This is a genomic window from Paenibacillus sp. J22P90 (assembly GCF_059692195.1).
Map to the genome: position 1 here is coordinate 1 of NZ_JCAUAY010000011.1, position 57,671 is coordinate 57,671.

The window sequence follows — 57,671 nt, forward strand, 5'->3', positions numbered from 1 at the left end:
TAAACCCGCTCGACTTGCATGTATTAGGCACGCCGCCAGCGTTCGTCCTGAGCCAGGATCAAACTCTCCATAATAGAAAGATGACTTGCTCATTTTGATGCTAGCGAGATTTTGCAATCTCAATTGTAGTCACTCGCGTGACTTATTTGCTGATATGCTTCATTCATTTGTTCAGTTTTCAAAGAGCTTTATTGCGTTACCGTTTAAAGCGTTAATGCATCGCTCTTGCGGTGACAAGAACATATATTATCAGGTTTCAAAACGAAATGCAAGCACCTTTTTAAAAATAATATCTTACCGCTTGAAAAACCCTATTGGCACAGCATTTCGGCGCCAAATATCCTGCATACCTACCAAGTGAACGCCACCGATCCATTCATCGATCCCATTCAGACAGATTTGATCTTGTTCACAGGCAAGAATAAGTTTACCCATTTCTGTTAACTTTACTCTGAATTTTTCAAATTGCTGCGGCCATGCTTCACCGTACCTCGGGAGGTTATATCCACCAAGCACTTGGATTAAAGGATTGTTGCAATGCCACAGGCCATCTAGGATGCCCCAGAACTGCAAATCACCTAAGCCATAGTGGCTGGCTTGCTCGGAAACCTTTTGAAATAAGGACAGGATAGAAACTTCATCGTCCACTAACAGCTCAAGTGTCACCTGCTGAATGGCGGACAAGCCATTTTGCATAGAAGGAAAACGAGCTGTATGGGCCGCTAAGGCCTTTTTAAGAAAGGGGAGAGCCGAAAGGTCTTCTTCTAATAAAGCAGCCATAGACAAAGGCTCAGAAGCCGCATAGGCCGTCCATACTTTACTGCCAAGGCGCAACTGACCTTCAGTAACAGGCAACCAAGTACCATGCAGTTGAAGGATTTGTTCCACGGTTAACTGCCCTAGACCATAGAATGGGTCAATGCCAGGGAAGCGATCGATACATATCAACGATAGTTGGAAGGAACGATGAGGTAATTCAGCTATTCTTGAAAGCAAATAAGACAGCATCAATTGATCATATAAATCATGCTCGAACCACAGGACAACCTCGCCTACGTCGTTCGAAAGGGTATTGAGCGTCGTTTCCTGCGCCAACGTTTGGCGCTTGAAGGTATCCACGGGAATGCCGTACCGATGATTCATATAGGAAGCTCGCATAGATAAAAGGTCGCTATCCGACATTTGCATGCCGATAGGTCCTTCATAGAGCGACTCACGCCACACCAAAATCTCACCATCGATACCAGAGGTACGAAGCTTATCTCCGAAAACATCTCCGTTGACAATATGTAGGATTTCCGGCATGGCGGCTGTCACCTCACTTCATATAAGTTTAATCTTCACCTAGCAACTGCAATAGCTCTTGTTCGTCATCAATAATGCGGATGCCCAAATCCTGCGCCTTGGTCAGCTTACTGCCTGCACTTTCGCCGGCGATGACGATGTCGGTTTTTTTGGAGACGCTGCCGGTAATCTTAGCTCCACGGGCTTCGAGCTTTTTGGCGCATTCATCCCGCCCCATGGAGGAAAGTGTTCCTGTAAGGACGATCGTTTTGCCAAAGAACGGGTTATCTTCACTCGCAACGATCACTGGTGCTTCTTCTGCTACGGGATTCACGCCTGCTGCAAGCATCCGCTCAATGCTGGACACCATCACGGGGTCGCGGAAGAACGAATGAATGCTCTCCGCTACGATGCCGCCCACGTCTGGAAGCGTAATGAGCTCCTCCGTGGTTGCTTCCATAATGCGCGAAAGGCTGCGATAGTGATCGGCCAGCACTTTCGTTGTGGTTTTGCCCGAGTTCGGGATACCAAGTGCATACAGGAAAGACGCCAGATCGCGGGACTTGCTCTTATCGAGGGCGCCGAGGAGATTGCGCGCCTTTTTCTCGCCGAAGCGATCGAGCTTGACGAGATCGTCGAATTGCAAGGTGTACAGATCCGCAGGATCGCGGACATCCAGCTCTTGATGTAGCTGTGAAGCGGTCATCTCGCTGAAAAATTCAATGTCCATCGCATCGCGCGAAGCAAAATGCGCCATCCGTCCGACGAGCTGCGGACTGCAGCCGAGACGGTTGAGACAGAAAAGATGCGCGCCACGCATCTCCAGCTCACTGCCACATGACGGGCAATGCGTCGGTGCCACGATTTCCTCGCCGTCATTCTCCTCGGTTACCTTACCGAGAATCTCTGGAATGACGTCATTCGAACGGCGGATATAGACGAGGCTGCCGAGGGCGTGTTTGAGGTTTTTGCGCTCAATGTCACCGACGTTGTTGAGCGTGCAGTTCTGCACCGTCACGCCTGCGAGATCAACGGCTTCTACGCGGGCTAAAGGTGTGATTTTACCCGTGCGGCCGACTTCCCAAGAAACACTTTGCAGCGTTGTCGTCGCTTCTTCGGCTTCGAACTTGTAGGCAATCGCCCAACGCGGGAATTTCTCCGTATAGCCGAATACTTCCCTCGTGCGCATATCCGTCAGCTTCACGACGCTTCCATCAATGAGGAAGTCGAAGCTGGAGCGCTCTTCTGCGATGCGTTCCAATTCACCACTCACTTCTTCGATCGTGGAGAAGTACCGTGTGCGGTTGCTCACTTTGAACAGATTGTCGCGCAGAAACTGAACCATATCGGCATGATTTTCAAATTGGAGGTCACTGCTGTAGCCCACATTATAGAAGAAAGCGTTCAGCTTACGCTCTGCGGTTAGTTTAGGATTCTGATTGCGCAGGGCACCTGCTGCGGCATTTCGCGCGTTTTTGAGCGGCTCTGCGGCCGTCTGATTGTAGGCTTCAAGGACAGACAGGAACATGACGCCTTCGCCTTGCACTTCAATCGTGCCTTGATCGTATGGAATTTCCAGCGGGATCGATTTAATCGTTTTGACTTGAGCTAAAATGCCCTCGCCAACTGTCCCGTTTCCACGGGTGGAGGCTTGTACGAGCTGACCTTGCTCATATGTAAGGTTTAGGGTAAGCCCATCAAACTTAAGTTCTACCACATATGTAGGGTCTGGCAGAGGTGTTTCAGGGTTCTTGCTGTTGTAATCAGTGATTAGCTTGAGTACACGCGTGTGCCAGGCTGCCAAATCATCCGCGTTTTGAGCCTTATCCAAGCTCCAAAGACGTGCTAAATGACGGTGCGGTTCAAAACCTTTGAGGATGTCCCCGCCGACCCGATGGGTAGGGGAAGCAGGCAGGGTAACCCCTGTCTCCTCCTCCAGCTTAGACAATTTATCATAAAGTGCATCCCACTCTGCGTCCGAAATCGTGGGTTGATCCAACGTATAGTAATTGTGGTTATGCTTGTTAATTTCTTGGATGAGGGTTTTCATTACCGCGAGTTTGTCGGTCATGGCGGACTCTTCCTCTCTCAATGGGAATAGGTGCAAACAGGGCAAGGGTGAAAAAGACAGAGCGCTCCTACACTTTCGTGATTGGAGCGAACTTCGCGAGCAGGCGCTTCAAGCCAACAGGCGCCGGGAAAGCAATTTGCAGCTCGGTGTCATCACCCGAGCCCTTCACGGACACGACGGTGCCGACGCCCCACTTGCCATGCGACACGCGGTCGCTGGCTTTGTAGTCCGTCGTGCCGCCTGCGGCAGGCTGCGGAGCCCGGAACGCAGCCGGTCTCGGCGCGGCCGCAGGGTTTGGCGCAGCCGCGCCGGCGTTAGCGCCAGTGGCAGGGCCAGTGCTAGGCCGTCCCCCGAAGGAGGACGGTGTGCCCCAGGCAGACGAGCCGGTGGACGTACCACCGCGGCTCGATGCAGCGGCGCTGCCGCTGCCCCACGAGGAGCCTCCGACGGAACGGCCGCCTCGGGAGAACCCGCCGCTTGCGCCGCCAGCGGAGACGGTTTCCAGGAGTTCCTTCGGAATCTCCTGCAGGAATCGCGACGGCGCGTTCGCGGCGGAACGGCCGAAGAGCGTGCGCATGCGGGCGCACGTGAGGAACAGCTCTTGCTCAGCGCGCGTGATGCCGACATAGGCTAAACGGCGCTCCTCTTCAAGCTCTTCGTTGTCGGCGAACGCACGGCTGTGCGGGAAGACGCCTTCTTCCATCCCGATGATGAAGACAACCGGGAACTCAAGTCCTTTGGCACTGTGCATCGTCATGAGGACGACAGCGTCCTGTTCTTCTTCGGGCTTGTCTTTATCCAACGTGTCGATATCCGCGATCAACGCAAGATCTGTCAGGAAGGAAATGAGGGATTTATCCTCATTGCGCTTCTCGAAGTCCATGGTTACGGACAAGAACTCTTCAATATTTTCGAGACGAGCCTTGGACTCAATCGTGTTCTCACGCTGCATCTCTACGCGGTACTGGGACATTTCTAGGATTTTCTCAGTCAGCTCGGTTACGGACAAGTAGTCCACCATGCGATTCAGGTTATCCACCATTTCGCGGAAATCTGCGAGGGCATGCTTTGCCTTCGTGTTGATCTCGAGGGAATCGACTTCCTCCAACATCGCAAAAAGCGAAAGCCCTCTGCGAGCTGCCATATCCGCTACTTTGTCCATCGTGGTATCCCCAATGCCCCGCTTCGGCACGTTCACAATCCGATTCAAGGAGATATCATCATTCGGGTTAGAGATCAGACGGAGGTAGCCCAAAATATCTTTAATCTCTTTACGATCATAGAACTTGACCCCGCCGACGATGGTGTAGGCAATATCAGATTTAATGAGAATTTCCTCGATAACCCGTGACTGGGCATTCGTACGGTAGAGGATAGCGTGATCGCCGAATCTTTTACCATTGGACTTATTCTTATTGATTTCATTCGTAACGAAGTAGCCCTCATCATACTCGGAATCAGCTTGGTACAGCTTAATAGGGAAGCCGCCCTCTTTATCCGTCCACAAATTCTTCGGTTTACGGCCTGTATTGTTGGCAATGACCTTATTGGCTGCCTGCAAAATATTCGAGGTCGAGCGATAGTTCTGCTCCAAGAGAATCGCCGTTGCATCCGGGTAATCCTGTTCGAAATTGAGGATATTGCTAATATCCGCTCCACGCCAACGGTAGATGGACTGGTCGCTATCCCCGACAACACAAATGCGTTTATGTTTGGACGCGATCATCTGACACAGCATATACTGCGCTCTGTTCGTATCTTGATACTCATCGACATGAATATATTGAAATTTGTTTTGATAAAACTCCAGAACCTCTGGCACTTCTTTAAATAACTGAATCGTCGCCATAATCAAATCATCGAAATCGAGAGAGTTATTAGCTCTTAGCTTCTTTTGATACAGGGTATAAATTTTCGAGGTCAAACCATCAAAGTAGTCACCGATTTTGTCTTCAAATTGTTTAGGAGAGATAAGTTCGTTTTTCGCTGTGGAGATGGCTGCTTGGAATGTTTTCGGCTCATATTTCTTCGTATCAATGTTAAGCTCTTTGCAGCAGGATTTAATAACCGACAGTTGATCTCCTGAATCCAGAATCGTAAAGTTCGAGGAAAAGCCAATCCGGTCGATGTCTTTGCGCAGCATGCGCACACACATGGAGTGAAACGTGGATACCCAAATGTCGCTTCCACTGCCACCCACCAGCTTACCCACACGATCTTGCATTTCACGGGCTGCTTTGTTCGTAAAAGTAAGGGCTAAAATGTTCCACGGCGCCGCTTTACGCGTACCAATGAGGTAAGCAATCCGATGCGTGAGCACACGCGTCTTGCCGCTTCCCGCTCCAGCCATAATTAATAGAGGGCCATCCACGGCTTCTACAGCTTTGCGCTGCTGGGGGTTCAACTTTTTGACTGCTTCTAAAATATTGACAGTTTCATTCACGTTAGGGTTACCTTCCATTTCTATCAAAGTTCACATTCACGGTCTGAAGCGCCTGCTCCAAGTCACTATATATAATGTTGCCGACCACAATGGTGTCTGCTGCTTCTGCTGCTTGTTGGGCTTTCTCTAGCGAATCGATCCCGCCGCCATAGATTAAACGTGCATTCTCGAGCACCTGCCGCGTCCGACGGACGAGCTCCATGTCGCCAAAGGTGCCGCTGTATTCCAGATACACAATCGACATGTGAAAAAGCTTGTCCGCCATACGCGCATAAGCTGCTACGTCCCTGGCATCCAAGTAAGTTCGCGCTGAGGTCAGCTGAGCTGCCGTCGCATCTTTATTCAATATAATGTAGCCTTCAGCTACGATCTCATCCCAATTCAGCAAAGCGCCGTATTCCTTAAGCGCCTCGTGATGCTGTCCCACGATCCATTTCGGATCATCGGCATTCAGCACAACAGGGATTAAAAAGAGGTCAAACCCCGGCACGATCGCTTCCTGATTGGAAATCTCCAACGCACAGGGAACCTCGTATTGACGAATTCGTGATAATAGATCCACGGTGTTATCGAATGTGACCCCTGAAGAGCCTCCTACGAGAATCGCATCTGTGCCAGATAAACAGAGCCGATCCAGCGCCTCATCTGAGATGTCCCGGTCTGGGTCTAGCTTAAATACATGCTTCCACTTACGTATATCGACGATCAATTGTTTCCCTCCGATTAGGCGGCAGTTCTGCCATACTAACAACAGTCTATGCTACGCATAGGGGTGTGTCAAATGACAAAAGACGGGCTAATCGCCCGTCTTTTAGAGGAATATGCACTTGTCGTTGCCTGATCTTCTTGGATGCTTGATTTGCGCTATAATACGCACAAATGTTCGTTATTTCACGACGATATTGAGAATTTTCTCAACGTTGATTTCTTTGTGGTCATTTTGCTGAAGCTCAAGCTTAATTTCATGGGCGCCTGTTGTTAAATTCGTGAGCGTTAATGGGCCTGTCTTGCCGATCATCGCTTTCTGCTTACCGTCTACATACAGGTGGAGATGCCCTTCTCCCTGTACATTGGCTTTATTCATAGCTTCTTCTGATAATTTGAAATTGGACGTTTGGTACGTGATCGTGACGTTCTTCCCATCAACCTTGTAGCTGGCATCAATCGCAGGCTTGGCAGTCGTCGCTGTCGTTTTTGTGCCCGTTCCTGTTTCTGTCTTCACTTGAGTCGTTGTCACAGTGCCTGCATCCTTCGCCCCTGTAGCCACGGACGGGATAATTTCATCTTTGGAACCGCATGCTGTTGTTAATGCTCCCAATACCACTAGCGTAGCCGCACCGTATACCCATGTTTTTTTCATCAGCGTAAGCTCCCTCTTCCCTAAGTTTGGACATCCTATGTTCCTTATATATGTGTGCCAAGCCGTACTCATTCCTGAATTACAAAAATAGTGGGACAAATTAGAGGGAAACGTAAAAAGACACCCTGCCTCATGAAGATCAGGATGTCTCTGAACGATTTAAAATGGGGTTACATTTGTTTAGAAGTTATACTTATTACCTTCTTGCGATCTATTCGTATAGGAGTTGCCTTCGGAATTCGCAGATTGCATGCCAGGCTGTGTTCGCGAAACAATGCGTGCTTGCGAAGATCTACCAGCCCCCGTCATCCCTGTGTGCTCATTTGTATGGTTGGAAGAAGCCGCATACCCTTGAGGCCCACGTCCATAGCTAGCCTGCTCATGGCTTTGGTCTTGGTAGCCCCGTGTTTGGGTCTGATGATAGGAGGATTGCTGTTGTGTCTGACTTGGTGTATATCCTTGGCCCCGGCCTTGTTGATTGTTGTATACAGCATTCGGATATTGACTGGCATAATTAACAGGCTGGAATGCCGGTGTTGGCGCTTGGTGCTGGGCCGCAACTTGATTCTGCTGCCCACTTTGTTGCGCCTGTTGCTGACTGTACGGCTGCCTTTGCTGGTACTGGGACTGCTGATCTTGTTGCGACTGCAACTGCGGCTGTGTCGCGTTCACAGAGCTACGATCTTCCTGCGTGAAGCTTGCCGAAGCGGATCTGCTTATATACTGTTGGACGATGGATTGTACCTGAATCGCCGTCTGACTCTGCTTCTGCAGTTCTTGCCCAATCATCTGCTGCTCAGCCTGTTGAATGGGATATCCGCCTAGCTTCTGGATTTCTTGAAAAACAAGCGCTTGATCATCCAACGTTTTTTGCAATAAGGTTTCGAAGGTTTGTCGAATGCCAGGGTTTGCAGCTTCCAAAGCTGCTGTTGTATATTCACGCGCACTGCGCTTCAATTCAGACAAGACGAAATTGGCAAAATCCAAATCTTCTAAATCCACTTGCTGCTGTTGTTGCGTATTTTGCTGATACATATGTCTTGCACCTCCTTGTTGGTTCGAATTAGTGGGTCATGCCAGATTGCTGCTGCAGGGTATTGATCAGGATACTCATATTTTGCAAGCGTTCCTGAGATAGGTGAGACAACGTTTGCTTCAAGGACTGACTTTGGCTGTTCACCGCGCCTTGTACACAAAGCTTCGCTAACAATTCTTCATTCTTGAACGTATCGGACAGATACGAAAGCTCTTTACCTGAAATAACTTGGTTATCTTGTGTGCTGTACATGTGCATGTGACCTCCTTTCCTCTCTTTTATTTTTCCCAAAAAATGCCGTTTTATGTCGTTTTAACAAAAAAACTGCTTCACCACAGGAGAATCCCTGTAGGAAGCAGTTTCTACTTACGAAGCAGGCTGAGCGGGTTTACCCGCATAAGCATCTGCTAATTGCTGAATATCTTCGGCTGCCAGCGCGTAGGCCCACTGCCCACCCTGCTTAGCCAGCCAAACTTGTTCTCCGCTCAATTTACCTTCATAGACATCGGTAACATCTTTACCATCAACCGTTAATACAATCTCCAATTTAAGCTCTCCGCCTGTTGTCGGCGTCCCAGCTGCCGCTTGCGGGAGTTCGCTAGCATGCAAGAAGATCAGCTGATCCAGCAGCGGACTTGCATCCGCGCCCCTCAACTCTTTGTCCCCCAGCTTCCAGTTCGCGTCCGCAGCAACTTTATCTTTATCTGTTTTGGAAAGTGTCCATGACTGGCCCTTCCATGTCAACTTGACACTTTGTACCTTGTCGTTCTCGAGTTGAATCGGGCTTGTATCCGCGAAGTCAACCGGCGCTTTGTTCAGTGAGGTCAAGGACTGATCGCTGACTTGATACACAGCCGGAGAACCTGCTACCTGTACGTAGGAGAAGCCTTCGATCGGCAGCGCTGTCCCGACGAGCAAGCCTTTCTTCGAACCGTCCTTCAGTGTAACTTCATAGGTGCCAACTGGCTTATCCAAGCCGTATTCGACTAGATTGGAGGCTTGCTCCTCCACCAGCTTAGTCGACGTCACCAGACCTAAAGCATCGAGCCAAGCGTCGACTTGGTTCGCATTCGTTGGCGCCGCTTGCGGCTTTTGCATATCCCAGCCATTGGCCGTGCGGTTAAGTGCTGTCAAACCGCCCTCTGAGGCTAGCGAGATGGACTGCACCTCTTCTTGCTTCAGGACTAGAAGCGACTTCGGTTCATCTTTCTTCTCTTGGAAGAAGTCCTTGCTCGACGCGTACCAGAAACCACCGATGCAAATGACGACTAACAGAATCGTGGGAATAAACCGTTTCATCCTCTTCTCCTCCTCCACCAAATCAAGCCGCCAATGACGAGGAACAAGAGCGGTAAGAACACAATCGTAATGAGGAAAATGGTATTCGCTTGGCTAGGTGTAATCATCGCCTGTTGGAACGCATCCCCTTGACGTGGGCGGATCGTAATTTGATCCTTCTGTTCTTGCAGCCAGCCTATACTGTTCAGCGCAAAGTCCTTATTCCCTTGATTTTGAATATCTTGGTCCAACACAAACGTAGAGCCGCCTAAAATAACAGCTTTCGGCTTGTTATCTTTGTCTGAGATGGCGTAACCCAAGTTAAGCGGTCCCTTGACATCGGTTGCGTCCTGCTTTGTTTTGGACTGCGCTAGTAGGTTAATGTCCGTTTCACCGTAAGCCTTATCCGTCGTAGTTAACAATAGGGATTTCGTGAAGTCCGGTGCACTTTCATCTGCATTCAAGCTAACGGCCAGAGAGAGCATGGTGATTAAATTATTACTGGACAATTTGTTCGTAATATCGTGTGTACCGTATTCCGGAATGATCGTTAAAGGGTCATACAAAGATGTCTGCTTCGCTTCAATCGCGATCGCATGTTGATCTTGAACGCCGTAGGTTTTCATGAGCGCATCGATGTTTTTCCATTTCGTCGCCATATCCTTGTTAAAGCCCAGCGCAATATAAATTTTTCCTTTGCCCTTCAAATAGGCCTGAATAAGCTCCGCTTCTTTATCGTTCAGGTCGTTTTGCGGCCCAAGCAGCATGAGCATTTGCGCATCATCCGGGATTTTGCCTTCCACGTAAAGATTCAGATCTTTCACGTCGTAGTTAGCAGCCGCTAGGCTGCTTTTGAAAATACTCATCGCAGATACTGGATACTCCTGATGACCAGAAAGCATGTAAACCGTATGCTTCTCTGTGGAGCTCAGGCTTTGAATGGCTTGGGTGAACTTCTCTTCACCTGAGAACGTGTACGAACCATCTTGTTGGCCCATGAACAATTCATAGAAATTGATGTTTTGCTTTTTGGAGCCCATTTCGAAAATAATCGTTCCGCCTTGGTCCACGCCATACTGCTTCGCCATGGAAGGCTGCTTCAGCATATCGTACTCGTCGTACGTAATTTTGCTGCTTTGCTTTTTATACTCAGCCACCATATCCGTCACTTGACGCGTTACAAAGTCATTACCATCCCCATTGTTCGTGAAGGCAATCACGTGAATATCTTGGTTAAGATTTTTCAGTGCAGCGGTTGTTTGCTCGGAGAGCGTGAAGTTTTTGTTTTTCGTCAAATCGACCTGGAAGCCTTTCAGCGAGTGAAGGAAGATTGTCAGAAGTATGAAAATGCCGATAACGGCGATTGATAGAACAGTCGCATTAGTTCCCCGTATCCACTTATTCATTCCGCTCACCTCCAACGCTTTCTTTCAAGGACTTGTATACAGAGAACCAGGAACACAGCTGTTAATGTGATGTAAAAGAGGATGTCGCCGCCATGGAGGACGCCTTTTTGCAGGTTGCCCAAGTGGCTGGTCAATGAAAATTGACCTACGTAGTCCTTCAATTTACCCGTCATAGAGCTGCTAACCCAATCAAGAAGCCACAACAACAGCAGAATGACGAAGCCGGTGATTCCCGCAACCATCTGGTTATTCGACAAGCTGGATGCGAACAATCCGATCGCCATCATCGCACAGCCCAGCAGGAACATGCTCAAGTACGACAACCATGTGACAGGCATATCCAATGTGCCGAAAGACGACATAATGAGCGGATATACCAAGCTGATCGCTACTAGACCAACTTGCACAATCAGTGCGGATAAATATTTACCTAGCACGATTTCGCTAATACCCGCAGGTGATGTCAGGAGCAGTTCATCTGTCCCTTGGCGGAACTCATCTGCTACCAGACGCATGGTTAATAGCGGAATAATAAACAGATAGATGAACGTGGTATTGCCCACAATGGAGCGCGCATCCACAATCGGCGGCTGCCCGGCCACAAAATTAATGTAAAAGAAGAAGCTCGACAACAGCACATAGAAGGCAAACGCCACATACGCAACTGGAGAAAAGAAATACATTTGCAGCTCTTTGGAGCAAATGGCCCAAATTCTACGCATCGGTATCACCCTCCTCCTCTTTGGATGTGTCGGCCGGCTCGTCCGTTGTCAGCTTGAGGAAAATATCCTCCAAGCTGAGGCTTTCCCGCTTCATCGCAAGAATCGGCAAGCTCGCGCTTGCGAGGTGGTAGAACAACGCTTCGCGGATGTCCTCTGTGCGATCTGCGGAGGTGACAATGAGCTTCACGGACCCGGCTGGTGCGGTTGGCGTGGATGCCGGTGCTTGAGCTTCGTCTGTGCCAGACTCCGCGGATTCAAGAGCAGGTATCCCTGCGCCCGCTTCCGGCGCGTCGACTTCCTTCACTTCGCCGACAGATGGCAGGCTGCGCAGTTCGGTCAGGATCCGCTCGCGAGGTCCCTTGACCTCGAGCGACACCTCGAACGTCTCGCCCATCGTGCGGCCGAGATGCTCTGGGCGCTCGTCGAGGACGACGCGGCCTTGGTTAATAATGAGAACGCGGTTACAAATCGCGTTAATTTCAGGCAGGATGTGCGTGCTCAGCAGCACGGTGTGGTTCTCGCCCAGTTCGTGGATGAGCTGGCGGATCTCGATGATCTGCTTGGGATCGAGGCCAGATGTGGGCTCGTCCAGAATTAGCAGATCCGGTTGGTGTAGAATCGCTTGCGCGAGTCCGAGGCGCTGCTTATATCCCTTGGAGAGGGAGCGAATGATTTGCTTCTCGCGACCTTGCAGCCCGAGCTTGTCGATGGCTTCGCCGACACGCAGTTTTTGTTCGCGCGCAGGCACATCGCGCAGGTTCGCGATGAAGCGCAGGTAGGACTGTACCGTCATCTCGGGGTACAGGGGCGGTGTTTCCGGCAAGTAGCCGATCTTGCGGCGAGCCTTTTTCGGATTGTCGGCCATGGAGTGACCATCCACCCAGATTTGACCATGCGTCGGATTCAGGTAACCTGTAATCATGCGCATCGTCGTTGTTTTGCCAGCACCATTCGGTCCTAAGAAGCCGACGATTTCACCGCGCTGCATCGAGAAGTCGATGTTATGCACGCCGCGATCATTTTCGTACAGCTTGCTGACTTGTTTGACCTCTAGCATCCAAGATCCCCCATTTCTATGCGTTCATATTATCCATCATCACTATACGTCTGGAACAATAAACCAACCTTAAGCAAATCTGAAAAATAGATTAAAATATTGTGTCTGAATTGTGAACGAAATGCTGTGCATGCAACCTTGCTGTACGACAAAAAAAACCGTCCCAATTTGGACGGTCATTACTAAACGCGACTCCCCCTTTTACTTAGGCAGCCAAACTTTAAAATTCCCGCTCAGCGCAAGCACGCTAAACGCATATAAGCAATTATCATAATACCGTCTAACACCTGTGCGAACGGGTGTCTGCCAAAATAAGTCCACACACGCTCGGGCATACGCACCGTCAGGCACGGCCAGCGAAGCCATTGCATTTGTAGCTATGATGCCAACAGGGTGCAGGGCTTTCTCCTCAAAAGGCGTGCCGTCGATTCTGTACCGACGATAGTCATCCGGTGTCTTATCCGCGAAAAAGTCCTGAATGCGATTGACCGTGTCGGCATGCCAATTGGAGCCGCCGCACCACGCCGCATCCAAGCCAATATTTGCAGCTACACGGTAGGAGTCGCTGAAGAAGTGGCCATAGCCACGATCGTCATTCGGCGTGCCGTCGTAATGCGCATACTCGGGCGCCAAGCCCGTCTCCGGATGGCAAGCGATCTGCAAATAGGCTCGGCTAGCCTCCGCAGCCTCTTGCCAAAACAGTCGATCCTCTTCATAGGCCCACTCGGCAAACAGCTCATAAAAATGCGGCAGATGATACGATGGGTCTGAGTATTCGCAGTTGGGAACAAACTTGATCAGCTTATTGTTCGGATTCCACATCGGCTGGCCGACGCCGTCTTCGCCTTTGTGAACACACGTCCGCAGCAAGTCTCTTGCCTGCTCACTGTAGTTATACGGCGCTGCACCATCGTCCCAGCGATGAGAAGCAAAGAAGAGGGACAAGGCGAAGTATTCTTCCCCATCTGGTGCTGGACCGTTCGAGCGCTTGGAGCCGTCGGTATTGCACGACCAAGCAAAATATCCCGCATTCTCACCCTCGGTCATCAGCATGTTCGTGTGCGTCCACTTCCATATGCGATCAAACACGTCCTTATGACCCAGCTGTACGGCTATCATCATCCCATAGGACATACCTTCTGTGCGGACATCTAGATTGCCTGTATCCAGTAAATAAGCCCCAGCTTCACCCGCTTCGTAATAGATTCTCGTATCTTCATCACCGTGGAACAATTGGTTCCACATGTCCTGCACTTTATGTTGAATATCAGACTCCGCATACCCGTACTCCGCAAATAGATTGCGGTAGCTGCCTGTAGCCGATGCGCCCGTCGCTTGCTTTTGCATATGAAATGCCTCCTCATAAACAAACCCCCAACACATCAGACATGCCGGGGGTTCGTCGCTATATCTACTAACCTTTTACTCCGCCAACGGTCATCCCTTTAACAAAGTACTTCTGCAAGAACGGATACACCATAATAATCGGGAGGCTGACCACAATCGTCATCGTGGAACGGATCGACGTTGGGGTGACCACAGTTGCCCCTGTGTTCGCACTGCTTGCGAAGACATCCGCCGCCGTTTGCGATGTTTGGGTGTTCGTATTTTGTAAGATTTTCATCAACTCAAACTGCAGTGTACTTAACTTTTCATGCGATGAGTTGTACAAGAAGACGTCGAACCAAGAATTCCATTGACCAACCGCGCTAAATAGCGCAACCGTCGCCAGTACGGGAACAACGAGCGGAAGTACAATTCGCATGAACATTGAGAAATCATTTGCGCCATCAATACGAGCCGCTTCCATAATCCCATCCGGAAGTCCTTCAATAAACGAACGGATGATAATTAAGTTAAATACCCCTATCATACCGGGAATGATATATACCCAGAAGCTTCCCAACATGCCAAGATCCCGAACGAGCAAGTATCCTGGAATTAATCCGCCGCTGAAATACATCGTGAAAATAAAAGCTACCGTAATGAACTTGCGAAGCACATATTCCTGGCGCGACATGGTGTAGGCTACCATTGCGGAGCAGAACACCGTAACGACCGTACCGATCACCGTACGCAACACGGAAATGAAGAAAGCATGCACAATGGCGGCTTCGCTAAACACATATTTAAAGTTATCCGTTGTCCACATTCTTGGAAGCAGGTAAATACCTCCACGCACAGCGTCATTCGCATCATTCAACGCGACGGCAAGCGTATTTACAAAGGGATACAGCGTAACAACAACGAGACCTAGCATAAACAGGATATTGCAAAAATCGAACAGACGATCACCTATGTGCGTATTCCGCCGACTCGAGCTTGTATGTTGCGCAGCTTCCATAGCTGATACCTCCTTGTAAAATGTGCTAGCTAGAACAATCTGGCTTCCCCGGCACGTTTGGCAATCTGATTCGCACTGATCAAGAAGATAAAGCTAACCACTGTCTTGAAAATGCCTGCTGCTGTTGCCAATGAGAAGTTACCCAAGTTAATGCCGTAATTGAGTACGAAAATATCAAGATTTTCAGCATAATTTATGTTCATCCCATTTTTGAGCAAATACTGCGGTTCAAAGCCAGACTCAAGAATGTGACCTAAATTCATGATTAGTAGGATGATAATAACTGGTTTAATACCAGGCAGCGTAATATGCACAATGCGTTGAAATCTATTAGCCCCGTCCATTTCTGCGGACTCATACAGCGCTGGATCTATTGTCGTCATTGCAGCTAAATAAATGATGGTATTCCAACCAACGTTCTTCCACACTTCAGAGGCACCAAGAATCCCCCAGAAATATTCTCCCTTACCTAGCCATAGAATCGGCTCGCTAATCAAATGTAATTTCAACAAAATTTCATTTACAATACCGCCGTCTGTCGACAAAGCACCGGAAACAATGCTTGCAGCCACAACCCATGAAATAAAGTGGGGCAAATAACTGATCGTCTGTACAAAACGTTTGAAAATAACTTTGCGCAGCTCATTGAGAAGAATCGCTAGCGTAACAGCTGTAACGAAGCCTAACACCAGATTGATCGTACTCATCGCCAGCGTATTGCGCATGACGCGAAGGAATCCTTCGTCTTGGAACAGGAATTTAAATTGGTCGAATCCGACCCAGGTTTGCTCGGAGAACTTTTTGGCAGGACGATACTTCTGGAATGCGATCGACCAGCCCCAAAGCGGCACGTATTTGAAAATGAACAACCAAATGAGAAAAGGCAGCGACATGGCCATCAATACTTTTTGTTTACTTAGCTTATGAAAAAATAAGGCCAGTCCCGTTGATTTCCCGGATAGCGTTTGTTTGCTCGTTACGGATTTTTTTGTAAGGCTCTCCATAGAAAATCACTCACTCCTCCAGTAATGCCTTTATAAAGATAGGACGCAAGGCAGCAACCACGTGGGCTCATGCCTTACGTCCCTTGTTACGTATTTACTTATTTAGCCCAGTTGCCTGCAACACGGTCTTTCACAACTTTCGTAATGAAAGCTTCATAGCCTTTGATATCCAGCTTGCTTGCTTGAGCTACATAGTCGCTCCAAGCTTTCTCGAACTTGTCCGATCCAGCCGCTAGAATCATTTCTGGATAAGCCTTCTTCTGAAGATCACCCATTTTTTGCTCGAAAATTTGTTCTGGTGTGCCTTGACCTTTGTTGATACTCCAAGCAGGGTACCAAGGACGATCGTCCGGCTTGCTAAACATATCTGTAAATACTTTCGCGTTGTACGCTTTCAGAAGAGCTTTATCGCCATCTGTGTAGTTCTTCTCTGCAACGGAAGGCTGTTTATTCGGATCAAACGCATTGTCACCTTTGATAACAGAGGAGTTCCCGTAACGAGGCCAGTTGTATGCGAATTGCTTCAAACCGAAATCTTCGTAGAACTTAGGATCTTTAATTTTGGCGATTTGCTCATCTGTACGGAAGAACTTGCCTTTGTCGTCCACTTCATATGTCTGACCTTTAAGACCCCATTGCATCATGACTTGGTTATCTTCCTTCAACATGTTGTCGAAGTATTGAATGATACGAACTGGGTCTTTTGCGCTCTTGGAGATAGAAATACCACGGTTGTTTACGAAAGAAGCCGGATCTAGATATTGATCTTTAATGCCTTTGTCAAACACGATCGGAAGCGCCACGTAACGCTTATCATCTACGCCAGCTTTAGCCAAGTTGTTACGAGCATCGCCCACTTGCCAGTCATATGCGAAGTAACCGAGCACGCGACCGGAAGTCAATTTCGCCAAGTATTGGTCTTTGTTCATTGTGAAAGATTCTTTATCGAATAGACCTGCTGCATTCACTTCATTGAGCTTCTTCACCCAACGCTTCGTTGTTGCTTCATCAATCGCATTGCTCTTCGCTTCGTGTGTCTTCAGGTCAATCAGAAGTCCACCGTCATTCGGGTAACCAGCTAGATGGAACGCAGGGTTCGTAATTGTAAAGAAGTTCGTGTCATATGTCATGACGGAGAACCCAATAGTGTCCTTGCCATCCACTTGCGGATGTTTATCTTTATAAGTTTTAATCGCGTTAAAATATTCATCAAGCGTCGTTAGCTTCGGATAGCCAAGCTCCTTCAATATGCCGCGTTGGATCCAGAATGCCCCTTGATCTACGTTCGGGTTCGCAACGAAGCCTTGATTCGCACTGAACGGCAGGTGATAAATCTTGCCATCCTTTTGCTTCATTTTGTCAAAATAAGGACCATACACACGTTTAATGTTCGGACCGTATTTCGTAATGAGATCATCGAGCGGAATGAATGCGCCTGCATCCATGAACTTATCAATTTCACCCTCAGGCTGGATTACATCCGGGAACTCATTGCCGGCAATCATAACTCCGGACTTCGTTTTGGATTCCCCGACAAGGTTTTCAACCTTGAAGTTAACCCCTGTTTGATTCTCTAGCTCTTTCCCGATTGGTGTTTCATTGGTGTTAATGTTTTTCCCAGCATTGAACAAGAAATAACTAAATGTGACTGGTTTCGTATTTGCTGCTGCGGCAGTGCCGCTAGGACTACTTGGTGTTTTGGAGGTAGCAGGATCAGCTGAGTTTGAGCTGCTGCAAGCGCTTAGCGAAAGCGCTAACAATGTACCCATCGTGACTAATTTCAACTTCTTCATTCTTGTGAAACTCCCCTCTCAACTCTTTCTTGTAAGCACTTTCATTATATAAAACCGTCCTCAGCTTGATTACCCAGTAAAGTTTAGTATCTTCTTAGTAAAGCATAGGTGGTCGATCGTTCCCGCTTGGTTGCACAGGCGTTGTGATCTTCACAATGGTCCCGGCGCCATCCTCACTGCTAATCTGTACATCAATGGCGTTGCCATAATACAATTTCAATCGCATAAAAGCATTCTTCATGCCGACGTGTCCACCTACATCTTCGCCGTTAGCCATATAAGCATTCAGTAGATCCACTTTCTCCTTTGGCATCCCGATGCCGGTATCAGCAATCGTAAAGTGGACCTGATCACCAATGCGAGTCGCTTTCAATTCGATCGTACCGTGGCCTTGCAAAGGCTCAATCCCATGAAGGCTGGCGTTCTCTATGAAAGGGAGCAACGTCATTTTAGGAATCTTACAGCTATAGACAGACTCATCCACCTCGAAACGGTAGCTCAGCTTATCGCCAAATCGATACTTTTGAATTTCCAGGAAACATAAAATCAGATCAAGCTCATCACGGAACGTGACCCATTCCCCGCCCCATTCCAGCGAACGGCGAAACATTTTGGCCATATTTTTTATAATTTTAGCCGTCTCGTTCTCTTGTTTGATCAGGCTGCGCATACGAATCGTTTCTAACGCATTAAACAAAAAATGAGGGTTAATCTGACTCTGCAAGGCATGGAGCTGCGATTGCCTTTGTTTCAGCTCCAGATCCTTCTTCTGAATATCTGCGATGTAGACATCATCGATTAAACTCTTGATTTGCACCGTCATTCGGTTGAATTCCCGTACCAGTTGGCCGATTTCATCCTTTGTTTCCGGCTCATCAATGAGATCGAAATGCTGATTTTTCACCTTTTTCATATGAACAAGAATGCGAACTAGACGTGTATGCAAGGAGGATGAGATCCATACAATGACAAGTGTCGGCAGTAGTAAGTTAAGTAAGGCCAAATAGACGACGAATTGCTTCGATTTGCGCACCGCATCCAGAACATGCCCATCAGAAACGAGCACGATACGCCAATTCTTCAAATAGTTGGTGCTATAATCGCGCTCCAATTGAATGGCATCCTTAGGGATCGCAACGCTGCGGAAATTGGTTTTACCCCGAATCCAGTCCAGCTTCGTGTCCGTCGTATACTGAATATCCCCTTCGGCGTTCAGCAAATACAGGTTTCCCTGCAGCGCTTGGTTGCTAAACATCACCTTAATCGCGTCCGGACTCATCTCAACTTTGAGTATTTTACTATAGGTGTTCGCATTTACGAAGTTGTTCATTTGACGGATGACGCTAAGTCCGCTGTACGAGCTCTCATCGTCATTGCTTCGCATAACGAGCGGATAGGGTTGTCCTCCCGCAAGCACCTTCTGCAGGCTCCGATACCATTCCGATTCCCGAATAATATCCGTCAGCGGGTGTAAGCCGCCAGAGTCGATAATCGTTGGATTATTGGTATACATCTGAATACCTTTAATTTCGCTATACACCAAATTGTACTTATTAATGTTGGTCGCCAGCTGCGAGTTATACATTTGTACATAATCGATGGTTTCTGCGTATGTTTGCTCCAGGGCATCATTCAAGAGACCATCCGTATAGAAAACAGATGAAATGCCGACCGCATTGTCGACCTTGGCACGAAACTCATCCTTCAATTTATCTAAATTAAGTGATATATCTTCTGTCTTTTGGCGTTGAACATTATGGGTCGTTACTTGATAGAAAATGACATTGGTCAATAAAATGGGAATAAACACGCTCAGAAAATAAAGGATCATCAGCTTGTGACGTAAACGTACATTATTTAGACTTAGCTGGAATCGTCGTTTTTTCATGGGGGTGGCCGCCTTGTTTGGTCAGTAGTTTTTTGCGATATTCGGAAGGAGGCATGTCCTCCATTTTCTCAAATTGCGCAACAAAATAGTCCGCGTTATTAAAGCCTACCTTTTCGGCAATTTCGTAAATCCGCAAGTCCGTTTGACGGAGCAGCTTCTTAGCCTCACCAATGCGGATCGATAGCAGAAATTCATTGAAATACTGGCCATATGTCTTCTTAAACAATTGCCCGACATACACCGGATTCATATAGAACTCAGCCGCAATGCTTTTAAGATTGATGTTCTCTTGATAATGATGCTCAATGTAGCTCTTAATCTTGTGGATGCTGCCCTTTGTTTGCTCACCGCGCAATTGCTCCATCATACGGGAGCTCTCGATCATGAACGAAACGAACAGGTGCTGAAGCTCACTAAAAGAAAGCGGTTGAGCATCCCAGTTTAGCATCGGCTTGAGATTAACTAGCAGATCAGTCGGTCCCTGCATCTGCTGCAAAGTTCCCACAATGCTGTGCACATAGCGATTAATAATGGTTCGAATCGCATCTTTAGCCAGTGATTTCTCTTCAATTTCAGCAAAAAGCGTCGCAATTGTCCTCTTAATCTTCTCGGTTTCTTGCTCACCGACCGCTTCCTGAATACGATGAAATAAGCTGACATCCGGTTCCGCATAGCTCAGCGCTGTCTTAGAAGCGGTTTCATAGAAGAGGACATCCTTCATCCCCTTCACATACTTATACTGCAGCAGCTCATTCGCCGTCTGAATAGACTCGCTGAGCGCTTTCATCTCTTTCACACTTGCGCCGAAATAGAGGGTCACGCCTGCCGTCAGTCTTTTCGCTAGCAGGGTTTGCAGCGCACTCCCAAATCGTTCATAGCTGCCACCATACAGCTTCAACGCATCAGAGCTAATAAGAAAAGCACACTGATGATTGCGCACCTGCACCACAAAATCGCTCGGTACGTCAACCAGCGTCTGCAAGGCATCAGCGACAACGCTGACATCATCCTTGATCAAGTGCTCCGTCGCGTCGCTCTCCTCGGATAGACCTCGGTTCATCTCAACAATGCCATATCGCAGTACAGTTCCTTTGGACAAGCGAACTCGTTCATCCAGCTCCATCACCGCTTTGGCCGCCAGCTCACCTCTACTTAATTGTTCGAACAAGCCCTTGAGGGTGAGTCGCCCGCTAATCGCTTTCTGCAATCGTTCTTGCTTAATTTGCACCGCCAACTGCCGTAATGTCTCTTCTAAATCCTCTTCTTCAATAGGCTTCAAAATATAATCACTCACGCCAAAGCGAATGGCCGATTGCGCATACGAAAAATCATTATATCCGCTTAAAATAATAAATTTACAAGCGCTAAGATTACGAAGCTTCACTTCTTCTATTAGTTTCAAGCCATCCATGACTGGCATTCTTATATCTGTGATCACAACATCAACTTCGGATGGCCTGGAGGTGATGATTCGCAGCGCATCTTTTCCATTATCCGCTTCGTGGCTGACGCAATATCCCAAGGACTCCCAGTCTATTAAGCCGAGCAAACCTTTTCTGACATATTGCTCATCATCGACTAACATCACTTGCAGCTTCATGACTTTCACTCCCTTGGCAACTAAAAATGGAAAAGCGAGTCCGGTATGAGCCGGACTCGCGGGGGATCTATACGAGCAATCTACAATTGTGTTTATTGTATCCCATTCTGTCATGTTCTGACAACTATGGGTCGTAAAGGTCATACAGTGCCTATTTCATCACCCGATGGAAAGCCCGCTTCGGTGCGTGATCCCGATCAAAGAGGAACGGCCAGTTCTTCCGGCCTTTCACAGGGAAATCATCGAGCCAAGTATAATCATCCGCAGCTCCCCAGAAGGTGACCGCCGTAATGCTGCTCTGGTACGCCCCAAATAGCTCAAAAATTTGCTCATAACGCTCTGCCTGCAGCTCCAGCATCTCTGAGGTTGGCTCCGTGAGATCCGTTCGTCTGTCTGTGAATTCGAACACCGACAGATCTAACTCTGTAATTTGAATCTGTACGCCGAGCGAAGCATAGAGCTCTATCGCCGCGCGGATCTCCTCGATGGAAGGACCGTGAATATTCCAATGTCCCTGCATGCCGATACCGTGAATCGGAACACCTTGATCTTTTAAAGAGGACACTAGCGCTGCAATCTTATCCCGCTTTACAGGGTTCGTTTCATTGTAATCATTATAGAACAATACCGCATTCGGATCGGCTTGATGCGCAAAATGAAAGGCTTTCGCGATATAGTCCTCACCTATGATGTCGAGCCACTTCGATTTTCGCAGATAAATATCCGTGGTGTCCTCAATGGCTTCATTGACAACATCCCATGCGTAAATTTGACCTCGGTAACGCTTCACTACAGTTTCAATATGCTGCTGCATCCGGATTAACAGCTGATCTCTCGTTGCCGGCAGCCCATTCGCTCCCTCGAACACCCAGTCCGATGTTTGGTTATGCCAAACTAACGTATGGCCTCGAACCTTTTTACCGTGACCTACGGCAAAATCGACGATCGCATCCGCCTTCCCAAACGTATAACGATCAGGATCAGGATGAATCTCGGCAAACTTCATATCATTCTCTGCGGTTACACTATTATAATGCCGTTTGATGAGCTCAGCCTGCGTTTCGATGGTTTTCGCATTCACAGCTGCACCTATATCGAAGTAACGCTCAAATCTCTGATATAACGACGCTATCACTTCTTCTCTATCTTTCGCCACGTGGTATGTCCTCCTCGATTGAATAGAACCTTAGCCCAACCTTTAGTAAAATACGTTAACCAACTCTTCTATTTCAATAAAATAAAGCGCTTCCAATAATTATATCGTCTGCTTCCTCTGTTTTACACCCTACGATATTTAGGTTTTACCCTACAGATTATAGGTTTTCAGGAAAGAAACGACAAAAAACCACCCCCGACATTCATCGTCGTGGGGCGGTTAAGCGCATTAATCGCATTAGGCGCGGCTAATTATTTCACCAAAGTACCTTTCGTTACACCCAGCTGGTTCGTCGCTTTCAGCGAACGCCATACCTGTGTGCCACTAATTTGGCCGTTGATTGCTTTGCGATACAAGTCAAGAATTTCCGTTACTTTCTCCGGGGTCTCTTCCAAGAACTCTACACGGAACGAGCGAATGCCTAGATCCATGAAGTGGTTCAAATACTCTGCACCGGACTGATCAATCGCGTTGTACACCGTATTTCGGCAACCTTCATCTACACGTACCGGATGGGACATGCCCACACGGTCTTGCAGAGACACACGTTGTTCTTCACATGGTCGACCACAGTTCGTGAAGTCAGTGCCTTCGCTCAGGAACGTACAGTACACGCAGTGTTCAGTGTGGAACATCGGCATATGCTGATGGATAACGACTTCGAGCTTGGACGTTTCCGCACGGCGAAGCAAATCGACCATCTGCTGAATGTTCAAGTCATAGGAAGGTGTAACCTTCGACAGTCCCGCATCCAAGAACAACGCAGCTGCCTTATGGTTGGCCACATTCAATGAGAAGTCACCGATAAGCTGCGGTTTGTGCCCATCCGGATTTTCAAGGCGATGCTTCAAGAAATAAAAGGCTGCACCCGTGTTCCGAATAAGAACGGCATCCGGCTTCAGCTTAAGGATATTGTTAAAGTAGCCTGTCTCCCCTGGCATATGAATCCGCGGTGTCACGAGCGCGATTTTACGCCCAGCGGCATGAACGGCTTCAACGGCCGCAGGGAACTGCTTAATAAATTCAAAATCAGCGTAAATCAAGCCAACGTCTGTCGTTGCCAGCACAGCCTTCACCTGATCAAGGTTACGGCATAGGGCAGTCAACTCGACCGCGTTACGATCCTCAAGCGATAATGCAGGTGCATTCACAGCGGTAACAGCCGCGTGATGCTCGGTCACAGAAGCAGGCACGTCGTCGTAAACGCCGACTTCGCGCTTGATGTACGCGCGCGGCTTCTGCCGCTCGTCTTCCATCAGCTCGACAGCCGCACGGCGCATGCTGTTCAGCTCACGCATCGGCACGATCAAAGCCCCTTCTAGCTGGACTTCCAACTCAGCAAGCTCATAAATCGTGCCGCCAAGGCGACCGAACTGCTCGGTGAAGAGCTGTTCGTCCATCGGTCTTTTCTCCGCGCGAACGAGCGGAAGTTCGGATTGTACGAAGACGGTGTGACCACCGCGAACATCCGTCCACCAGCTTTTCAGCGTCTCACCAAGGGCGCCGCTCACCTTCACGCTTACCGGGAATGTACGGTAAGGCTTATCGGTCTCAAACGTCTGGCGCAGACGTTTGTCCAACGCTGGATCGTTCGTCTTCCAAATGCGGTCGCCGACATGCAAACGACCAAGCTCTACATCGTTGCGGCCCATGACGATCTCGATCAATCCACCCTCGGCTTCGCCTTCGAGCTTCTCGCCTTTGCGGCGCAAATCGTAGATGCGCCCGCCCTCTTCCTTCTTCGTCGGATCCCCCGCGTCGAAGACCAAACCATCACCGCGCTTCAGCGGTGCTTCAAGCTCACAGATCACAGCATCGCGCAGAATCTGCTTGATGCGCCCCACAAACACGCCGCGGCTCTTCGGAAACGTGCCGTCGACCAACTGCTTGTTGTTGGTTCCTTGCAGGAACCCAACCGTAAATCCGCGTGAGAAGCTTTGCTGAAGCTCACGCACTTCTTCCCGCGACGGGCGAGCATCCTGCCCCTCGAAATAACGATCAATCGCTTTGCGATATTTGCTCACAACGTTAGCCACATATTCAGGGGTCTTCAGACGCCCTTCAATTTTAAAGGAACGAACGCCTGCTTCGATTAATTCCGGCACAATCTCAATCGCCGCCAAATCCTTCGGCGACAGCAAATACGTGACGTCACCCATCGGCTTTTGCACACCATCGACCATAAGATCATACGGCAAACGACAAGCTTGCGCGCACTCTCCACGGTTTGCGGAACGGCCCCCCCACATCTCGGAAGTTAAGCACTGTCCTGAGTAGGAAACGCAAAGGGCACCATGCACGAACACTTCCATCGGAAGCTTCGCTTGATCGCCGATTTGCTTAATTTGTTTCAAATTATTTTCACGGCCTAGCACGACGCGTTCGATATCGAACGGTTTTGTAAACTCAACAGCTTCTGGCGATGTAATCGTCATCTGCGTTGAACCGTGAATCGGGAAATCCGGGGAGATTTCACGAATCATTTTAACCAAGCCCAAATCCTGAACAATTACGGCGTCCACGCCCGCATCTACACACGCTTCAATTAACTGCTTCGCATCGTTCAGCTCTTCCTCGAACACGAGAATGTTAAACGTCAGAAAACCTTGAACACCATATAGATGAAGGAACGACATAATATCCGGCAGCTCGGCCATCGTAAAGTTATGCGCTCTCGCTCTCGCATTAAATTTTTCCACACCAAAAAATACGGCATCCGCCCCATTGGCAACAGCCGCTCGCAAACAATCCCAATCCCCCGCAGGGGCCAATAATTCTACATCTTCTCTGCGTATCGTACGCATGGCAGCAAATCCTTTCAATATCAATCCTCGGTAATCCTCAAACTCTTCTCTTTAGTGTAACAGAAACGATAGGTAGGAATCTAGGGCAGGGATATCTCCAGTAGAGCCAATATCCGACAAAACAGTCCGCTACCATGCCTTTAAAAGTTAACAAACGTATCTATGAATGCTATAATGGCAAGGATAGTGACCTTTATTGCAATGAGGGATTCCTTTGAATTTGTCGAAAAAGCGTGTACGCCAACTATTGATCGGGTTCAGCCTTGGCGTAGCATGCCTAGTGCTTACCCTTCTATTTTTACCAAAAGTAGAGGAAACTAAGCTTCTTTACGCAACAAGCGGGGACGCTTATGATACCGCAGCCTATAGTCATTTTCAACAAACCTTGCAAGCAGGCGTGCAAATTGATAGACATTCTTTACTCACGTATACTACCCGTCAGCTTCGTAGTTACGATGCCTTGTACTTGGATCCAGGACTTGCCCAAGATCCGGATTGGTCGAAGCACGCCGAGAAGCTTATGGCTTTCGTGAAGCAGGGCGGACATTTATTGTTGGAAAATGAGTTCGCGAACCGGTTTCCACTTGATTTTCTAGGTGCTGCCGGGCTTGTTGATTTAACAAAAGTGCCTTTGAGCAAATTTGGTTCACCTTTTTTGTCAGGAGATGCACTGGCGCTCAGCTACCCGCAGGTGCCTGTTAATCTGCAAGGGATTCAACATACGTTTCAATTATTTACAACGAGCTATCTTCAACATAACTCCATAAACGATCTGCCTGAATTTAACCTCGGATTCGGCTTCAGCCCATCCACAGGTCAAACGATTATCAACATGACGAGCCCTTCGGATCCGAAAATGTCCGTATCCCTCGCGATGCACAATCGCGTCGGCAAAGGCGCTGTCCTGATCAGCAGCAATTTCCTGCCGAATCGGTACTTCGCAACAGGCTATGACATGAAGAGCGGATCTGATCCGAAGTTAGGCTTTGCCCAGCTCGCGGCGAAATACCAAGCGGACAGCAAGCCAACACCAGGAACGACTTACTTTAATAAAAGAGCGCTGCCGATTGATCAGCCGTTTTTCAACTTCGCTTGGGCAGCAGCGAACATGCAGTACCGCAGTGAACTGCTTGCGTATGTATCGAAAGAAACACTCGGGTACAGCGTGAAGAAGAGCCTTGGCCCTTATGGACGGCCTGCGATGGCGTTTCAGAACCATTTTGAGGCAATGCCGGCGATCGAGCAAAAAGACGGCATCGCTTGGGCGGAGAAGCTGAAGGAGTACAACGAGGTTCCCTCGTTCACCCTCGTGCGCAGCGCCTTCTACTGGGGTCAATGGCGCGAGAGCGTGACGGTGCAGCTCAACACAGGAACGAACGCGAAGCCGTCGTTCGTCGGTGAGCTGCCCGGCTCGGGTTACGCGAGCGGACTGCACGTTATGTCGGCTGGCATTCCATTGCGCCAGGCGAAGTTCCCAGACTATCGCGACTTGCAGAGCGCGATTGAACTGCCGTACCGCGCGTACCCAGCCGCCGCGGATCTGAACGGCGACGGCCTCATGGACTTGCTGGCCGGCAGCTCAGATGGATTCGTGTACGTCTACACGAATCTAGGCAAGGACGACGCGGCTTACGTCAGCGAGCCGCCGCCGAAGGGCATGGCGCTGCCCGACACGTTCAGCGCGCCTTTGAAGCTGCTGCTGGAGAGCGGCGCGCCGCTCCAGCTCAGCCCTTACAGTGCCGTTCACGCCGCAGACGTAAACGGGGACGGCCGCACGGACCTCGTCGTCGCAGACGAGTCCGGCGCAGTAAAGCTATTGCCGCAGCTTGCTAGCGGCAGGTTCGGGCAGCCCGCGGCCGTGCTCGCGGGCGGAACCCCGCTGCAGCAGCCCGGAGGGCCTGCAGCGCCAGCCGTCGCCGACGTGAACGGCGACGGCAAGCTCGACCTCGTCCTAGGCGCAGCCGATGGACGAGTGTGGCTGTATCTGGGCCGCAGCGCAGCGGCCCTGGATCTTGAACCGAAAGGCAGCGCAATCATCACGCTGCCTAATAAGGCCACGCACGCCGCGCCAGCGGTGCGTGACCTAAACAGCGACGGCCGACCAGATCTCGTGGTCGGCAGCAGCGATGGGGACCTACAAGTGTTCACCCAAGAGCTCGGTGGTGCTTGGGCAGATGTAGGCCCCCTCGCAGGGACAACCTTGAACCAAGTCGGCAACCATGCGTTGGTTGCTGGGCATTATTCCGTTCCTTTATGGCTGGATCTCAATCACGATGGCAACGACGATCTCATTGTGGGCGGTATCGAATTCGGATCTCCCGTATCGATCGATGACCCTCACTTTCCTTATAAAGCGGAGTTAAACGAGTTCATTCAATATGCACAGAAGAACCATTTACAACTAAATCCGCATACATTTGTGCATAATTTTAAGAGTGCTGAAGACGAGAAAGCGGAGTTCAACCTGCATCAACGAGCTTTTGACAAGCTTGGCATTCCTTGGCTGCATCCGGGGACGAATCAGCATACTTGGCGCATTAATAACGAGGATCATGTTCAGACCTTTGCGACAGAGAAAGAGAAAAACATGTGGTACAACTTCGGATTCCTACCTTCCGAATCACCTGTTCTCGCTCGTCCAGAAGCCATCTGGTCGCTTCCCTTCCTTTTACAAGATGAGAAAGGAAAGACCGATGCGACGATGCTCATTCATGCACCAACACCAGTTTTGCGGCTTACGGGTGACAATGCCAATACAGACGTTTTCGAGTCGATGGTGAAGCTCGATATGCCGATTGATTATTTCGAGCATATTGAATACCATTTCCCTGATCCTGCGATGGTTGAAAGTCTCACGGAATTCGCTGATTACTTTGACAAGCTTCGTACGAAGCATGATTATAACTTTATGTCCGAAACCCAGATGGCCAAATCGTTTCTGACCGCCATGACAAGCAAGGTTCAGATCAGTCAGTCCTGGGGTTCCTACCTATGGGACAAACTGAAAGATCGTCTAGGCGGAGGCAGTCCGCATTTCCATGCTACTCTGACACCTGATTCATCGGGTGTTCCTAACTTGGCGGAAGAATATGCGCATACGTTAGGCGTCATTATCGAAAAAGGCGACAAACTCGCGCTCTACTCCCTGCAAAGCGAAACCGATACTTACACAACGATTGAGAACAAGTTTTATCTAGGATTAGCGAAGAAGGCTGAAATTCGCGTAGGCCCATCGACGCAACAGTTCCATGTTGTACGTTCGAATGTCCCTTTCACCCTAACAAGTGATGGAATCTTGCATCATTTGAAGTTGGAATCAGCAGGTATGCAGCAAGTGAAGATTTTCAGTCCGATCCCGCTCATTTTTGATACATCCATGGTCAAGGTTGACTATGATGCAGCAAACCAAACGTATACCTTAACGCGATTTGGCGATATTGTTACACTTACCATGACCGACTCCGTTGTACGCTCAAAGTAAGCGGCTTTCCGCTTAAATCATTTATACTTAACTTTTATTTGAATCAGGAGGCTTTCCCCATGTCTAATTTATTAGAAGAGCTAGAGCAGCATATTCGCGAGCGTTACGAAATTGCCGAGGATGATGACGATTTCGATGTGGATGTTCATTTGTTCGATTATGGGTTTATTGATTCCGTTGGGGCGACTGCACTCATCGCTCACATTGAGAAAACGTACAACCTGCAAGTAACGAACCAAGATTTGATGCTCTATCCGATGAACACGGTGAGTGAAATTGCCGAATTTATTTCCAAGAAGACAGCGAGGTAATCGACTCATGACGACAGTAAAAATTTCATTAGCCGGTCTGGCGGAAAGCCAGCACGGTCAAGTCAAATATGCCTCTGCTTTCGCGGATGAGCATATCGAAGAAATCCTTTTGATCGATGGGCACATCATCATTACCCACAACTCGCCAAACGGCGACAAGGGTATTACAGAGCGAGTTGAGCGCCTCATTGAGCGTTTCTCCCATGGCGATTTCGGTTTTAAAGAAAATATTTTGTTCGAAAATAAAGTAGACACGCCTTATGAAGGCGATATTATTGCTGAACTCGCTGAGCGTAAAGCGATTAAGGTGTTAGAGCCTGGCCTCTTCATCTTCCGAGAGCCTTTCTCCAGCTTGATGCGTTTCCTTGACTACTCCTTCGTTAGCAAAATTGCAAGACGCTTCGAAGGCGTGCAAGAGGAGCAATATCCTGCGGTCATCAATAGCCATACGTTGAACAAAACGAACCATTTCACTTCGTTCCCCGAGCACATTCATTTCGTGACGCATCTGCGTGAAGATCTTGATGTCATCGAGGCGTTCTCCCAAACGATCCGTGAAGCTGGCGGTTGGGACCAAGAGAGACCATTGGCGTTGGACAACAACATGGTCAAGCCTAACTTCATGATGAACCCTTCAACGTGCTACCACTGCTATGAAGGGCTTGAGAATGAAACGCTTGAAGGCGACGGCATTGTCGTTACGGCGATTGCGAAATGTCATCGTTTCGAATCGAAAAACCACTCCGACTTCGGTCGTCTGCTCGACTTCTCGATGCGTGAAATTATTTTCGTCGGCAAGCCTGATTTCGTCAAAGAAAATCGCTTGAAATCGATCGAGTATTTGAAAGAGTTGGCCGTTGAATGGCAAGTAGACAGCTTACTGGAGATCGCGAACGATCCGTTCTTCACGAACGATTTCCAAGTAAAAGCTTCCTTCCAACGCAATCAGGAGATGAAGTACGAGCTTCGCCTGAACATTCCGCATGTGAAGAAGTCAATTGCATGCTCCTCGGTCAATTTCCATAGCAACACGTTCGGGAATGCGTTTAATATTAAAATGGGCAAACGTAACGCCGTCACAGGCTGCGTAGGCTTCGGTATCGAGCGCTGGGCATTCGCGTTCTTGGCACAGTACGGCCTCGATGAGCAGCAATGGCCTGCTACGTTCCGTGAGCAATACCACGCTTGGCAAGAGAAGGCTTTGTAATTCAATTACCCCAGGGTGCTCGTGCTTTACGAACGAGTCCTTGGGTTTCATTTTAACTTTTAACTAATCCGAAGATAATGAGTGATCCTATTGAAAGCCACCGCTGCTTTTCTTAAAAAAAATAGCTTTGCACTCGGCCTATTGCTCGCCATCGTCGTCTCCGACCTGCTCATCTCTTGGTGGAACCCGATGGCGTCTTCGCGCCGTTTTTACAAAAACGACTTCACCAAAACGCTCTACCACCATAGCTGGTCCCATACGGGTCCGGTTTTCTTCGGTAATTCGGCCGTTACAGGTGCTTATATCGAAGAGAAGTCGGATAGCCATTTGGTGGAGATGGGGCTTTCTTATGGGAAGCTGACTGATCTGAAGGGGATCCTGAAGGACAACCTTTATCAGGTGAAAGACGAGCTTGTCATCGGGATCGATGTGCATACGATGCTCGACCCGCTTGAAACGGATCCCACCTATCAATGGTTCAAACCTTGGTACCAGCCTTACGTCTACACGTACCGCGATTATTTCAGGGATTCTGGTGTGGAGTTTGCTCGCAATTTAAGCAAAGGCAGTCTTGCCTACGAGCCTCGCTGGATCGATAAAGAATTGTATCCTGGTCGCAAGGACGATGCTTCGTTAAAGCTTAAGTGGGACGACTACGACAAACGATTCGGCGCGATGACCTTGAAAGATTTTCAAGACAATCTGGATGCTTTACAGTGGGTGATCCAGTATGCCGATGAGCATGAGCTCGCGCTGCGCGTCATTTGGATGCCGTGGAACAAAGGCTACGCAGATCCGCCTTATGTCGCTTCCCTGAAAGAAGCGGTCAACAGCCAGCTTAAGGCTGCGAACGTTCCTATGCTTGATTTGATGCATACGTTTGACCCGCGCTATTTTCATGACCTTGTTCACTTGAACCGGGAAGATGGCGCTCCGCTATTTACGAAGGAGGTTGACACGTGGTTAAATTCCTTAAAAAAACCGGCGAAATCCTCATCTACCTCGTGATGCTGTACTTAGTTTTCATTTATTTTACCGGCAAGGGATTGTTCATTTACGAAAAGTTCTAAGATCTTGATCCAGCAAGCGAGAAGAGGAGTTCTTTAGCTATGTTTTATATGCACATGAACGCGATGGTCGCCATGAGCGGCATGATTGCCGTTCTGATGCTCACCCGCAAGTGGGCGGATAATAAGCGCATTTTGATGATCATATTCAGCCTGTGCTTTCTGCTGCTGTTTAGTAAGAAGCTAGTCGTTTTCTATGCGGCGTTTACGGTTATTAATTATTTCGGGTTTGTGTACCTATGCCGGACGACGCTGTGGCGGAAAGCGACTTTTATTTTCGGGATCGCCGCCAATATCGTGGGTGTCTTTCTCGGTGTTCGTTTTTTCGTTATGGGTGTTTTCAGCTCTCCGTTGTTCGACGCCATCATCTATTTAGGACTTATTTACAACGTTCTTAAAGTCATTGATTCGTACTATTTCGCTTATTTCTTTGGAAAAGAAGGCGAAGTCCCGGCCATTGATTATGCCAATTATCTGTTGTTCATTCCGACCTTTACATCCGGACCGATTCTGAAATTCCGTGATTTCATGGCCGACAGCAAAAAGCCTTACACGGTGAATGCCGCGCTCTTTGAGGACAGTGTGAAGCGCATTATCCTCGGCTTGTTCAAAAAAATCGTGGTCGTCACGTGGATGACTGGGGTGTTCGATCACGTCTTGAAGCAGGAGCTTCACACTTGGGAATCGTTGTTCCTGTTAATCTGGTTCTATGCTCTCATCTACTTCGACTTCTCGGGCTATTCCGATATGGCGATTGGCTTCGGTCGATTGATGGGTTATACGATGCCTGAGAACTTCAAAAAGCCGCTCCTCTCGCCTTCTATGACGCAGTTTTGGCGGAACTGGCATGCGACGCTGGGGGATTTTTTCCGAGACCACATCTTCATGTTCTTCTCGCGTAAAACCCCTTCTGTCGGGGTAACGGCAAGCCTCTCCATCCTCATCATGGTGCTCATGGGCCTATGGCATGGCTTTACGTGGCTGTACTTCCTCTACGGGCTGTACCATGGCGTTATTATCGCGATTGAAAATATCTTCAAACTCACGACAGTGAATAAGAAAAAGGTAAGCAAAGCATACTTCTACTTCCGCTGCTTCGTAACGCAAACGCTGGTTACGTTCTCGGTCATTATTTACAGCTCTAATTACGATACCGTGCTGCGCATCTATAAAGGCTTGCTTCATTTTACTGGGTGATAGTGGTATAATTTGATCTGATTGTTTTACCAATTATGGAGGTGTAACCTAATGAAGTTAGGCGTGTTTATGGTTCTATTCGGCGGAAAACCTTTCGAGGAAGCGCTGGATTATATTGCAGCGAAAGGCTTGGACGCTGTTGAGATTGGTACGGGTGGATACCCAGGTACTGCGCATTGCAACCCAGCTGAATTGCTTGCTGATGCAGGGAAATTAAAAGCTTTTAAACAAGCGGTTGAGTCCCGCGGCTTGACGATTAGCGCACTTAGCGCACATGGTAACCCTCTGCACCCGCAAAAACACATCGCGAAAGAATTTCACGATGCTATTATACAAACGATTGAATTGGCTGAGCGCCTTGAAGTTCCTGTCGTTAACACGTTCTCAGGCTGCCCTGGTGACCACGAGGATGCGAAATATCCGAACTGGCCGGTAGCGCCTTGGCCGAACGATTTCCAAGAGATTTTGGACTGGCAGTGGACGAACAAAGTCATTCCTTACTGGAAAGAAACAGGTAAATTCGCAGCTGATCGCAATATCAAAATCGGACTTGAGCTGCACGGTGGTTTCTCCGTACATACGCCAGCTACGCTTCTTCGCCTTCGCGAAGCTGCAGGTGAAGTGATTGGTGCCAACCTCGATCCAAGTCACATGTGGTGGCAAGGGATTGACCCTGTTCAAGCGGTACAAATCCTTGGTCGCGCTAACGCGATTCACCATTTCCACGCGAAGGATACATCGCATGATTACAACAACACGAACCGTTTTGGTGTGACGGACATGCAGTCCTACACGAACATGCTGGATCGTTCATGGCAGTTCCGTTCCGTTGGTTTCGGTCACGACATGAAAGTATGGGCTGACATCATCAGCGCATTGCGTCTGGTTGGTTATGACTATGTCGTTAGTATCGAACACGAAGACGGCTTGATGTCCGTTGACGAAGGCTTCTCCAAAGCCGTTCAAAACCTGCAACAAGTACTCATCAAGGAACCTCTTGGTGAAATGTGGTGGGTGTAATCTAGAACAAAAAAAGCCCACAGGCAGCAGATCTTACGATCTAACGCCTGTGGGCTTTTCTTTGGTTGCTTGTATGTACTACCAACCTTTGATCATGATAACATCCATGAAAAGGAATACGAGTAGAGCAACGGTTCCAAAACCAAGTGCAAACAGATTTCTCTTAGGGCTGATCAATTGTCTAATAACTGCAATTGCAATAATGACTGTGAAGATCAACACATAGATATCAAAACTTGTATACGTGCTCGTTGATGCTTCAGCTGCTTCTGCGAATAACATGGTGAAACCTCCTTATAGTGCTCGGTGCAAGGCACACGTCCTGCTATTTTAATTCTATGTTAGCTCGATTGGACACGAGATGCAAGTCCTTGCATCGATGTGTAACAAGTTTGTCACCTTTTGTTTGGTTCGAGCTCAATTTAGGGCATAAGTAACCCTATTTCTTACATATCCCTCGTACGTATACAATGTCCATCTCAGCCATTATTTATAACTTTGCTCGTATAAAACGGCAAAGCCCGCACGGCGTGTACCGTAGCGGGCTTCAAGCAATCAAATCTTATGTCATTGGGTCTTACCCGGCTAATGCGTCTCGGTGATCTTCGTCCTCTGAAAAGTCGGACGTCTGGGCGTAGGCTAGTTCTTTTTCCTGCCATGCTAGAAAACGGAAAGGATCAATCCCTAAAGCAGATACAATTTCCTGAAGCTCTAACGTCGGTTTCATCACTACTAGCCTCCACAACATGAATAAATTAGAACTGCTATATCTCTCAATCATCATGTGATTAATTAGGTAGAGGGAGATGTTCACTGTTTCTTACTATTATTATAGGCTTACCTCCCCAAAAATGGATAGAGGGTTAAATTGTCGAAGCCTGTATCATTCAATTAAGTATTAGCAAAATCTTAAGCAATCTAGGTTGATACGCTCCGACGTTGATTCTGTCCACAACAAGTGGTAAGTCATATGTCTGTAAACTGCAACCAGCATTATCTCTATGTAATGAGAAATGCAAAAGTGCAACTTTTCTCTTTCACATCTACGATTTCAGCCTAAATTGATGCAAAAAGGCATCAATTTCTGTAATTCCAGCTCTGATTTGAGCTTTTCGGCCCGAAGAGCTGCCTTTTTGCATGTATTTCTAAAGTTGAAGTGATTTTCCCTGAAAAGGATGCTTTTTTGCATTTATACGATCTGTGACCCGAACGAACAATATGAGGTACGAGATAATCGTCACCTAAGGAAAAAGCTTGGAATGGGCTAAAAAACAGCCTCATTCCAAGCTTCATTGTTAGCTCACAGAGCCTTCTAAGACATCGAGACGCTTCGCATAGTCCTCAGAACGCACGCGATCCCGCTCGAGGATCGGCTTCAAATACTGGCCGGTATACGACCCGGCCACCTTCACAACATCCTCTGGTGTACCTGCCGCCACGATCAAGCCCCCGCGGCTACCGCCTTCGGGCCCTAGATCGATAAGGTGGTCCGCCGTCTTGATGACATCGAGGTTATGCTCGATGACCAGCACTGTTTCACCGCTCTCTACGAGGCGGTGGAGCACCTTCAGGAGACGATCGATATCATGGATGTGGAGCCCCGTCGTGGGCTCATCCAGAATATAGATCGTCTTGCCTGTACTGCGGCGGTACAGCTCCGCCGCGAGCTTCACACGCTGGGCTTCGCCGCCTGACAGCGTAGTCGCTGGCTGGCCGAGGGTCATGTAGCCCAGCCCTACATCTAGAAGTGTGGTGAGCTTACGATGAATCCGCGGCAAGTTCTTGAAGAACTCGCAACCATCCTCAATCGTCATCTCCAACACTTCCGAAATGCTCTTGCCTTTGTACTTCACTTCCATCGTCTCGCGGTTGTAACGTTTGCCTTTGCAGACTTCACAAGGCACGTACACGTCCGGGAGGAAGTGCATCTCGATCTTGATGATGCCATCCCCACGACAAGCCTCACAGCGGCCGCCCTTGACGTTAAAGCTGAAGCGGCCCTTCTTATAGCCCCGTACCTTCGCTTCGTTCGTATTGGCGTACACATCACGGATATCATCGAATACGCCGGTATATGTCGCAGGATTGGAACGTGGCGTACGACCGATTGGCGATTGATCAATGTCGATGACTTTATCGACATGTTCCAGTCCGATGATTTCTTTATGCTCGCCTGGGCGAACCTTCGCACCGTTCAGATCACGGGACAGCGTTTTGAACAAAATTTCATTGATCAAGGTACTTTTGCCTGAACCTGATACACCGGTCACACAAGTGAATACTCCTAATGGCACTTTGGCAGAAACATTGCGCAAGTTATTCTCTTTGGCGCCTTTCACTTCGATCCATTTGCCATTCGGCTTACGGCGAACAGCTGGAATCGGAATGAATCGCTTGCCACTCAAATACTGACCGGTTAAGGAATTATCATCCTTCATCAGTTCTGTTGGTGTACCTTGAGCAATAACCTGTCCACCGTGAATCCCAGCGCCAGGACCGATATCAATGATGTAATCGGCCGCCATCATCGTGTCTTCATCATGTTCAACAACGATGAGCGTGTTACCAAGATCACGCATATGCTCAAGCGTTTGAATTAAACGCGTGTTATCCCGTTGATGCAAGCCGATACTCGGCTCATCGAGGATATAGAGGACGCCCATGAGACTCGAGCCGATTTGTGTAGCCAATCGTATCCGCTGCGCCTCTCCGCCGGACAAGGTGCCTGCTGCGCGATGCATCGTCAAATAATCAAGCCCAACGTTCACAAGGAACCCTAGACGTGCTCTAATTTCTTTAAGAATCAAATTCGAAATCGTCAGCTCACGCTCGTTCAGTTCCAGTCCTTTGAACCATTCTTCCGCATCCCCAATAGAAAGGGAAGTGGCATAAGAGATGTTCTTACCGTTAATCGTTACGGCAAGTGTTTCAGGCTTCAAGCGGTGCCCTTTACACTTCGCGCAAGGCTTCGTGCTCATGTACGTCTGGATATGCTCGCGAATGCCCTCTGAGAACGTGTCCTTGAATCTGCGTTCCAAGTTACGAATGATCCCTTCGAAAGGAACTAAGGCTTCCTTAGAGGCGCCCATATCGTTCTCATAGCGGAAGCGAATTTTCTCCCCGCCTGTTCCATATAGGATCACTTTCATTTGATCGCTACTAATCTCGGATACCGGCACATTACGCGGAATCCCATAGTGCTCACAAACAGCAGCAAGAAACTGAGGATAATAGTTGGACGTACTTCCGGCCCAAGCTTCAAATGCGCCTTCTTCAATCGTCAGCTTCATATCAGGAACTAGAAGATCCGGGTCGACGATCATCTGACTGCCTAAACCATCACAATCCGGGCAAGCCCCAAATGGACTATTGAAGGAAAACATTCTCGGTGCAAGCTCTTCTACGCTGAATCCACATTCCGGACATGCGAGATTCTGACTGAACAGCAGCTCTTCTTTCTCCATAATATCCACGATGACACGGCCATTCGCTAATTTCAGCGCTGTTTCCAGGGAATCAGCCAGACGCGTCTGAACATCATCCTTGACCACGATACGGTCGACGACCACATCAATCGTGTGCTTCTTATTTTTGTCGAGCTCAATTTTCTCCGAAAGGTCCATGGTTTCCCCGTTAACACGCACCCGCACGAACCCTTGCTTCTGAACATCCACAAACAGCTTGCTATGCTCACCTTTGCGTCCTGAAACTAGCGGAGCTAGAATCTGAATCTTCGTACGCTCTGGATATTCCATAATCCGGTCTACCATTTGTTCCACGGTTTGCGCCGTGATCTCAATACCATGGGTAGGGCAGTGCGGCCGCCCGATACGTGCAAACAACAGCCTTAAATAATCGTAAATTTCCGTTACGGTTCCAACCGTGGAACGCGGGTTACGGCTTGTGGTTTTCTGGTCGATTGAAATGGCTGGTGATAAGCCTTCAATGGAATCGACATCCGGTTTATCCATATTCCCAAGAAATTGACGGGCATAGGCAGACAGCGACTCCACGTAGCGCCGCTGCCCTTCCGCATAAATCGTATCAAAGGCCAGTGATGATTTCCCCGATCCACTCAAGCCCGTAAGAACAACGAACTTATCACGCGGGATGGTGACATCAATATTTTTAAGATTGTGAGCTCTAGCTCCTTTAATAACGATCTGATCTCTAGACACAGATACCCTTCCTCTCCTATGTGAAGCTAACGACTCTTCTAGGCGTCGGCTTTCATTTCCATGATGGCGTCACGCAGTTGCGCTGCTCGTTCGAACTGCAGATTCTTCGCCGCTTCTTTCATCTCAACTTCTAAGCGCTCAATGAGGGATGCTCGATCTTTCTTGGACATCTTAGCACCCTTCACATCAGCAAGATAGTCAGACTTCTGTTCTGCAACCTTAGTTGCTTCAATCACATCGCGGATTTTCTTAGCAATCGTTTGCGGCGTGATCCCCAGTCTCTCATTGTTGGCTTCTTGCAGGGCTCTACGACGATTCGTCTCCGATATCGCTTTCTCCATCGAATCGGTGATCTTATCCCCGTACATGATGACGCGTCCATCGGAGTTCCGCGCTGCACGGCCGATCGTTTGAATCAACGAACGCTCGGAACGCAAGAAGCCTTCCTTATCCGCATCCAAGATAGCGACAAGTGAAACCTCTGGTAAATCGAGACCTTCTCTGAGCAAGTTGATCCCAATAAGCACATGAAAAGTGCCTAAACGTAAATCGCGCAAAATCTGCATCCGCTCAAAAGTTTTAATATCCGAGTGCAAATACCGCACCTTAATGCCAATTTCCTTGAAATAGTCGGTTAAATCCTCCGACATCTTCTTCGTCAACGTCGTCACAAGCACCCGCTCGTCTTTGCGAACACGGTCTTGAATTTCTGCAATCAGATCATCGATTTGACCTTTGGTTGGTCGAACTTCAATGATCGGATCCAACAGCCCTGTTGGCCGAATAATTTGTTGAATCATTCTCGGAGTATGCTCCAATTCATAGGGCCCTGGCGTTGCTGATATATATAAAATCTGACTGACCTTTTCCTCAAATTCCTCGAAACGCAACGGACGATTATCCAAAGCGGAAGGCAGCCTGAAGCCGTGTTCAACCAATACATCTTTCCGTGCTTTATCCCCGTTAAACATCGCGCGAATTTGCGGCAATGTCACGTGGGACTCATCCACCATAAACAACATGTCTTCTGGGAAATAGTCCAGCAGCGTATACGGAGTTGCTCCGCGCTCACGGAATGTCAGCGGCCCCGAGTAATTCTCGATCCCTGAGCAGAAGCCCATCTCTTCCATCATTTCCATGTCGTAGCGTGTACGCTGCTCCAAGCGCTGTGCTTCGAGAAGCTTACCTTGCGCCTTAAGCTCATCCAGCCGTTCTTCTAACTCCCGGCCAATGTTCACGAGCGCGCGTTTCATCGTCTCCTCGCCTGTCACGAAGTGAGACGCTGGGAAAATCGCGATATGATCACGCTGGCCAATAATTTCACCCGTTAAGACATTGATCTCTGTAATACGCTCAATTTCATCGCCAAATAATTCTACGCGCACCGCATGTTCACTGTGTGAGGCTGGAAAAATCTCTACAACATCCCCACGCACACGGAACGTACCACGAACAAAGTTAAGATCATTGCGCTGATATTGAATATCCACCAATCGATGCAAGATTTCAGTCCGCGACTTCTCCATGCCTACCCGTAACGATAACAGCAAGTTACCGTACTCCATTGGTGACCCCAAGCCGTAAATACACGACACACTGGCTACAACAATGACGTCACGGCGCTCAAATAAGGAGCTTGTCGCTGAGTGACGAAGCTTATCGATCTCTTCATTGATGCTGGAATCTTTCTCGATGTACGTGTCGGAGGAGGCAATGTAGGCTTCTGGCTGGTAGTAATCATAGTAACTAACGAAGTAGGATACCGCATTATGAGGAAAAAACTCTTTGAATTCACTGCACAGCTGTGCGGCCAAAGTTTTATTGTGGGCAATAATCAAGGTTGGTCTGTTAAGTTTCGCTATGACTTGCGCAGCAGTGAACGTTTTCCCTGTTCCCGTTGCACCGAGCAGCGTTTGATGTTTGTTGCCGGCTTGTATGCTCTGGACGATCTCCTCAATAGCTTGAGGCTGGTCCCCTTGCGGAAGAAAATCTGATACAAGCTCAAATTTCTTAGAGCTCATGACGAGTTCACTCATCCATTATCACCCTCATTGTCGAAATAAATCGAACTTTTATCCTATAAACTTTCCCATTCGACATTCCGATATAGAAGTCTATGGAACTTTGTCGTACATATATGAAGGATTGCAAAAACTATCCAACATAAGAATGTTTGTTCTCGTTTTTCCATTATACTATTTTTAAATCATGGATGCAAACAGCTTTATCTGTTGGAGCCTTACACAAGGCGGCTTTGACGTGTTTTGGACCCTATTCTTTTTATGCTAATTAGGAGTGGTACAGTCATGGATTTGACAACGGTATTAGGATTACTATTAGGTCTTGTAGGTTTAATTGGCGGGTATGTGTGGGATGGTGGTCATATCAACTCCTTGATCATCCCCAGCGCCATGCTCATCGTGTTCGGCGGAACCTTCGGTGCAGTCGCCATCAGCTTCCCTGGTTCTATTTTAGCCAAAATCCCCCAAGCACTCGGCATTGCCTTCAAGCAAGTCAAACGAGACCCTGCAGCAACGATTAACGAAATTGTTGATATGGCCTCTATCGCGCGCAGAGAAGGTGTACTTGCCCTAGAGCAACGAGCTCAGGAGCACGAGAACCCGTTCTTGAAAGACGGCTTGCTTATGGTGGTAGACGGAACCGATCCAGAGCTAACTAGACAAATTCTAGAACTCGAAATGGACGCCATCGAACATCAAGTTAACAATATGGCAAAAGTATTCGAAGCCGGAGGCGGATATGCGCCAACGATGGGAATTATCGGTACGGTAATGGGACTTATTCACGTTCTTGGGAACTTGGAAAACCCTTCCACTCTCGGTCCTGCGATTGCTGTTGCTTTCACAGCTACTCTCTATGGTGTTATGAGCGCCAACTTAGTTTATTTGCCAATCGCCAATAAAATCAAAGTCCGCGGAACCGAAATGGTTAGCGAAATGGAGTTAATGCTTGAGGGCATCCTTGCCCTGCAAGCTGGTGAGAACCCGCAGCTCATCAAGAAAAAACTGAATTCCTTCCTCCACGATAAATCAGTGAAAAAAGCTGTAGAGGAGGATGACATGAATGCCGAGGCGCGGTAAGAAGCACGAAGAACATGTTAATCATGAAAGATGGCTTATTACTTACGCTGACTTAATTACACTGTTGCTTGTATTTTTCATTATTATGTATGCGATGAGTAAAGTGGATGTTCAAAAGTATGCCGTTTTGGCGCAAGCCTTAAACCTCCAGTTCCAAAAAGCTGACTCCATCTTGGATAAAAACCATGGCATCAGCGGCTCAATGACCCCGAAACAAGGGGATGCGGACAGTAAGGACAAGGATTACACCCAGAAGAATCAAGACGAGCAGAAAGAAGAGCATGACAAGACAAAGCCTGAAGACAGTGAGAAAGAAAAGCGTGAGAAAGAACTTCAGGATCTTCTGAAGCAAGTACAAGCCTATATTAAGGATCAAAATTTAGAGGCGCTAGTATCCGCCAGCGATACGGAACGCGGAGTGGCGATCACGCTCAACGACTTATTCCTGTTCGATTTGGGAAAAGCCGATCTGAAGGCGCCATCCTTCCCGATTTTGCAAAAACTCGCTTCGCTCTTCCCTACCTTAAAGAGTAAGGTAAGTATTGAAGGGCATACCGATGATTTGCCGCTTGCACCAGGATCTCCATTTAAGGATAACTGGGGGCTCTCATTTGCCCGCTCCCTCTCCGTACTTCGCTATTTCAGCGACACGGCGAATCTGGACGATAACAAGTTCATTGCTACTGCCTATGCGGACACGATGCCCAAAGTGGCTAACTCCAGCGATGCCAATCGCAGTAAAAATCGCCGCGTTGAAATCATTGTGCTGCGCAACGATATTGCTCCGACAGCGCCGGCTCAATAAAAATAAAAGCCCTACTTCCACTGCACCAGTGGAGGTAGGGCTTTTTACTTTGATCTACATGGACTTCGTCGAATTATTAGGCAATAAGCCTGTCAATTTGCTTCGCATATAGTTGAATAGATGCATCGGACGCTGTTCTAAGAAGTACAGCACGTCTTGATCCGGCGCCAGAATAATGCCTAATTGATGATGGTCACCGGCAAAAATACCTCGCTTCAGGAAGCGCACTTCGCCTTGATCATTCAGAATCTCCAGACGACAGAAGGCGGAGTTGATCCCCATAGCCGCGTGCAAATCTGTCTTCGTCTTAATTTTGAACCCGTTGACCTTATGAATGATCTCCCCGATCCCAACGCCTAGCTCCTCAGCAGGACTATTTGGAACTACAGAGAGCACCATAAGTCCACGCTCCGAGTGGATGTAGAAAGGCGTCTGCTTGCCTTCTACCCATTGGTTATAGTACAGCAGCCCTTCATGCAAAAGAATGCTGAAAATCGCGCCTAGCAGCACTAGCGGCGTCCAGTAGTGTGCAGCAACTGCCGCACCTAGCAAGATAAGTCCGTACAGGTAAAGCAGCTTCGCGCTAGAACGAGCCTGTTTTTGCGGCAACTTGGAAATCGTCAACTCGGTGAACCCAATCATCGCAGGGAATGCGAGCATCGTCCAGCCAGCACTCAAGTTGGCATCAAACAACGTTAGCCATGGCAAGCCCAGTTCGCTCCCGCCAGCCATCGGCACTAAGAGAAACAATGGAACAGGCCAGAACCCTTGCAGTTGCTGCCCGCCAATCATTTGCCCACGCTTTCCTTCCAGGAACAGCGGAGTTGCCATTCGCGCACCTTGAAACCCGACAAGTACGCCCTCTAAGAGATGAAGCACGCCGACAATCACTAACAAAGATGGTATATCCGCACTCGCAATGGTCTCGAGCAGAGTATACGACTCGCGTAGACTCTCTGCATTAGGAAACCAAGAGAAGACCACCTGTGCAATTCCTAAAATCCCTACTGCATAAGCTAGGCACAAGAATCGGATCCGGAATATCATCAAAACAACTGTAATAATCCAAAGTACGAACACTACATTCAGCTCGATGTTTACCCCGACGAAAAGAAGCAGAATCGAAGCCCCCAGGCCGCCTATCAAGCCCCAGAGAACAACACGCCAAGTTTCGTTCAACAAGGAATGAAGTCGTGTGTGAAACAGCTTCCGCTCCAGTTGAATTTGCTTTCTATAATGTAAAACAATAAAGACAATACCTATATAGTAAAAAGGATTCATAAACAACTGCCCTACAGCCAGCAGCATTCTATCCGCGATTTGAAACCACACATCCATACGAATCTAGGCTCCTCGGTTAAAAGAAATAGGAAGGCCGCCTCAGCAACCTTCCTACAGTATTTCGACTGTTCTTGCTTATTTCCTGCCGCTCTGAACAATTTCCATTAACTAACGGTCATTATTTCCCGAGCTGCTTCTGAATTTGAAAGACCGCTGCTTTCAATTGCGAGTCATTCTTCGGATCGCGAATTTGCGCTAAAATCGCTTTTTCGATTTTGGCCGCTGTATCCGCATCGACCTCACCAGTCACCGGCAAATCATTCGTCCGTTGGAACGCTTTGACGGCTAGGACCGTTTTTTCGCTGTAATAGCCATCTGTCCGCTCTGGATTGAAACCAATGCCAGCAAGCATCAACTGCAAATTCTTCACATCATCGCTATTGTTATCTTGCTTAAGCACTTCTTTCTTCGTAAGCGGCGCTGCCTTGAAGTAGGCAGGCTGCTCGATCGGGATATCCGGCGTAATCCCTTTTTTGTGAATCCAGTTGCCATTTGGCGTCAGCCATTTGTACACGGTCATCTTGATATTGCTGCCGTCGCCCATTTCCTTCTCGAACGTCACTTGAACCGTCCCTTTTCCATAGGACGTTTCCCCAACAATTTTACTGCCTACCGCTTCTTGGAACGCGCCTGCTAAAATCTCCGATGCACTCGCGCTTCCTTTATTGATTAACACGGTAACTGGGTAATTTTTGCCTTTCCCTGTGGAAGGCGTTGGCTCTCGCTTACCGTCGCGATTTTCCACTTGAAGGATAGATGCTCCACTCTTCACGAATGGATTCACGATATCAACAACGACGTTCAATAGACCGCCTGGATCATTTCGAACATCGATGACAAGCCCCTTCATCCCTTTGGACTCCAGATTTTTCAGTTCCTCTGCAAAACGTACCGCCGTGTTCGAGGAGAACTGACGAATCTCGATTTTACCAATCTGATCCTGCATCATTTCACCGTAGACCGTTTCAACATCGATATTGTCTCTCACCACGATGACTTGTACCGGATCTCCAGTTCCTTGGCGCAATAAGTCCAGCTTAGCTTGCGTTCCCTTCGGACCGCGAATTTTCATGACCGCTTGATTCAACGTAAGCCCGTCCAATTTATCGCCGTTCACAGCGAGTACGACGTCTTTGGATTGAATACCCGCTTTTTCTGCAGGTGAGCCCTTGATTGGGGAAACGATCACGAATTTGCCATCCTCCAGCGACACCTCAGCCCCGATGCCTTGGAAAGAAGACGTTATACTCTCATCGAATTGCTTGGCTTCCTTCTGATCCATATAAACGGAAAAAGGATCTTCCAATGATTCCAACATGCCATTAATAGCGCCATTCACGAGTTGATCATGATCAGGCTGCTTCAAATACTTGCTCTCAATCAGCTGAAACGTCGTTGCGATTTTGTTTAAATCCTTGCTTGAAAGTCCGGACGAAGCCGATACCGAGGCTGCGTTACCGCCGGTTGGCTGCTCCTTTTGTCCCCAAGTAAAGGATGAATCGACAAGCGTTAGCGTTACAATACTGCTAGCAAACATGGCTAACAAAACAAATACAATGACCGTGCGACCTTTAAACTGCAAGACGATTCACATCCTTTATCCAAAAACCAATTTGAGAGGCTTGTTTATAGTATATGACAAGCCCCTCCATATTTATGAAAAAACCTCAATCTATCTCAGGTACGGTTTAGGATCGGTGGGCACTTCATTTTTCCTAACTTCAAAATGTAAGTGATTGCCTGTAGACTGTCCCGTGGAACCTACACCAGCAATTTTCTGACCGCGCTTAACAACATCCCCGACTTTAACATAGATACCTTCGTTCATAATGTGCCCGTATAACGTCCAGAGTCCATTTCCATGATCCACAATGACGCAATTCCCGTAGCCGTTCATCCATGAGGCATAAATGACAGAACCGTTCTCAGCAGCCAGAATTGGGGTACCTTTCGCGGTCCCTAAGTCAATGCCTTTATGGTTCTCGGCTCGCCCTGTAACAGGATTAATCCGCCCAATAAAATCAGATGTGATTGGCGCTGCTACCGCCAACGGATATCCAAGCTTTCCACCCGAGTAGGTAAAAGGAGACTTCACATTCGCTGCAGCCCGCTTCTTCGCTTGCAAATCCGCTTCTTGCTTCGCCAGCTGTGTGATCATTCGGTCGCTTTCTTCTGAAATCTCTTCCAGTTCTTTCTCTTGCTTGGAAAGCGAGGCAATCTTCACTTCCTTCGCCTTTTCCTTCGCTTGCAAATCATCTCGCAGCGCATCCGCTTCCGCATACAGCACCTTTACGTTCTCAAGCTGCTTCTCGGTGTCTACCTTTTTCTTCGCTACAGTCTCTTTATCTTTCAAATTGGACTCTAGTATTTCTTTATCTTGATTGACAATCGCTTTCAAAGCCTCGACCCGATTCAAGAAATCAGAGAAGCTCGTTGCGCTCAGCACGACGTCCATATACGAAACAAAACCGTTCATATACATCAAACGAACGCGGGATTTCAGCATATTATCGCGGCTTTCTACGCGTGCCTCGGCTTCATCCAATTGCTTAGCGCTCGTTTCTAACGCCACCGACACTTGGTCAATTTGCTCGTTCAACTGTGTCAGTTTTTTGCTGGCTTCATTGACTTGATTGACCAGCGCATTCATATCCTTCGTCGTTTGGTCCTTCTCTGACTGGACTTTCGTGATTTGATTCTGGGCGTTATTCGCCTTCTGCTGCGCTTCCGCCTTCTGCTTCTTGAGCTGTGTCAACTGCTGATCGATCTTCTCCGTTGCCGAAGCGGCATAGCTCGCTGCATGCGGTATGGTAAGCGATATGGCCATTCCTATTGTCAACACGACAGGTAGAATCTTCTTCTTCAAGCACGTAGCCTCCCCATTTTCAAGCGTTTAATGCGGCATGTATGGTTTGAATCAATTACGTTCTGAGTCTAGGAAACTATATTTCTAGGAGTCTATGAATCTTTGAAAATGAAAAAACGAAAGAAACAAAATAAACGGCTACGCCGTCCCTTCGAGGACGGTAGCGTTTATCAAGAAATATAAGACATTTTAGTAAGTGAAACTAATAAAGTCTTATATTTAGATGAAAAAGGAGGCCAGAGGAACACTCTGCCCCAGTTTCATTCAAGCTTTCCGCTATACGCGGAGGAATTTTCTTACAGAGATGAGGGAACCCCATACCCCAATCACGATACCTAAGCCAATAAGAAGCACAGTCATCGTTGGCGCAATATTCTCGAAAGGTGTTAATTTAATCATCAACAAATTTAAATTCAATGAGCTTAGGTTGAGTAGCTTCCAATATCCTCCAAGAATAAGGGCTGTTGGGACTGCCGATCCAATCAAACCAAGCAACGCGCCTTCTATGAAAAACGGCCAACGAATAAAGGAATTCGTCGCACCCACAAGCTTCATAATTGAAATTTCCCGCTGTCTAGACAAAATCGTCACTTTGATCGTATTCGCAATCAGGAATACCGCTGTAAAGGAAAGCAGTACAACGATGCCAATCCCGATCCAACGCGCAATCTTTGTTACTTTGAATAAGGCTTCGACCGTTCCTTTACCATAATTAACTTTGTAAATAGGCTTAGGATCCTTGCCGATGTTCAGCGCAGAGATTTGGTCGGCCACATTTGCGACATTGCGCGGTTCGTCCACTTCAATCGTGAACGCATCATTCAGCGGATTGTTATCTCCCTCGAAACCGTCCAAGAGTGCTTTCCCGCTATCGCCGAGCTTTTCGCGCAAGTAGACTAGTCCCTCTTCCTTGGAAACGAACTTAATCGTTTTCACTTCAGGGATCGCCTGGATTTGCGTTTGGAGCAGAGTGACTTGATCCTGCGGGGTATTAACCTCGAGGTACACATTGATCTCGACTTGTTGCTCAATTTGAGTAGCTACATCATTTACATTTAACGTAATTAGGACAAAAACACCAAGTATAAACAGAGATATCGCAATGGAGCTTATCGACGCGAACGTCATCCAACCATTCCGTACGACATTTTTCGTACCCTCTCGCAGATGTCGAGAAGCTGTACTAATCTTCATAGCCATATTCCCCCCGTGCTTGATCGCGAGCAATAAGGCCGTTTTCAATCGCAATGACGCGCTTGCGCATCGTGTTTACGATCTCTTTGTTGTGCGTAGCCATGACAATCGTGGTTCCGCGGAAATTAATTTCTTCCATCAGCTTCATAATGCCCCACGACGTTTCCGGGTCCAAATTTCCTGTCGGTTCATCGGCGATAATGACGGATGGGCTGTTAATTATTGCCCGGGCAATGGCAACACGCTGCTGCTCACCGCCTGATAACTGCGATGGGAGTGAGTTTGCTTTGTCCTTTAGCTTAACAAGCTCCAGAACCTCCATGGTGCGTTTCTTGATTTGTTTCTTAGGTGCCTCAATAACTTCCATGGCGAACGCAATATTTTCAAAAATAGATAATTTCGGAAGTAAACGATAGTCTTGGAAAATTACGCCGATATTACGACGCACATAAGGAATTTTACGTTGTTTAAGCTTTTCTAAATTGAAACCATTAACGAAAATTTGACCTTTCGTTGGTCTTTCTTCTCTATACATCAACTTCATGAAAGTAGATTTACCTGCGCCTGAAGGGCCAACCACATACACAAATTCATTGCGGTCCACTTTTACATTAACGCCTCTTAATGCATGAGTCCCGTTGGCGTATGTTTTCCATACGTCCTGCATTTCGATCACAATATCACATCCTAATTATATAGATAGCCTATATCCATTCGACACAAAAGGTGAAAATCCTTCTAAATCCTCTCGAAAATCATGTGGAATACCGTCATTATACCATGGTTTGTACATATTTTAGCCGAATCAGGATTATGTACTAAATTGGTACTGAGATTGATACATATAGAGAGACAGGCCGTATCACATTCGTATGTAAAGGAGTGGCTCTTCATGACACGCTCATTCAGAAACCCCATCCTCTATTTCTCGGTCGCTCTTGGCTTGCTAGTCCCGTGCGGCATTGCGCTCTATATATATGGATCTCAATCCACCTTTTCCAAGAATGTCACGATTGCTGGCTGGCGCGTAGGCGGAATGTCCTATGAAACTTTTCAATCCGAGTACGAGCAGCGCTTGAAGCGACTGGCATCCTTCCCCGTACTTCTACACACGTCCTACCCGGATATTCCAGCGAAAGAGCTGCCCCTAGAACAACTAGGCATTCGTTATGACAAAAGCGTACTCACCCAATCCCTCCAGCAATTAACGAGCGGCTCACCTTTCAAGCGGGCCAAAGCGCGCTGGACCCTGCGGAATGCGAAAATTCCGTTGAATGTCTCGGTCGACTCCAATCAACTTACAGCGACGGTCAAGGCGACATGGAAGGATCTCTATAACAAACAACCTGTTGCCGCCAAGCGTCTCCTCAAACCTCAAGATCAAGTTGCTTACGAACCCGAGCGAAATGTGTTACGCATTGATACCGCGCACTTGCAAGAGCAGCTCCAAAGCATCGCCCCCAGCCTAGGCACCTTAACGCATACAGCACCACTTGGGCTGTCTTTACCGACGTACGAGCTGAGCCCCTCTGTCACGCTGGCAACCTTGAAGCAGCAAGGCATTGATGGCAAAATATCCGAATTCACAACCGTCTTTCCTACGTCAGGAGCAGGGCGGGTTCATAATATACAGGCAACCGCTACGTCCATTCAAGATTACTTGATGGCGCCAGGCGATACGTTTGATTACAGCAAAATCATCGCACAGACAGAAGCCAAATTCGGCTACAAGGAAGCACCGGTCATCCTCAATGGCAGCTTAGTTCCAGGGATCGGCGGCGGTATATGCCAAGTATCCTCGACACTGTACAATGCCGTCTTGCGCAGCGGTCTCGAAATTGTGGAGCGACGCAATCATTCACTCCCTGTCAACTACGTCCCTCTCGGGCAGGATGCTACATTTGCAAACGGCTATATTAACTTCAAATTTCGAAACAATACGAATAGCTATGTGTGGATTCGCACTCTAACCACGGATTCGGCGGTTACTGTGAAGCTTTTCGGCCACCAGACGCCCAATATCAGCTATGACATTGATTCGAAGGTTGTGGAAACGATTCAGCCCTCGATCAAATATGTGAACAATCCAAGCTTACGTCCTGGCTTAGAACGTCCAATCAGCATAGGGAAGCCCGGCTATAAGGTTGAAACGTATCGGACCAAACGAGAAAACGGGACAATCGTCAGCAAAGAGTTGATCTCCAAAGATCAGTATTCAGCCGTACCTACCGTCATCGCGGCCAACCGCAAAGACATCCAATCGGAAGATCCTGCCCCAAAACAGCCAATGGTGGAAGATGGCGTGAGTACACTCGCTATCCAATGATAAACAATAAATGTGATGAAATCATGAAGGTCATGTGACTGTAGTTACTACGTCATTATGACTTTTTTCTTTTATGATAAGACTAACGAAAGAGGATTGAAGGAGGCATAACGATGAGCAAAGTAGATTATTTCAAAGAATTAAACTATCGCCTGCGCGGTCTTCCTGAGAAGGAGCGCCAAAATATATTAAAAGTATACGAAGAGTTATTCCAAAAAGCCGTTGAAAATGGCAAGCACGAAGACGAGGTTTCACAGTCTCTCGGTTATCCGCGCGTACCGAATTGGGATGCGCAGAAAGAGGCTCCTCCCGTACAAGAGCGTTCAGCGAGTACGTTTGAAGTTGATTTGACCAAAGCGGAAGAAATTCCTTATGGAACTGAAGAGCAGGAAGAAACAGCTAACCCATACATCAAGCAACCTGAACCGGTCATCGCACCTAAAATCCCTGTACAAGCACATGAGCCATGGGAGCCTCCTGCTTATACACCACCGCAAACCAATTATCCGCCTGTGTATAACACGCCTTACCCACCTCCTTACCAGGCAGCTAAGCCAGAAACGGGAATTAAAGCGATCATTATCTCGATTATGCTCGGTTTCTTTAATCTCATGTTCGTCGTTGGTCCTTGGTTTGGGGTGTGCGCAGCGTTGATCGCGCTGTTTGCTTCGGGCTTTGCCCTGTTGGTCGCACCTGTCATCGGCGTGCTCACCAGCTTAGCGGGAACCACGGGCAGTGACTTCCAATTCATTTCATTCAGCTTGCTCGCCTGCTTCGGCTTAGGCATCATCATCACTACACTTAGCACGTGGATGCTCAAGCAGTTCTTCAAGCTTAGCTGGAAGTACATCCAATTCAACGCGAAACTGATTAAGGGGGTTTAAGCCATGCAACGTAATGTAAAATTTTTCTTAACGACTGGCTTTGTCTGCCTTGCAGTAGGCCTGATTGGAGCAGCTGTATCCTTCCAGTCTTTAGATTTTGAAACTGGCGTGTCAACGATTGATGTTGAGAAGAAAATCGCCGCAGCCAATATCGACACGCTCATTATTAATGATAACATCACAGGCATCACTTTCGTGCCTACCAATTCGGATGAGATTAGCGTTCGTTTAGTAGGTGCTGCGCGTTCCCAAAATGCACAGAATTGCACCGTAGAAGCCACAACAGAAGGCTCGAATACATGGCGAGTTGATGTATGTACGAATAAAAAAGCCCATATCGACTTCGGATTTGATCTCACTGAATTTAAAAGCTTATTTAGCGGTCAACGCCTTCGTTTACGGACAGAAGTGAGCCTTCCTGATAAAATGTACAAAGCGATTACGGTGAGCACGGATACAGGCAGCATCTCCTTTGAGGAAGTCAAAGCAGAGAAGCTAACCGCGAGTACAGATACTGGTATTATTACCGTTGACCGATACGAAGGGAAAAATATTAATCTGCAAACTGATACAGGCAGTATCCATCTGAATGACGGTCAGGGTAATGTGAAGCTCAGAACTGATACGGGGACGATTAATGCAGCGCTTCGAGAACTGGGTGATACGGTTTCCATGGAAACCGACACGGGATCTGTACGCCTGAAGGTTGACCCCACACCTACGGATGCCAGCTTTGATCTAAGTGCAGACACGGGTAGTGCGAATCTCAATTTGCCAGGCGTAACGGTTCAACGAACAGACCACAATAAGGTAAAAGGTACGATCGGTAATGGCAGTAAAAAGGTTACGGTTCGCACGGATACAGGTTACATTGAGGTTAAAGGTCGCTAGGCAATGCAAAAAGCTCTTCTCGAACATCCTACAAGGATGACGGGAAGAGCTTTTTTATTAGCGAAACTTATTTGCTTTTCTCTAAAAAGTCATGCAACCACGCCTGCGACTCCGCCAGCACTTGCTCTGCGCGACCAATGGCCTCGCTCACTTGATTGCTCGCCGTACCGCCGTAAACATTACGCGCGTTGACGACTTGCTCTGGTTGAAGGACCGCATAAATATCGGACTCGAATAGCTGGGAGAACGTTTTGAACTCCTCGATGCTCATATCTAGCAAGTATTTTTTGTTTTGGATACAGTACAGAACGGTTTTGCCGATCACTTCGTGCGCTTGACGGAATGGCAGACCCTTGTTAACCAAGTAATCCGCGATATCTGTCGCGTTGGAGAAGTCTTGATTCACAGCTTGGCGCATACGATCCGTATTCACCTTCATTGTTGACACCATCGGTGCAAACAATTGCAGTGCCCCTTGCAGGGTACGAACTGTATCGAACATGCCTTCTTTGTCTTCCTGCATGTCCTTGTTGTACGCCAGCGGCAGCGACTTGAGCACGGTCATCAGACCGAACAAGTTGCCATAGACGCGGCCTGTTTTGCCACGGACAAGCTCCGCTACGTCCGGGTTCTTCTTCTGCGGCATGATTGAGCTGCCGGTGCAGAACGCATCATCGAGTTCGATGAACGCGAACTCGGTCGAAGACCAGAGCACCATTTCCTCGCTGAAGCGAGAAAGGTGCATCATGATCATGGACGCGTTAGAAAGGAACTCCAGGATGAAATCGCGGTCGCTGACCGCATCCAGGGAGTTCTCGTACACGCGTCCGAACCCGAGCTGCTCCGCCACAAAATGGCGGTCGATCGGGAAGGTCGTGCCCGCGAGCGCGCCAGCGCCGAGCGGCAGCATGTCTACACGCTTGTAGCTGTCCTGCAAGCGCTCAAGGTCACGCTGGAACATACTGACGTAGGCCATCAGATGGTGTGCGAACAAGATCGGCTGCGCACGCTGCAGATGCGTATAACCTGGGATAATCGTATCCAGATTAGCCTTCGCTTTCTCAAGCAAAGCTTCCTGCAGCTTGATCAGCAAGCCAACGAACTCCACCACGCGCTTGCGCAGGTAGAGATGCATGTCCGTAGCCACCTGATCGTTACGGCTGCGGCCCGTGTGCAGCTTACCGCCGACAGGACCGATCAGGTCGATCAAGGCTTTTTCGACATTCATATGAATATCTTCATTCTGAATCGTGTACTCCAGCTCGCCACGGCGAATCATGCCCTGCACTTGCAGCAAGCCGTCTTTGATTTTCTCTACGTCTTCTGCAGGCAAGATGCCGCATTTGCCCAGCATCGTCACATGCGCCAAGCTGCCTTCGATATCTTCCTCAGCAAGCTCTTTATCAAATGTAATCGAAGCCGTATATTCTTCGACCAATTGGTCGGTTTGCTTCGTGAAACGTCCACCCCAAAGCTTTGACACCGTGTATGACCCCTCTCATTTTTCCGAATTTCTTACGGCACACCTTCGCGCCGCTCTGAATAGCCCAAAGGCTTTCCTCGAGGGAAAGCCAGTGTTTAAGCTCTTATTTCTTCGCGTTTTGTTCCACGCCGGAACCTACTTTTAAGCGCAGCGCATTCAAGCGGATAAAGCCAGTTGCATCGCCTTGATCGTAAGCTTTCGTAGGATCAGCTTCCATTGTCGCGATATCCGGGTTGTAAAGGGAAACTGGGCTTTTCACGCCAGCTCCGATTACGTTACCTTTGTATAATTTCAAACGAACTGTACCGGATACGTTCTTTTGGCTCTCGGACACAAGCGCTTGAATCGCTAAACGCTCAGGCGCGAACCAGAAGCCATTATATACAAGAGATGCATATTTCGAAATTAGGGAATCACGAAGGTGCATAACGTCGCGGTCCATCGTGAGGGATTCCATTTTGCGGTGAGCAGTGAAAAGAATCGTACCGCCCGGAGTCTCGTACACGCCGCGGCTCTTCATGCCGACGAAACGGTTCTCAACCATGTCCACACGGCCAATGCCGTGTTTGCCGCCTAGTTCGTTCAACGTTTCCATCACTTCTAGTGGGGAAAGCTGCGTTCCATTGATCGCTACGCAATCACCAGCAGCGAACTCAAGCTCAATGTATTCCGCTTGGTCCGGTGCATCCTCAGGATCTACGCTCAGCACGAACATATCTTTGTTCGATGTTGCTGATGGATCGAACCACGGATCTTCCAACATGCCGCTCTCGAAGGAGATGTGCAGCAAGTTGCGGTCTGTCGAATAAGGCTTCGCAGCGGATGCCGTTACCGGAATGTTGTGCTTCTCCGCATAAGCGATCATCTCTGCGCGGCCCGGGAACTGCTCGCGGAACTCTTCCAAACGCCAAGGTGCGATCACAGAAATCTCAGGCGCTAGCGCTGCTGCCGTAAGCTCGAAGCGTACTTGGTCGTTACCTTTGCCTGTTGCGCCGTGAGCAATCGCCGTTGCGCCTTCAGCGCGCGCGATTTCAACCATACGCTTCGCGATCAAAGGACGCGCGATGCTCGTGCCAAGCAAGTATTGCCCTTCATAAAGAGCAGCCGCTTGGAACATCGGGTTGATGAAATCTTTCGCGAACTCCGCGCGAAGATCGTCGATGTAGATTTTGGATGCGCCGGTTGCAAGTGCTTTTTCTTCCAAACCGTCAAGCTCATCCTTTTGACCGATATCCGCTGTGAAAGCAATGATTTCTGCGTCGTAAGTTTCTTTTAACCATTTGAGGATAACTGATGTATCCAAACCGCCTGAATAGGCGAGTACGATTTTTTCCTTAGCCATGTCTCTTTTTCGCTCCGTTTCTACTCTCTCATTTAAAATTTATATCATTGTCGCGGCCATAATAGCCTTTTGCGCATGAAGACGATTCTCTGCTTGGTCGAAAATAATGGAATGCGCGCCGTCGATGACGCCTTCGCTCACTTCTTCCCCGCGGTGGGCAGGCAAGCAGTGCATGAACAGGTAATCCTGCTTCGCATATTTCACCAAAGCCTCGTTAACTTGATAGTTTTTGAACGCGATTTCGCGCTCCTGCTGCTCGGCTTCTTGACCCATGCTCGCCCAAACATCCGTGTAGATGATGTCAGCATTCTCAACCGCTTCGCGCGGATCGCGCGTAACGAGCAGGCTTCCGCCTGTTTCAGCTGCATTTTCCTTGGACTGGCGAATCACTTCTTTATCCGCATCATAGCCTTCTGGTGAAGCAATGGCGAAATCCATGCCTAACTTGCTAGCTCCCATCATCAGGGAGTGCACCATGTTGTTGCCATCGCCGATATAGGCAACTTTGATGCCTTTCAAGCGGCCTTTTTTCTCCAAAACCGTCTGATAATCCGCCATCACTTGGCAAGGGTGTGCATGGTCTGTTAAACCGTTAATGACAGGCACTGTTGCGCCACGAGCCAAATCGATCACCTTGCGGTGCTCGTACGTACGAATCATGATGCCGTCCAAGTAACGGGACAACGTTTGAGCGGTATCCCATACCGTCTCTCCGCGGCCCAGCTGCAGATCATTTTTGCTTAGGAAAAGCGCTTGGCCTCCCAGTTGGTACATCCCCACTTCAAAGGAAACACGCGTACGCGTGGAGGACTTCTCAAAAATCATGCCCAGCGTTTTACCCGCTAGTACGGCATGCGGCTCTCTTGCCTTCTGCTTACGTTTCAATTCAATCGCATACTGAATCAAATATTCCAATTCTTCCGCTGTATAATCAACCAAAGCAAGAAAATCTTTGCCCTTCAACTGGGCAGCCAATTCTTCCTTGACCAAGCTATTCATGTAATCCGACCTTTCTTCGATAAACTCCGGTTATACGCCGCTGATGGTGGATGCCTTCTGGGAGAGGACACCGCACACGACTTCTAACGCTTGATCTAAATCTGCTTGTGGTATCGTTAACGCTGGCACCAAACGAATCACGTTAGGACCTGCTGGAATTACCAATACACCTTGCTTGTGAATTTCGCTAATGATTTCGCCCGCTGGCTGTGCACATTCAATACCAATCAAAAGTCCAATACCACGAATGCTTTTCACTAACGGGTTGCCCGCCAGCTTGCTCTCCAGCTGCTTCACTGTGTATTCGCCTAACTGAGCTGCACGTTCTGACAATTGATTGTCGAGGATGGTGCTTAACGTCGCATGAGCTGCTGCTGTCGCAATCGGTGTGCCACCGAATGTAGAACCGTGACTGCCTGCGCTGAACGCTTCCGCCAAGTACCCTTTAGCCAACATGGCACCAATCGGGAATCCACCGCCAAGACCTTTGGCCAATGTGAAAATGTCCGGCTCTACCCCATAATGCTCATAGGCAAAAAGCTTACCTGTACGTCCTACGCCCGTCTGGATTTCATCTGCAATCAGAAGCAGGTTATGCTCTTTGCACAGCTCAGCCAACTGCTTCACGAACTCCGGATCAGCCGGCAATACGCCGCCTTCCCCTTGTACGAATTCCAGCATTACTGCGCACGTACGATCGTTTACAAGACTACGAACTGATTCAATATCATTGTAGTTCGCATAGACAAAGCCTTCTGGAAGCGGAAGAAAGCCTTCCTTTACTTTATCCTGACCGGTCGCTGTTAATGTAGCTAGTGTACGCCCATGGAAAGACATGTTGAACGTAATGATCTCGTATTTCCCATTGTTCAGCACCTTTTGCGAGTAACGACGTGCGATTTTGATCGCTGCCTCATTCGCCTCCGCTCCTGTGGAACAGAAAAACACAGCATCCGCACAGCTATTGTCTGTCAATAAACCAGCCAACTTTTCCTGATTCGGAATATGAAATAGATTGCCCACATGCCACAGCTGATCCAACTGTTCGATCAATTTCTCTTTCACCGCTTGTGGTGCATGCCCAAGAGCTGCAACGGCGATTCCGCTCATCATATCGATGTATTCTTTGCCTGTGTCATCCCATAGTCGGCTGCCTTCACCTTTCACTAGCGTAATTGGATATCTGGTGTAGGTTGGAAATAACGAGCTTTTTCCTTGTTCTGTCATGTACATTCCCTCCTTATGGGTTATTGAATTACCGTACAATGCGCGTGCCGATGCCTTCGCCCTTCAATACTTTGCTTAGTACGTTAGGTTCCGAGCCGTTCACGATAACTACTTCTTGCACTTGCCCTTGTATACAAGCAATCGCTGCACGAACCTTCGGGATCATGCCGCCATAGATGTCTCCACTTGTGATCATTTCTTCGATTTGCGCTACGCTGACAACAGGAAGCACTTGCTTCTCGCCATCCACGACTTTCATAATGCCAGGCACATCCGTTACGACGACCATTTGTTCCACACCGAGGTGGGAAGCCACTGCACCCGCCGCCGTATCGGCATTGATGTTATAACGTTGACCGCCATCTGCGCCCAGACCAACTGGTGCAATAACGGGAATGTAGCCCATGCCCACGATCCCTTGGATCAGCTCAGCGTTCACTTTCGTTACATCGCCGACTAAACCAACTTCATGGCTGTTCGCAACAGGCCGCGCTTCGATCAAATGTCCATCCACACCGGACAATCCAAGCGCTTTTGCACCCGTTAGTTGGATACGGCGTACGATTTCTTTGTTAATCTGACCGGATAGGACCATTTCAACTACGTCCAGTACTGCTTCATTGGTCACGCGTAACCCGTTGACAAAGCCGGACTCAATGCCCAGCTTGCCGAGCGTATCCGAGATCGCAGGTCCGCCGCCATGCACGATAACCGTGACGATACCCTCTTTCTGAAGCTGACGCATATCTTCAAAAAAACTACTAGGCAGCGCCGCAAGCGTGCTACCTCCGCATTTCATGACAAAGCAATTGTTCTTCACTGCTCTTCCCCCTAAAAGTTTTGCCTAGCAAAACTAGCTTCGTAAGCATGTGCTTACGTCCGATATGCCGCATTAATGCGCACATAATCATAGGTCAAATCGCAGCCCCAACCCGTTGCTTTGCCTTCGCCCATATGTAAATTCACATGAATTTGAATCGTATCTGTTTTCAAATACACAAGCGCTGCTTCCTCGTCGAACTTCACAGGACGCGATTGCGTAAGCACCGCGATATCGCCTAGGCGAATATCGACCGTGTTCACGTTTACTGGCTGCCCAGAGTAACCAACAGCTGCAATGATCCGGCCCCAGTTCGCGTCAGCGCCGTATACAGCGGACTTCACAAGGCTAGATCCGATGATCGACTTGACGATCTTACGAGCTGCATCGTCGCTCTCCGCGCCGATCACCGTCGTCTCGATCAGCTTCGTCGCGCCCTCGCCGTCACGTGCAATCGCTTTGGCGAGGTATTCGCCAACGTACTGGAACCCAGCCGCGAAAGCATCCCAATCCGGGTGCCCCGGATGCAGGGAATCGCCGCCGGCAAGCCCGCTTGCCATCACCACGACCATGTCGTTGGTGCTTGTATCCCCGTCAACCGTGATCATGTTGAACGTGTTATCTGTAATCCTGCTCAGCAACAGCTGCAGGTATTCGCTCTCAATCGCGACGTCAGTTGTCATGA

General features: G+C 48.4%; 45 protein-coding genes and 1 rRNA gene (1 of these 46 running past the window's edge). 11 read left to right on the forward strand and 35 right to left on the reverse strand.

Going from position 1 to position 57,671, the window contains the following annotated elements; all coding sequences use genetic code 11:
• The 20 genes from AC58UX_RS27405 to AC58UX_RS27500 form a co-directional block, all read right to left on the reverse strand.
• Positions 1–74, reverse strand: a 16S ribosomal RNA gene (locus tag AC58UX_RS27405); the annotation flags it as partial.
• A 220-nt stretch (positions 75–294) separates the two neighbouring features.
• On the reverse strand, positions 295–1,305 hold the full coding sequence (locus AC58UX_RS27410) for a DUF1835 domain-containing protein (protein WP_497258675.1): 1,011 nt from the start codon (positions 1,303–1,305) through the stop codon (positions 295–297).
• 28 nt (positions 1,306–1,333) lie between these two features.
• The gene (gene ligA / locus AC58UX_RS27415) at positions 1,334–3,355 is read right to left on the reverse strand and encodes an NAD-dependent DNA ligase LigA (RefSeq protein ID WP_497258677.1); all 2,022 of its coding nucleotides are present in this window, start codon (positions 3,353–3,355) and stop codon (positions 1,334–1,336) included.
• A 67-nt stretch (positions 3,356–3,422) separates the two neighbouring features.
• Positions 3,423–5,816 carry a DNA helicase PcrA gene (pcrA, locus tag AC58UX_RS27420; protein ID WP_497258679.1) on the reverse strand — a complete coding sequence of 798 codons (2,394 nt, stop codon included), beginning with the start codon at positions 5,814–5,816 and terminating at the stop codon, positions 3,423–3,425.
• Positions 5,806–6,507: a heptaprenylglyceryl phosphate synthase gene (gene pcrB / locus AC58UX_RS27425; protein ID WP_497258681.1), complete on the reverse strand. Its 702-nt coding sequence runs from the start codon at positions 6,505–6,507 to the stop codon at positions 5,806–5,808. Before pcrB ends, pcrA begins: the two co-directional genes overlap by 11 nt.
• Positions 6,508–6,684: 177 nt before the next feature.
• Entirely contained in the window at positions 6,685–7,158 is a 474-nt protein-coding gene (locus tag AC58UX_RS27430; protein ID WP_497258683.1) for a hypothetical protein, read from the reverse strand.
• Between the two features lie 180 nt (positions 7,159–7,338).
• Positions 7,339–8,193 (reverse strand): spore coat protein, encoded by an 855-nt coding sequence (locus AC58UX_RS27435; protein ID WP_497258685.1) that lies wholly within the window; start codon positions 8,191–8,193, stop codon positions 7,339–7,341.
• Positions 8,194–8,221: 28 nt separating this feature from the next.
• Entirely contained in the window at positions 8,222–8,446 is a 225-nt protein-coding gene (locus tag AC58UX_RS27440; RefSeq protein WP_497258687.1) for a hypothetical protein, read from the reverse strand.
• A gap of 114 nt (positions 8,447–8,560) precedes the next feature.
• Positions 8,561–9,493 (reverse strand): DUF4340 domain-containing protein, encoded by a 933-nt coding sequence (locus AC58UX_RS27445; protein ID WP_497258689.1) that lies wholly within the window; start codon positions 9,491–9,493, stop codon positions 8,561–8,563.
• Positions 9,490–10,878 (reverse strand): GldG family protein, encoded by a 1,389-nt coding sequence (locus tag AC58UX_RS27450; RefSeq protein ID WP_497258691.1) that lies wholly within the window; start codon positions 10,876–10,878, stop codon positions 9,490–9,492. Before AC58UX_RS27450 ends, AC58UX_RS27445 begins: the two co-directional genes overlap by 4 nt.
• Before the next feature lie 5 nt (positions 10,879–10,883).
• Positions 10,884–11,600, reverse strand: a complete 717-nt coding sequence (locus AC58UX_RS27455; protein WP_497258693.1) for an ABC transporter permease subunit — start codon at positions 11,598–11,600, stop codon at positions 10,884–10,886.
• Complete coding sequence (locus tag AC58UX_RS27460; protein WP_497258695.1) at positions 11,593–12,657, reverse strand: ABC transporter ATP-binding protein; 1,065 nt, start codon at positions 12,655–12,657, stop codon at positions 11,593–11,595. Before AC58UX_RS27460 ends, AC58UX_RS27455 begins: the two co-directional genes overlap by 8 nt.
• A 201-nt stretch (positions 12,658–12,858) precedes the next feature.
• Positions 12,859–14,004: a family 8 glycosyl hydrolase gene (locus AC58UX_RS27465; RefSeq protein ID WP_497258697.1), complete on the reverse strand. Its 1,146-nt coding sequence runs from the start codon at positions 14,002–14,004 to the stop codon at positions 12,859–12,861.
• A 67-nt stretch (positions 14,005–14,071) separates the two neighbouring features.
• Complete coding sequence (locus AC58UX_RS27470; RefSeq protein ID WP_497258699.1) at positions 14,072–15,001, reverse strand: carbohydrate ABC transporter permease; 930 nt, start codon at positions 14,999–15,001, stop codon at positions 14,072–14,074.
• Positions 15,002–15,030: 29 nt separating this feature from the next.
• The gene (locus tag AC58UX_RS27475) at positions 15,031–16,005 is read right to left on the reverse strand and encodes an ABC transporter permease (RefSeq protein ID WP_497258701.1); all 975 of its coding nucleotides are present in this window, start codon (positions 16,003–16,005) and stop codon (positions 15,031–15,033) included.
• A 98-nt stretch (positions 16,006–16,103) separates the two neighbouring features.
• Entirely contained in the window at positions 16,104–17,798 is a 1,695-nt protein-coding gene (locus AC58UX_RS27480; protein WP_497258703.1) for an ABC transporter substrate-binding protein, read from the reverse strand.
• A gap of 94 nt (positions 17,799–17,892) precedes the next feature.
• Positions 17,893–19,686: a sensor histidine kinase gene (locus AC58UX_RS27485; RefSeq protein WP_497258705.1), complete on the reverse strand. Its 1,794-nt coding sequence runs from the start codon at positions 19,684–19,686 to the stop codon at positions 17,893–17,895.
• Positions 19,652–21,286, reverse strand: coding sequence for a response regulator transcription factor (locus AC58UX_RS27490; protein ID WP_497258707.1), 1,635 nt, complete (start codon positions 21,284–21,286; stop codon positions 19,652–19,654). The genes AC58UX_RS27485 and AC58UX_RS27490 overlap by 35 nt, the downstream gene beginning before the upstream one ends.
• A gap of 151 nt (positions 21,287–21,437) precedes the next feature.
• The gene (locus AC58UX_RS27495; RefSeq protein WP_497258709.1) at positions 21,438–22,442 is read right to left on the reverse strand and encodes an endo-1,4-beta-xylanase; all 1,005 of its coding nucleotides are present in this window, start codon (positions 22,440–22,442) and stop codon (positions 21,438–21,440) included.
• Between the two features lie 251 nt (positions 22,443–22,693).
• Positions 22,694–25,246, reverse strand: coding sequence for a U32 family peptidase (locus tag AC58UX_RS27500; RefSeq protein WP_497258711.1), 2,553 nt, complete (start codon positions 25,244–25,246; stop codon positions 22,694–22,696).
• 214 nt (positions 25,247–25,460) lie between these two features.
• On the opposite strand from AC58UX_RS27500, the gene AC58UX_RS27505 reads away from it, so the two are divergent.
• The 6 genes from AC58UX_RS27505 (at position 25,461) to AC58UX_RS27530 (ending at position 33,529) form a co-directional block, all read left to right on the forward strand.
• Positions 25,461–28,727, forward strand: coding sequence for an FG-GAP repeat domain-containing protein (locus AC58UX_RS27505; RefSeq protein ID WP_497258713.1), 3,267 nt, complete (start codon positions 25,461–25,463; stop codon positions 28,725–28,727).
• 59 nt (positions 28,728–28,786) lie between these two features.
• Positions 28,787–29,038 carry an acyl carrier protein gene (locus tag AC58UX_RS27510; protein WP_310501010.1) on the forward strand — a complete coding sequence of 84 codons (252 nt, stop codon included), beginning with the start codon at positions 28,787–28,789 and terminating at the stop codon, positions 29,036–29,038.
• 7 nt (positions 29,039–29,045) lie between these two features.
• Positions 29,046–30,245: a class-II aminoacyl-tRNA synthetase family protein gene (locus AC58UX_RS27515; RefSeq protein ID WP_497258715.1), complete on the forward strand. Its 1,200-nt coding sequence runs from the start codon at positions 29,046–29,048 to the stop codon at positions 30,243–30,245.
• A 90-nt stretch (positions 30,246–30,335) separates the two neighbouring features.
• On the forward strand, positions 30,336–31,253 hold the full coding sequence (locus AC58UX_RS27520) for an SGNH/GDSL hydrolase family protein (RefSeq protein ID WP_497258717.1): 918 nt from the start codon (positions 30,336–30,338) through the stop codon (positions 31,251–31,253).
• A 101-nt stretch (positions 31,254–31,354) separates the two neighbouring features.
• Positions 31,355–32,509, forward strand: coding sequence for an MBOAT family O-acyltransferase (locus tag AC58UX_RS27525; protein ID WP_497258719.1), 1,155 nt, complete (start codon positions 31,355–31,357; stop codon positions 32,507–32,509).
• Between the two features lie 51 nt (positions 32,510–32,560).
• Positions 32,561–33,529 (forward strand): sugar phosphate isomerase/epimerase family protein, encoded by a 969-nt coding sequence (locus AC58UX_RS27530; protein ID WP_497258721.1) that lies wholly within the window; start codon positions 32,561–32,563, stop codon positions 33,527–33,529.
• A 78-nt stretch (positions 33,530–33,607) separates the two neighbouring features.
• Here AC58UX_RS27530 and AC58UX_RS27535 read toward each other — a convergent pair whose 3' ends face one another.
• The 4 genes from AC58UX_RS27535 to uvrB form a co-directional block, all read right to left on the reverse strand.
• Positions 33,608–33,811 (reverse strand): hypothetical protein, encoded by a 204-nt coding sequence (locus tag AC58UX_RS27535; protein WP_310501015.1) that lies wholly within the window; start codon positions 33,809–33,811, stop codon positions 33,608–33,610.
• Positions 33,812–34,106: 295 nt separating this feature from the next.
• Positions 34,107–34,256, reverse strand: coding sequence for a hypothetical protein (locus AC58UX_RS27540; protein ID WP_497258723.1), 150 nt, complete (start codon positions 34,254–34,256; stop codon positions 34,107–34,109).
• A 568-nt stretch (positions 34,257–34,824) separates the two neighbouring features.
• Positions 34,825–37,707, reverse strand: a complete 2,883-nt coding sequence (gene uvrA, locus AC58UX_RS27545; protein ID WP_497258725.1) for an excinuclease ABC subunit UvrA — start codon at positions 37,705–37,707, stop codon at positions 34,825–34,827.
• A gap of 38 nt (positions 37,708–37,745) precedes the next feature.
• Complete coding sequence (gene uvrB / locus AC58UX_RS27550; protein ID WP_497258727.1) at positions 37,746–39,743, reverse strand: excinuclease ABC subunit UvrB; 1,998 nt, start codon at positions 39,741–39,743, stop codon at positions 37,746–37,748.
• A 270-nt stretch (positions 39,744–40,013) separates the two neighbouring features.
• On the opposite strand from uvrB, the gene AC58UX_RS27555 reads away from it, so the two are divergent.
• A complete protein-coding gene (locus tag AC58UX_RS27555; RefSeq protein ID WP_497258729.1) occupies positions 40,014–40,808 on the forward strand; it encodes a flagellar motor protein in 795 nt (264 codons plus the stop codon).
• The gene (locus tag AC58UX_RS27560; protein ID WP_497258731.1) at positions 40,792–41,613 is read left to right on the forward strand and encodes a flagellar motor protein MotB; all 822 of its coding nucleotides are present in this window, start codon (positions 40,792–40,794) and stop codon (positions 41,611–41,613) included. Before AC58UX_RS27555 ends, AC58UX_RS27560 begins: the two co-directional genes overlap by 17 nt.
• A 54-nt stretch (positions 41,614–41,667) precedes the next feature.
• Here AC58UX_RS27560 and AC58UX_RS27565 read toward each other — a convergent pair whose 3' ends face one another.
• The 5 genes from AC58UX_RS27565 to ftsE all read right to left on the reverse strand — a co-directional run bounded on the left by AC58UX_RS27565 (position 41,668) and on the right by ftsE (position 47,690).
• Positions 41,668–42,951, reverse strand: coding sequence for a serine protease (locus tag AC58UX_RS27565; protein WP_497258733.1), 1,284 nt, complete (start codon positions 42,949–42,951; stop codon positions 41,668–41,670).
• Positions 42,952–43,072: 121 nt separating this feature from the next.
• The gene (locus tag AC58UX_RS27570) at positions 43,073–44,536 is read right to left on the reverse strand and encodes a S41 family peptidase (protein ID WP_497258735.1); all 1,464 of its coding nucleotides are present in this window, start codon (positions 44,534–44,536) and stop codon (positions 43,073–43,075) included.
• Positions 44,537–44,626: 90 nt separating this feature from the next.
• Positions 44,627–45,820, reverse strand: coding sequence for a murein hydrolase activator EnvC family protein (locus tag AC58UX_RS27575; RefSeq protein WP_497258737.1), 1,194 nt, complete (start codon positions 45,818–45,820; stop codon positions 44,627–44,629).
• Positions 45,821–46,096: 276 nt separating this feature from the next.
• The gene (ftsX, locus tag AC58UX_RS27580) at positions 46,097–47,014 is read right to left on the reverse strand and encodes a permease-like cell division protein FtsX (protein WP_497258739.1); all 918 of its coding nucleotides are present in this window, start codon (positions 47,012–47,014) and stop codon (positions 46,097–46,099) included.
• Positions 47,004–47,690: a cell division ATP-binding protein FtsE gene (gene ftsE, locus AC58UX_RS27585; RefSeq protein WP_497258741.1), complete on the reverse strand. Its 687-nt coding sequence runs from the start codon at positions 47,688–47,690 to the stop codon at positions 47,004–47,006. Before ftsE ends, ftsX begins: the two co-directional genes overlap by 11 nt.
• A 216-nt stretch (positions 47,691–47,906) precedes the next feature.
• Between ftsE and AC58UX_RS27590 the strand changes: the two genes are divergently transcribed.
• The 3 genes from AC58UX_RS27590 to AC58UX_RS27600 all read left to right on the forward strand — a co-directional run bounded on the left by AC58UX_RS27590 (position 47,907) and on the right by AC58UX_RS27600 (position 51,115).
• Positions 47,907–49,340: a VanW family protein gene (locus AC58UX_RS27590; protein WP_497258743.1), complete on the forward strand. Its 1,434-nt coding sequence runs from the start codon at positions 47,907–47,909 to the stop codon at positions 49,338–49,340.
• 113 nt (positions 49,341–49,453) lie between these two features.
• Entirely contained in the window at positions 49,454–50,224 is a 771-nt protein-coding gene (locus AC58UX_RS27595) for a DUF1700 domain-containing protein (RefSeq protein WP_497258745.1), read from the forward strand.
• 3 nt (positions 50,225–50,227) lie between these two features.
• Positions 50,228–51,115: a DUF4097 family beta strand repeat-containing protein gene (locus tag AC58UX_RS27600; RefSeq protein WP_497258747.1), complete on the forward strand. Its 888-nt coding sequence runs from the start codon at positions 50,228–50,230 to the stop codon at positions 51,113–51,115.
• A gap of 67 nt (positions 51,116–51,182) precedes the next feature.
• Here the strand turns inward: AC58UX_RS27600 and argH are convergent, their stop codons facing one another.
• The 6 genes from argH to argJ form a co-directional block, all read right to left on the reverse strand.
• The gene (gene argH, locus AC58UX_RS27605) at positions 51,183–52,598 is read right to left on the reverse strand and encodes an argininosuccinate lyase (RefSeq protein WP_497258749.1); all 1,416 of its coding nucleotides are present in this window, start codon (positions 52,596–52,598) and stop codon (positions 51,183–51,185) included.
• Between the two features lie 103 nt (positions 52,599–52,701).
• Positions 52,702–53,940 (reverse strand): argininosuccinate synthase, encoded by a 1,239-nt coding sequence (locus AC58UX_RS27610; protein ID WP_057312757.1) that lies wholly within the window; start codon positions 53,938–53,940, stop codon positions 52,702–52,704.
• A gap of 39 nt (positions 53,941–53,979) precedes the next feature.
• Positions 53,980–54,939 carry an ornithine carbamoyltransferase gene (argF, locus tag AC58UX_RS27615; protein WP_497258751.1) on the reverse strand — a complete coding sequence of 320 codons (960 nt, stop codon included), beginning with the start codon at positions 54,937–54,939 and terminating at the stop codon, positions 53,980–53,982.
• A gap of 30 nt (positions 54,940–54,969) precedes the next feature.
• Complete coding sequence (gene argD / locus AC58UX_RS27620) at positions 54,970–56,166, reverse strand: acetylornithine transaminase (RefSeq protein WP_497258753.1); 1,197 nt, start codon at positions 56,164–56,166, stop codon at positions 54,970–54,972.
• Positions 56,167–56,194: 28 nt separating this feature from the next.
• Positions 56,195–56,965: an acetylglutamate kinase gene (argB, locus tag AC58UX_RS27625; protein ID WP_497258960.1), complete on the reverse strand. Its 771-nt coding sequence runs from the start codon at positions 56,963–56,965 to the stop codon at positions 56,195–56,197.
• A 74-nt stretch (positions 56,966–57,039) separates the two neighbouring features.
• Positions 57,040–57,671: the 3' portion of a bifunctional glutamate N-acetyltransferase/amino-acid acetyltransferase ArgJ gene (gene argJ / locus AC58UX_RS27630; protein WP_497258755.1), read on the reverse strand. The gene runs 595 nt beyond the window's last position; only the last 632 of its 1,227 coding nucleotides appear in the window; the start codon falls outside the window, past its right edge; the stop codon is at positions 57,040–57,042.

Excerpts from the sequence above, each read along its gene's own strand:
- AC58UX_RS27510 (WP_310501010.1), top strand. The coding sequence starts at position 28,787 with ATGTCTAATTTATTAGAAGAGCTAGAGCAGCATATTCGCGAGCGTTAC.
- AC58UX_RS27535 (WP_310501015.1), bottom strand. The coding sequence starts at position 33,811 with ATGTTATTCGCAGAAGCAGCTGAAGCATCAACGAGCACGTATACAAGT.
- AC58UX_RS27530 (WP_497258721.1), top strand. The coding sequence starts at position 32,561 with ATGAAGTTAGGCGTGTTTATGGTTCTATTCGGCGGAAAACCTTTCGAG.
- AC58UX_RS27565 (WP_497258733.1), bottom strand. The coding sequence starts at position 42,951 with ATGGATGTGTGGTTTCAAATCGCGGATAGAATGCTGCTGGCTGTAGGG.
- AC58UX_RS27410 (WP_497258675.1), bottom strand. The coding sequence starts at position 1,305 with ATGCCGGAAATCCTACATATTGTCAACGGAGATGTTTTCGGAGATAAG.
- AC58UX_RS27595 (WP_497258745.1), top strand. The coding sequence starts at position 49,454 with ATGAGCAAAGTAGATTATTTCAAAGAATTAAACTATCGCCTGCGCGGT.
- AC58UX_RS27435 (WP_497258685.1), bottom strand. The coding sequence starts at position 8,193 with ATGTATCAGCAAAATACGCAACAACAGCAGCAAGTGGATTTAGAAGAT.
- AC58UX_RS27470 (WP_497258699.1), bottom strand. The coding sequence starts at position 15,001 with ATGGAAGCTGCGCAACATACAAGCTCGAGTCGGCGGAATACGCACATA.
- argD (WP_497258753.1), bottom strand. The coding sequence starts at position 56,166 with ATGACAGAACAAGGAAAAAGCTCGTTATTTCCAACCTACACCAGATAT.
- AC58UX_RS27515 (WP_497258715.1), top strand. The coding sequence starts at position 29,046 with ATGACGACAGTAAAAATTTCATTAGCCGGTCTGGCGGAAAGCCAGCAC.
- AC58UX_RS27610 (WP_057312757.1), bottom strand. The coding sequence starts at position 53,940 with ATGGCTAAGGAAAAAATCGTACTCGCCTATTCAGGCGGTTTGGATACA.
- AC58UX_RS27485 (WP_497258705.1), bottom strand. The coding sequence starts at position 19,686 with ATGAAAAAACGACGATTCCAGCTAAGTCTAAATAATGTACGTTTACGT.
- AC58UX_RS27490 (WP_497258707.1), bottom strand. The coding sequence starts at position 21,286 with ATGAAGCTGCAAGTGATGTTAGTCGATGATGAGCAATATGTCAGAAAA.
- AC58UX_RS27540 (WP_497258723.1), bottom strand. The coding sequence starts at position 34,256 with ATGAAACCGACGTTAGAGCTTCAGGAAATTGTATCTGCTTTAGGGATT.
- AC58UX_RS27455 (WP_497258693.1), bottom strand. The coding sequence starts at position 11,600 with ATGCGTAGAATTTGGGCCATTTGCTCCAAAGAGCTGCAAATGTATTTC.
- AC58UX_RS27430 (WP_497258683.1), bottom strand. The coding sequence starts at position 7,158 with ATGAAAAAAACATGGGTATACGGTGCGGCTACGCTAGTGGTATTGGGA.
- pcrA (WP_497258679.1), bottom strand. The coding sequence starts at position 5,816 with ATGGAAGGTAACCCTAACGTGAATGAAACTGTCAATATTTTAGAAGCA.
- AC58UX_RS27450 (WP_497258691.1), bottom strand. The coding sequence starts at position 10,878 with ATGAATAAGTGGATACGGGGAACTAATGCGACTGTTCTATCAATCGCC.
- AC58UX_RS27460 (WP_497258695.1), bottom strand. The coding sequence starts at position 12,657 with ATGCTAGAGGTCAAACAAGTCAGCAAGCTGTACGAAAATGATCGCGGC.
- AC58UX_RS27560 (WP_497258731.1), top strand. The coding sequence starts at position 40,792 with ATGCCGAGGCGCGGTAAGAAGCACGAAGAACATGTTAATCATGAAAGA.
- AC58UX_RS27465 (WP_497258697.1), bottom strand. The coding sequence starts at position 14,004 with ATGCAAAAGCAAGCGACGGGCGCATCGGCTACAGGCAGCTACCGCAAT.
- argB (WP_497258960.1), bottom strand. The coding sequence starts at position 56,965 with ATGAAATGCGGAGGTAGCACGCTTGCGGCGCTGCCTAGTAGTTTTTTT.
- AC58UX_RS27590 (WP_497258743.1), top strand. The coding sequence starts at position 47,907 with ATGACACGCTCATTCAGAAACCCCATCCTCTATTTCTCGGTCGCTCTT.
- ftsX (WP_497258739.1), bottom strand. The coding sequence starts at position 47,014 with ATGAAGATTAGTACAGCTTCTCGACATCTGCGAGAGGGTACGAAAAAT.
- uvrB (WP_497258727.1), bottom strand. The coding sequence starts at position 39,743 with ATGAGTGAACTCGTCATGAGCTCTAAGAAATTTGAGCTTGTATCAGAT.
- AC58UX_RS27500 (WP_497258711.1), bottom strand. The coding sequence starts at position 25,246 with ATGCGTACGATACGCAGAGAAGATGTAGAATTATTGGCCCCTGCGGGG.
- AC58UX_RS27475 (WP_497258701.1), bottom strand. The coding sequence starts at position 16,005 with ATGGAGAGCCTTACAAAAAAATCCGTAACGAGCAAACAAACGCTATCC.
- argF (WP_497258751.1), bottom strand. The coding sequence starts at position 54,939 with ATGAATAGCTTGGTCAAGGAAGAATTGGCTGCCCAGTTGAAGGGCAAA.
- AC58UX_RS27445 (WP_497258689.1), bottom strand. The coding sequence starts at position 9,493 with ATGAAACGGTTTATTCCCACGATTCTGTTAGTCGTCATTTGCATCGGT.
- AC58UX_RS27600 (WP_497258747.1), top strand. The coding sequence starts at position 50,228 with ATGCAACGTAATGTAAAATTTTTCTTAACGACTGGCTTTGTCTGCCTT.
- ligA (WP_497258677.1), bottom strand. The coding sequence starts at position 3,355 with ATGACCGACAAACTCGCGGTAATGAAAACCCTCATCCAAGAAATTAAC.
- AC58UX_RS27525 (WP_497258719.1), top strand. The coding sequence starts at position 31,355 with ATGTTTTATATGCACATGAACGCGATGGTCGCCATGAGCGGCATGATT.
- AC58UX_RS27440 (WP_497258687.1), bottom strand. The coding sequence starts at position 8,446 with ATGTACAGCACACAAGATAACCAAGTTATTTCAGGTAAAGAGCTTTCG.
- AC58UX_RS27480 (WP_497258703.1), bottom strand. The coding sequence starts at position 17,798 with ATGAAGAAGTTGAAATTAGTCACGATGGGTACATTGTTAGCGCTTTCG.
- AC58UX_RS27555 (WP_497258729.1), top strand. The coding sequence starts at position 40,014 with ATGGATTTGACAACGGTATTAGGATTACTATTAGGTCTTGTAGGTTTA.